Origin of the sequence: Parabacteroides chinchillae (assembly GCF_900108035.1) — a bacterium.
Lineage (GTDB): Bacteria > Bacteroidota > Bacteroidia > Bacteroidales > Tannerellaceae > Parabacteroides > Parabacteroides chinchillae.
This window is the reverse complement of sequence record NZ_FNVS01000013.1, coordinates 57,672-115,342: the sequence shown is the minus strand read 5'-3', so window position 1 is coordinate 115,342 and position 57,671 is coordinate 57,672. Positions and strand designations below refer to the sequence as shown.

Here is a 57,671-nt window from a genome sequence, read left to right as displayed (position 1 = left end):
GGGTAGCGGGTAGCCCCACTGGTAAAGCATACCGAAGTGGAAAGAGGCGTCGAGCGCTACCTGCGCCTCATCGAGCAAAGTACCTGTAGCCTGGCTCCCCAGGTCGCGGTCCATGATGGCTTTGCCATCCCCTGCAACCGCCTTGTATTTGGCTCCGTAGGTTTGTACGCGCCCTCCGGCTACCACCTTCGAGGCATTTATTCCATTTACCGCGAATCCTTCCGGGCGGTAAGGGGTTACCCATATATGCCATCTCCACACGGTTGCTCCGCCCTTTGTACCCTCTATCACAGCATTAGCCGCCGATACTTCGGGGTTGATATGTGCCAGTACGGTCGTGTTGGCAGCATCATACATGAGGTCTATCCCCTTGGTCAGAGGGAGTTTGCCGGAAGCAGTTCCGTTGTCGCGCGTTTGCCACAACAGGGTTACGGCATCAATATCTTTCAGTGCGCCGAGCGCATCTTTGGGTTCGAACATCAGGGTCTGCCCCGGGCATGCCATCTGGCAGTTGGCTGCAGCTTGCACGGCAGGCGTTGCGAAGGTATATACCGGCCCGTAGGTTTCGCCCTGGCTGTTGGCCGCAAAAGAACGTATATAATAGGTAGTGCCCTGCTGCAATCCGGTAAGCTTGCCTTCATATTCCCCGGAGATAAAATTGCCTCCGGAGATGGCCGAAGTCACGTTTGTCCCTCCTTCTATCAGGCCGGCTTCGTTGCTCACCGTTGCCGAATAGACAAATCCGCGGCGGGTAGTGCTTCCGTCTACCGTCATCGACGAAACGGCTACCGCCTCACTACGTCCGGTCTGCCTGACCGACTTCACGGCATCCATCACCGGCACGGTATTGGGGTTGTTGTCTATCTCTCCGGCTTCGGCCAGTGCGGTGTAGGCTTGTCCGTACACCCGGATGCGGCTGTCGGAGGTATTTTTCCCACGGATGGTGATACTGATGTTGTAAGCCGAATTGCGTGCCAGGTTGTAGTCGGTTACCGAGTTGCCCCCTATGTAGTTGCGATAGACGGCGCCGTATGTATAATTGCCCACCGTATAGTCTCCTGTAATCTCGACGTAGGTAGCCGCATCGCCTTCGCCGGCTTGCACGGCATTCAGGTTGGCCGCCGTTTTGCCGGACGAGCTTGTCGCCGTACCGGTTCCGCGCCGGTTTTCGGGCATATACCAAAGTACGGAAACTTCTCCTGTCCCGTTCTTCGTAATGTCTCCGTAGTTGTCTATCGGGGTTATGCTTGTTTTTGCAGGAAACGGCGTCGCCGCAGAGGGTGCCAGCCAGGCGGCATCGGGCACGTGGTTCAGCCGTACGGACGATATTTTAAAGTTCTCGCCGTTGGGCAATACGGACTTAACCGTCAGGTTTACTTTAGCCAGCATACGTTCCATCTGTATGGTGGCCACAATGGGGCTTCCGCCGTCGGCATTGCTTTTTATCTCTCCGTCCCAATATCCTACCATGGGAATCGTACCATTGCTAAACAGGTCGGGCTCGTCGGTTATCGTCTGTTTAATAGCTTTAAAAGCCGACAGCGCCGATCCGTCGCCCAGTCCGTTAAGCGCTGTCCCCAAAGCAGAGGCGGCAGGGCAGTTTGCTACAAACACCAGTGTTTGCGAAGTGCCCGGCACCAGGTTGTTCAGGTTCTGGTCGGCCGGCGACAGGGTAGCGCCTTCGTAGGTATTCTTGCCTGCCAAAGTGGCGGCATCGCCCGTGCCGTTGTATTGTAATACCCAAAGATGGATTATCGTATTCTCGTCTACCCCGGTAGCAGCCGATGTGCGGGTAAGAGGAACCTTGCGGACTTCCGCACCGGGCTGTTCGTCAAGGCTGATAGCCGTAAGCCTGAGCGACAGGTTGCCTTGCGGCACCAACGTATCGAAACTGTCTGTGCAGGCAGAAAGCAGCAGCAAACACCCTGCCGCTATAGCCCAGCTTGTATATGTATGTTCAATTCTTTTCATCCTATATCTCTTTTAAAGCATTATACACCCATGTCATCACCGTATGTTATACCGGTCCATTGCCCTGCCAGTATTTCCTGTCCGCTTCCTCCCATGCTGCCGTCCCAGCCAAGCCGGTTCCAGTCCGTAACCACCAGCATAATATCTCCGCCTTCGCGGAGGTCTCTCACCCGTATCCGGAAATGGTAATATTTTCCGGGATCAAACATACGGTTCTCTATTTGTCCTTTGACAGTACAGTTTGTCATCCCCTTGCCGTCACCCAAGTCTATCTGCGTGTCGATGGCTATATTGAAGTCTCCCACCGGCCGTGGCAACACCACGCGGTCTTGCCTGTAACCCGTTTCGGGGGCGGATTGCGGTGCAAAAGCATCGAAGCGGAGGGTGTCCAGTCCGGCTACAGTCCGGAAGTTGCCTCCCGTATCATCCAGTTTAAAGGCAACCGGCCCGTGCGGCTGACTGTAGAGAACCATCTGCGAGGGCTGCCCCAAGGCCTGGTAGGTGGCATCGGCCGCCTTCTCTATCACAAACTCCAAACGGCTCGCCTTATGTGCCAGCGGGGTAAGCGTAACAACAGCCCCTTCGGACACAGACACCTTCGTCATACTGGCATGTATATCCTGCCCATGGGTAAATGCCACGGGCGTTACTCCCAATACCGGCAAGACGCTTTCGCCCGGCATCAGGGCGTAGAAGTGATAATTGCCGGCAGAGAGTTCCAGGTCTGAATCTCCGGAAACCACCGTCATTTGCCCGTCCGTTACGTCATACAGTTTCTGGCCTGCCGGCTGATCGGTCGTAATGCTTGCCCCCGCCGGATAAACCAGCAGGCGCAACCGTCCCGAAGCCACTATTTGTGCCGCACGGGTAGCCGTCCCTTCTTCTATGCGCAAGGGGGCAAAACGAACGGTATAACTTTGCCCGTCTGTTACGGGTTTCTTGCCCGGACCGGGTACAAAACCGTCCATTTGCGTACAAGCTCCCAGAATCGACAGCAACATAAAGCATACTATACAGATTCCTGCCAGCCAAAAGCGCAAGCCCGGCGATCTTTTCCGTCTATTATATTCATGTATTCCCTTCGTACACATTTTTTCCATCTCTCTTATTTAATTTGCATCAGTTACGCCGCCATCAATATTCTCCCAATCTTCCAGCTTCACGCCACGTATGCTCAGCCCTTTATCATTAAGCACCAACACAATCCGATGGGCGTAGCCGCCACCAAACCCGCCTTCGTCCGGCTTTACCGTCAAGTCGGTAAAAGTCCCGACCGAGGTTTCCACATCCGCCAGGTAAGAACCGGCCGGAGGCAAAAGGGCATATCCCACCGCATCCGGCGCCGCTTCGTTGTGTGAAGTAACCAGTACCGTTTTCGTTTCATCGTTCTTGTCTTTATAGAGCACGGACGGAAGTGCGGCAACTGTGGAAAACGACACTTGTTCCGCTCCTTCCCCTACCACCGGCTTTAATCGTACGGTAGCAGTAGCCGCAACGTTCTTCCAGGTTACCTTTGTGATACGGAAGTCGTTCAGCCCGGCCAAGTCTTTTGCCGTACGGATAGCCGCCAGTTGCACCTGCGAAAGCAGATGATTGAATTCCATCACTTTATCTTTAGTAGCATCCGTATTACCACAAATACGAAACCCGTCCCACCGGTTGCCTTTCAGCGGAGCTGCATACATCAGGTCGGAATTGCCGTCAAGCGTGTACACCGCCGTGCCGTCACCGGGCAGGATAGCTCCCTGCGGATTTAAGCCTGCCACATAAATATTATCACCCAGCGAAGGGTAGACAGGTGTTTCGCCCTCATAGGCAACTTCTCCGGCAACATCTACAGTTGCATTTTTCTGCCAACGCAACCCGCCGCTAAAATCTTCCCTGTCCGAACATACCAGTACCGGACCGAAAGCATCCCCTTCGTTCACCACTGCACGGGTAGTGCTGCCGGCACGAAGAGTAACGGGCACCGGCATCTCTTGCTCCGGAGTTTCCTCCTCCCGGCCGTCCATTTCACCGGCCGTACATCCAACCTGTATAAGCAGGCAGAACAGGCCAAACAGAATATATCCGTATCGTTTCATATCTTCTCTCTCTTTTATTTTGTATCCGGATGGAGAACCTTCAACCCCACCCGGCCTATATCAGATGCCTCCCGATGCAGGGAGTATGTACATTTTACAGATTATAATTCCGCTTCACCGGAATCGCCTTCAGCCCATTCGATTACAGAAGCCGAAACGTTCAACTGGATCTTGCTCTGGTCTGCGTATGCAGGAGCATTGAACTTCAAAGAGATCTTATGCTTCTTGCCCACTACAGATACCAGGTTGCTGGTTGCGTCTTTCTTGATCAATACGTTCGGGAATGTCTTATCCTCTCCGTTTACAGAAATTACCACATTCAGGCGTATTTCGGCAGAAGGAGCCACCATAACCGGATCGCAAACGCTTTTCAATTCATCAGTCAGCGCTTCGCTGCTTACATTCTGTACAGACAGGTTAGCCTTGTTTGTCCATGTGATGGCACCGGTTGCCACATTCATGCTTTTAGGCACCTGTGCATTAATAACTTCAATACTCTTGATAGTAACCGGGCCGGCAAATGCACCGCCTGTTGTAGGATTGTATGCTACGGTATCAGCCATGAAATAAAGCTGTGAAGTCTGGTGGCTGAATTCCAAAGAGGCATTTGCTGAAGCTGCTGCCTCTGCTGTTTTAAAGTCTACAGGTTTGGCAAACATCACGTCTTGCTGTCCGTCGGTAGAAGCAAACGTAACGGTTTGGTTATTCAACGTACCGCCTGCAGGATGAACGCCGGCAACATAAGCACGTAAGGTTGACTCGTTCCTATCACCCGGATAATACAATATCTTGGTAAGAGACACTGCCTGGGCTGTTGCATTTGCAGTAAACGTACCGGTAGTTTTATCATAAAGAGTAGACAATGTATCCGTATTTATAACACCATCAGCCTGAGTAGCCATAAAGCATAAGAAATCGGCTGTTACATTGTCATTCGTACTAATAGGAGTACGGGTGATAACAGAGCGGGTTGTCATACCATCTACACCGGTACCTATTTTCAATTCCATTCTATCGCCTTCGACCGGTACTTCGGGACCATCGAATTCGTTGTTGCTGCAACTTGTCATTGCAACGGCTGCCATAGCAACCATAATCATACTTTTGTTCATAACTTTATTATTTTAGTATTTGTCAAATGAAGGTTCTTGTTAATCCAAATCTACATTACCGGTATTACCCGTCTTCCAAGGAGCTACGACAGCCTTCACGTCAATCTGGCTTTCCGTAGTATTTATCTTACGTTTTACAGTAACCGTAACTAAAGAGGAATATCCTTTTGTAATACCCGTACCTCCTTCGGTTCCTTCAAATGCAACCGGAATATTGCTATAGGTTTTGGATACTCCCTTGATAGAGATGGTTATGTTGATATTCATGCTAGCCATAGGGCGAATCATAACCGGGCTACCCACGTCTATTCCGGCTTCGGTAGCGGCAGCGGAGGAATTAATACCCGGCAAGGCAAACTCGCCTTTATCCTGATACGTAATAACACTGTCTCCCAAAGTAATAGATTCCGGCAGACCTACATTAAGCAATGTTACACTCTGAACCGTAACCACAGAATCTGCGCTCATACCCTCTTCTTTCAGAATCTTGAAACGCACCTGGCCGGTCTGATGGTTGAAGGTGAAAAATTTCTCATTAGTTCCAGCAGCCTCTATTGTTCCTTTATCGATCGTAGAGGCATACAATACATCCTGCAAACCGTCTACAGAGGGAAAAGTAACTTTACCGTTTCCGCTGGACAAGGTACCTGCCGGCGCTACGCCTACCATATAGGCACGGATGTTAGAAGCTTTGTTATAATACAAAGGCACCGAAAAGCCTACAGACTGTGCAGTAGCAGATGCCGTAAACGTACCGCTGGATACGTTGGCCGCATCTGTTGCATAATTAGCAAACGTGCCGCCATCTCCCAACGTATTGGTGGTGATAGGCACAAGGGCATTCCATTCGGCAGCCGTAGGTTCAGGCGTTTCTTTGGCAATCAGGGCTATGGTTGCCGTAACAACATCGCCATTCGAGATTGCAGCTCTGGTATCTACCCCTGTTTTCAGCTCGATAGGCGTTTCGCCGGAAGCTAAAGGCGTTTCGTTTTCAAACTCATTATTATTGCAACCTGCCATCGTTACGAGGCAAATGGCTGCCAATACATACTTTTTCGTCATAACTAAATTGTTTTAATGTAAATTCTATTTCATCGGGATCATTTTATAAAATCATCGGGATGTTTTGCCGAAATCATCGGGATGTTTTTTACATCGTCCCATTGCCTGAACCACCGTCTTCCCATTCGGTTACGGTTGCCGTTGCCGTAATCTGTCCTTCGCCACGGAACTGAATCGTGATATCGAACTTCTTGCCGGCTGTAGATCCGGTATAATCCGTACCATCCGTTCCTTTCAGGTTAATCGCTACTTCCTTGCCATCAGTCGCCTTTGTAGAAGTATATACCTTTAACGTATATTCGTCTTTTACATCGCCACTGCCATCAACAGCATCCACCGGAGCAACCAACGCATAAGCAACCAGTTCCGGTGTAGTAGCAACGGAAACAGTCTTGCCGGTTAAAGCATCATCGGTATAAGTTATTTTACCATCGGCTTCCGTAGCCTGGAAAAACGGAATCGCAGTTGCAGAACCCGTATATGTGGCCGAAGGATCCGAAAAGGTTTGCGACACCGAATTTTTCGGAGACGCATTCAGCGCTTTATCCAGTTCTATTTTTGTAATATCACCCCAATCGGCAACTGTGGTAGCATTGCCCACCACTTTTACATGCAGCTTGGTAAGCAAGTGGCTAAAAGCAAAATTCAGCGCACCGTCTGCTTGCTGGCCGGACACCTCCGGTGCTAACATCAAGTCGGTTTTACCGTCTATAGTAGCCGTAGCAGATGCACCGGCGGCAATAGTCCATACACTCCCTGCAGGATAAAATCCGCGAAAATACAGGGTGGTAGTTCCATCTTTCCACTTTACACCGGAAGGGAAACCGTATTCGGTAGTTCCGTTATCTTCGAATGTGATGTCTCCTTTAGCTTCGGCACCGGCATTATCAGTATAGATAGTAGCATAGCTGTTCGATGATGCGGAACCGATGATATGAGCCGTCAGTTTATTCGTAGAACTGATAGTTCCGTCGAAAGGCGCTCTGGTATCTGCTGTAATTGTCTGCGCACCGAAACGAATCTCCTGTCCTTGCGACAACTCTACAGCCACGTTGTCGTCGTTATTGCAGCTTGCCAATACCAGTGAGGCAAAAGCTGCGAAAGCATAATACTTGTTCATTTTCATTTTTTATTCTTTATTTATTAATTAGCTTCAATGCCATCAAGATGGCTTTGTTTCTGTCCTGGTCATTGTGTTGTCCTTGCGGGCTTTGTTTCTGTCCTTGCGGGCCTGACCCGCAATCTCATCCTAAACATATTGTCTTGATGGCTTTAGCCTAAGCTCAATTGCCGTCTGCTTTAGCTGACGGATTGAGGGATGTTTGCTCTCTGTTGGCTTTAGCCAAATTCCTTTCTGATTGGGCTAAAGCCCTTGAAAGAAGGAAACTCTGCTTCCGTCGGTTAAAACCGACGGCAATTGAAACCAGGCTAAAGCCATTACCTGCAAGCTACCATCTCTACAAGCCTGTACCAGAAAGCTACCCTACAAATCTGTATCAAAAAGCCCTACAAGGCTGTATCAAAAAGCCACTCTACAATCCTGTACCGACTACGGTTTATCTGTTACCGATCCTGATCCTGTACCGCCGGTTATCCAAGGCTGAACAGAGGCTGTTAACTGGATTTGCTTTGCAGGATCGGCCGAAGCCAGGTTGAAAGTAAGGGTAACTTCATACGATTTACCTACTTTAAATTCGCTATCACCACCTGCAGGTATTACCTTTACATCGGTAAATGTTTTGGCAGAAGTAGAGACGTTCAACAGGAATTCAGATTGTCCGGGTTGCAACATAACCGGCACACCTACCTTGGCAGCTTCTGCGGTAGAAGCGGGAATCGTTACTTTTCCACCATGGACAGCTTCGTTAAACGCTACCAACGCAGCAGGCGTAGCCCAGCCTGAAACAAGGCCGTCTTCGATGTTCATACTTCCGGTTGTATTAGCGGAAGCAAACTGGATACCGGTTATCTGCAGGTTCTCGGTTCCGCTTACGCTTGCCATGTCTGCATGTTTGATTACCTTAAATGTAATTTGTGTCAGTTTGTGGGCGAAGTCCAAATTGGGAGGTGTGGTAGTTTCATTATTACCGATAGCCGGAACAGCACACATCAGGTCTTCTTGTCCGGTAAGCGTAAAATGAAACACAGGAGCTGCAGCGGTCGATACTTCAAGATAATTATCTCCGCTTGTTCCCGTTGCAGCATACGGGTGAAATGCCATAAACTTAACATAGTCCGTTTTCTGCGCCGGATAATAATAAGGAATAGGAAGCACAATGCCATTGTCTTCTTTCACACTTGCCGGTTTTACATTATCAAGGATAACGGCTGCCGTCCAATCCGCAATCGGGGTGGCGGCTGTTGTGTTGGTGGTTGTAATACCGAAAATACCTATACCGGCATCGTTCAGTCCGGTAACCGTATTAACAGGGGCTTTGGTTGATACCCCCGTGCCCAATAAAATGGGTGTCTTACCATTATCCAGCCCTGTAGTTTCATTTTCATTGCTACAGCCGGCCAAAACAATAACTGCTAAAGCAGCGACATACCATGTTTTCTTCATGTTTGTTCTTGTTTGAAGTTTTATACTAAAATTCACATATATTCTTATTGCACGGTTCCATTTCCTGTCCCGGACTGCCACGGAGTAACCGAAACTCCCAAAGAAATATCTCCGGTACCCGAAGTATCCGAGGGATGTAGTTGTACCGTGATAAGGTAAGCCGTACCCGGACGGCTCTTCTTATCCGCTTCATCAAAACAGACCGGCAGTCCTTTGTAAGCTTTCGTTTCGTTGCCGGAAAAAGTGAGTTCCACATCCAAAGTGAGTTCCGCACCCGGTTCTACCAGAACCGGCAAAGGCAACCGCCGGACTTCTTCCGATAAAACTATACCTTCATTCCTGGCAGGCTCCACATAGACAGGTAATCCGGCCTGATCGCCGTTAAACGACACTTCGGGCAACTTATCCGTAGCAGCTTCCGCCAATCGCAACGAAGCCTCTTCCCTACTTCCGTTGATGTACAAACTCTTTAACCGGATTTCCCCGTTTGCCGTATTTGTCAAGCGTATGTTGAATGCGCATTGCGTAAGCAAATGGTAGAAATAAAATGTTTTATCCGCTAAAGTAAAATTGTCGATAAAACTACCTTTCCGCTCCACTGTTGCCAGCAGATCGGTCTGACCGTCCAAACGATACACTGCCTGCCCTTCCGATAAGGGAGCCACCGGATAATAGCCCCGGAGATACAAATAGCTACGGTCTTCGGGATAGATATATTCCCCATCCAGACTGGTTTCGGGCGTTTGGGCTATAGCCTCCCAGGTCTCGGTATAGGCGGAAGGGGCATCTCCTTTGGCAAAGGCCACCCGCTGGCCGTCCAGGCTGCTGAGGCAGGCGCGCGTTTGCGGATATACTCCCACCTGCAGCGAAACCGTACGTTTATACCGGTCTGTATATTTGCTGCCGGAATCGTCCGAACAGGCTATACATCCCATATAAAGCGCTACTATTCCTATAAATATTTTTCCGTTCATTCCAAACCCTCCTTCCGATTATTTCCGGCCGATCCGGTACCGGTATGCCATCCCACCAACTGGAGGTGCAAGCCTTCGGGGCAGGAAGTATCTATCACTAATTCCAACTCGATGGTGGCTTCTACCGTACCGGAAGCGTCTCCCGATACGGCTTCATTAATAAGTTCGGTTATATCCAATTCATTCTTTAATCCGTTTCCATCAACCAGGGTGATATCCAGTACCAGCTTATTTTGTCCGGCAGACATCTCTCCGTCAATATCAGGTGTCAGGCCAAATACGGTTTGTTCGGAACGGAAATGCCCTCCATCCTGCTTGCTTAACGGAACAGGCACTGCCACCAAATCATTATATGATGCCTTCCCCGAAGGAATATGTACGGAAGGAGACACGCCGGTTAGCGTCCCTTCTATCGCAGAAACTTCTTCGCTTCCCTTGATCTTTACGTCCAGCAGAACCGAACAGACCAACTTCCGGGGATAAACCGTGTAGATTTTATCCAGAGAACCGTCTACCTGCACATCGGCTAGTCCCGTACCATAAAAGTTACCGGGAGGCAGGATAAGGACAGGTTCTCCGGCACGGGTTACAAGGGATACCGGCTCCCCGGAGGCAGAAAGGCTATGAGCATACGCCTGGTCATATCCTTTATCCGTTTGCAAATAGATATTTTCAAAATCGCTGTTTATCATCACCATCTTATAAGTTCCCGCAGGCAAAACACCTTCGTAACCGCTACCATCGCCTTCGCACACAACCGGAGTATCGCTACCGGAAGGATAAAAATAAAAGCGTGTTTTCGAAGAAAGTGCCTGCCCTTTCCAATCCAAGGAAATAAAAACTTTGCCTTTCCCCTTTGCCGAATACCGGTCTGTATCGCCATACGTACATGACGAAACAAAAACGAGAAGGCTCAGGCAGAGGGTTTGCAGCCATCTGCCATAGCTTATTTCCATTTGTGAAATCTCCCTGTTCATCTAGTTATCCTCCTTCTCTCCTTCTTTCTTTATTATTTACGAAAACCGCAACGAAAAAGAATATTTACCGATGCTCCCACTATCCAATTGCTTTGGGCAAAAGCGTCTTCATAATAATTTTTATTCTCTGCCGGAGAATACCGGTAAACCTTACCATCATAAACATTCCGGTATCCCACCGACAGCCGGCCTTCTACCAAAAGCCAGGTGCTATATAGCGGCAATGTATACCCCAGTGTAAAACCTGCCGAATAGAACCGTCCGGTTTTCCCATAGTTCTGGGGCTTGTTATCCCGAATATCAAAATCGCCATAGCTCGCACGGAAACCGACATTGAAGCCGCCGAACCTGTTATTATCCGAGAACCATAAACGGGGTTCCAAAGCAAATTCGGAAACACCCCACAGGTTATCTTTTCGGCCGTCGTACGAAGAATAAGCATATAAGAATGAAAATTCGGCCGAATAACGTTGCGCAAAACAATATTCTACAGCTCCATTATACATAAGAGCACCTGTGCCGTAGCCCGAAGCATTTTTGCCATCGACAGCCCATACAGGAACCAGTCCCATCCACGGCAGCAGATTCGTTTTTATACCTATATTAAATAGGCCGGCTCCGGAACACACCCCTGCAGAGGCCGGTTCGGGTAAGCGCTCAACTTCGGACAGAGGCTGCACTTCAGGTTCTACAGATCCGGTAAATTCTCCGGAAGTTTGTCCGGATTGCACCGGTACTTCGGCTAAAAATTCTCCGGCCGGTTCCTTTGTTTCCTCTTCAGGTTCAAAAGCATCTGTTACTTCCATATTATAATAATACAGATCGTAAAAAGGGAGTTGCCCATAACGGGATAAAGCCCCCGAAATATCCGGACGTGAACTGCTGAAAGAGAAAAAAATATCGCGGTTAGCCCCGGCCGGTACAGGTTTATTTATCAACCTCACCTGCACAACATCGGATGCCTGCCCGCTCCTGTTAATATAAAAGACAACTTTTTCATACGGAATATCAAGACGCTGTCTTAGCAACGAACGAATAATACCAGCCCTGAAAGCAGCACGGTTCAATAAATAATCATCCGTATCCCCGTCGCTTTCAATAAACGATTCTACCAGAAAGTAGTAATCCGAATTTGCCGAGGCAGTCGAAAAGGCAGCTGTTTCCTGTACAATCCGCTGCCACTCGTACGTATTATTCCGGTACCCTTCTTCATACAATTCTCCCCCGGGGCGAAAAACAAAACGATACACATTTTGTACTTCTTCCGACACTTTAGCGAATGCCCATCCGTTTCCCGAAAACAGAAAACAAACAGTAAAAAAGAATACCAACAATACAGATTTCGTCATTCCTCTTACTTTTTCATAATTTAGAATATCAAATCACCCATTTTTTTCAGTGGCAACTATCCTTCCATACAGATTTTTGTAAACCTCCATTACTTTATTTGACTGAGGCCCCTTAATTCCTCTTCGTATCGCATTATACACGGTCTTTTCACTAACTCCCGCAACTTCTGCAACCCTTCTTTTCCAATTCTTGGGCGGCAATACGGGAAGTTCTATTTCTTTAACTTTAACTGTAGCCATAGCGTTATACATGTTTTATCCTAATCCAAATTTTACTATATTTGGGGCGTTACCTGTAGAGGTAACAAATTAAGTTGTTAATGCAAATATATACAACATTCTGTAATAATCAACGGCTATCAAGAATTATTTTCAATTTTCTGTAAAAATAAAACTATGGCGAGCGAACTTACTATACGATTCAAAGAAGCGTATGACTATCTGTTATCCATGGGAGAAGTAACTGGATATAAAGATTTTGCTACTAAAATAGGCATTAGTACATCTATGATTACAGAGATTTTCAAAGGACGAAGTAACGTAGGGGCAACTGCATTACAAAATATTGTATTAATATTTAAAATAGACGGCAATTGGCTATTGGCCGGTATTGGCGAAATAACCCAAAATAATGCAGCTGAACAGTTAAATTCGCCGTCAGAGGCAAAAAAGGTATTGCTAAATACACAAAAAGACGAATCCATTTTGTATAAAATATATAAAGAAAAAGATGAAGAAGTAGGTAATCTGAAAGAATATATAGGACGGCTTAAAGCCTATATAGAATTTCTGGAAAATAAAAAACAGAAAGAAGAGATAGAATAATGAATTATGAACTATACGCATTGCCGGTAAGCCGTATATCCAAAAAGTTTTGTATTTTTGCGCCGTATTATACAAAATAATAGCGTAATGAATCTATTAGAACTGAGTGAACAGGAAATCATCAGACGTAACAGCATGGAGCAGTTGCGCCAAATGGGGATAGAACCTTATCCCGCAGCCGAGTATGTAACAAACGCTTTTTCAAAAGAAATAAAAGAATCCTTTAAAGATGATGCAGAACCCCGTGCGGTGACTATAGCGGGACGTATTATGAGCCGTCGCATCATGGGCAAGGCCTCTTTTATGGAGTTACAGGATTCTGAAGGCAGAATACAGGTTTATATCTCCCGTGACGACATTTGCCCCGGAGAAGACAAGGAACTTTACAATACGATATTTAAGAAATTACTGGATATAGGGGACTTTGTCGGCGTTAAAGGTTTCGTTTTCCGTACGCAAATGGGTGAAATATCCATTCATGCCCAGGAATTAACCGTATTATCCAAATCTCTCAGACCCCTGCCAATCGTTAAATACAAAGACGGTGTGGCATACGACGGATTCAATGACGCAGAAATGCGTTACCGCCAACGTTATGTCGACCTGGTGGTTAATGACGGTGTAAAAGACATTTTTGTAAAACGCACCAAGATATTCAATTCCATGCGTAACTTCTTTAATGAAAGAGGTTATCTGGAAGTAGACACTCCTGTGCTTCAAAGTATTCCGGGCGGAGCCAGTGCACGTCCGTTTATTACTCATCATAACGCATTGGATATTCCTTTATATCTGCGTATTGCCAACGAACTCTATCTGAAGCGACTGATAGTTGGCGGCTTTGAAGGTGTATACGAATTCAGCCGGAACTTCCGGAACGAAGGTATGGACCGTACACATAATCCGGAATTCACAGCTATGGAAATTTACGTTTCCTACAAAGATTACAACTGGATGATGAACTTCACCGAACAAATGCTCGAACGTATCTGTATGGACGTACTGGGCACAACCAAAGTAAAATACGGTGATAAAGAAATAGACTTCAAGGCTCCATACAAACGGATTTCAATGATTGATTCCATCAAAGAAAACACCGGTATAGATATTTCAGGGATGAACGAAGAGCAGCTTCGTGATGTATGCCGCCAGCTGGATGTTGAACAGGATGAAACAATGGGTAAAGGCAAACTGATCGATGAAATATTCGGAGCCAAATGCGAAGGTAACTACATACAACCTACTTTCATTACGGATTACCCTATTGAAATGTCTCCATTGACAAAGAAGCACCGTAGCAATCCGGAACTGACAGAACGTTTTGAACTGATGGTTTGCGGTAAAGAAATCGCCAATGCCTATTCAGAACTAAATGACCCGATAGATCAGCGCGAACGCTTTATGGAGCAACTTCGCCTGAGCGAAAAAGGAGATGATGAAGCCATGTTCATCGACCAGGACTTCCTCCGCGCACTGGAATACGGTATGCCTCCTACAAGTGGAATGGGTATAGGTATGGATCGTCTGGTAATGTACCTGACCGGACAAACGACTATTCAGGAAGTATTGTTCTTCCCGCAAATGCGCCCGGAAAAGACAGTTAAAAAAGATCCGGTGGAAAAATATGCTGCCCTCGGCATTAACGAAGCATGGGTTCCGGCTTTACAAAAGGCCGGTTATACAACGGTTGACACACTAAAAGATGTAAACCCGAACAAACTAAGGCAAGAACTTTGCGAAATGAACAAAAAGTATAAACTGGAATTGCAAAATCCGTCGGCCGAAGAGGTCGAATTATGGATTGCCAACGCAGCCAAATAAAAATAATACTATGAAATTGCCTGGAAAAATTGCAATAATGGGGGGCGGAAGCTGGGCTACCGCCTTAGCCAAAATTGTACTTTCTACCCAAGATAGTATTAACTGGTATATGCGCAGACCAGACCAAGTAGAAGAGTTTCTGCAACAAGGACATAACCCCAGTTATCTTTCTGCCGTAAAATTCGACACAGATAAAATCAAATTCTATACAGACATAAACGAAGTAATCAAAGAATCGGACACGCTGATCTTTGCAACTCCTTCACCTTTCCTCAAGCAGCATTTGATGAAAGTAACCACTCCAATGACAGACAAATTCATCATTTCTGCCATCAAAGGAATCGTTCCGGATGAAAACCTGCTGGTTGCCGATTACTTTGCAGAATATTATAATGTCCCGATTGAGAATATTGCTGTTATCGGCGGTCCGTGCCATGCAGAAGAAATTGCACTTGAGCGGTTATCATATATCACCCTTGCATGTTCAAATATAGAGCATGCAAAAGCTGTTGCGCCCGTATTCAAAAATACGTATCTGAACAACTCGTGTTGTAAAGATGTTACAGGTATCGAATACGCTTCAGTTCTGAAAAACGTATATGCTATCGTTGCAGGCGTCTGCCACGGCATGAAGTACGGCGATAATTTTATAGCCGTTTTCATTTGCAACGCTATCGAGGAGATGAGAAACTTCCTGAATGCCGTACACGGACTGGAACGCGATATAACAGACTCCGTATATCTCGGAGATTTACTGGTTACGGCATATTCCCGTTTTAGTCGTAACAGGACATTCGGAACAATGATCGGAAAAGGATATTCCGTTAAAACTGCCCAACTGGAGATGGAGATGATTGCTGAAGGTTATTACGGAACGAAATGTATTTATGAAATTAATGAAAAATACAAGGTAAACATGCCGATTCTGGATGCCTTACACGATATCTTGTATAAAAAGAAATCGCCGACAACAGTAATCAGGCAATTAACTGAAACATTCAAATAATAACAAATAAAGGCAGATTACAAGTTTGCCCTTTAAGACCGATATAAGTTATGAAAAACATCAGTTTAAACATTGACAAAGCACTAGGCTTTGTATCAAAAGAGCAGATATACGCTCAGGAAGCAAAGGCAAACGAATGCATTGCTACATTGCACAATGGTAACGGAGCCGGTAACGACTTCCTTGGTTGGTTACATCTCCCCTCTTCTATCACAGAAGCAGAGTTGGCTGATATTGAAAACACAGCAAACATTCTCCGTTCAAAATGCGAAGTAGTTGTTGCCGTAGGTATCGGTGGTAGTTATTTAGGAACAAAAGCTGTTGTAGAAGCTCTGAATAATAGCTTCGACTGGTTACAGGCAGACCGTAAAAATCCGGTTATACTTTATGCCGGACACAATATCGGAGAAGATTATCTGTATGAGCTTTGTGAGATTTTGAAAGACAAACAATTCGGTATCATCAATATTTCCAAGTCTGGAACAACGACTGAGCCGGCTCTGGCTTTCCGTATGTTAAAGAAAATGCTGGAAGATGCCGTTGGCAAAGAAGAAGCCAAACATCGTATTGTTGCAATAACAGATGCAAAAAAAGGTGCGCTTCGCACTTTGGCAGACCAGGAAGGTTACAAAACATTCATCATCCCTGATAATGTAGGCGGACGTTTCTCCGTTCTTACTCCTGTAGGTTTATTGCCTATAGCAGTTGCCGGTATCAATATCCGCGAACTGGTGAAGGGAGCTGTAGACATGGAAAAGAATACCGATATAAGTATACCTTTTGCACAAAACCTTGCAGCTATCTATGCAGCTACACGGAACGAATTATATAAGAGTGGAAAAAAGGTTGAAATCCTGGCAAACTTCCATCCGAAACTCCATTACATCGGTGAATGGTGGAAACAGCTTTACGGCGAAAGTGAAGGTAAAAACGGAAAAGGTATTTTCCCTGCTTCCGTAGACTTTACTACCGACCTTCACTCCATGGGACAATGGATTCAAGAGGGCGAACGCATAATCTTTGAAACTGTTATTTCCATCGAAAATCCGGATCACAAAGTAATTATACCGACTGACAAAGAGAATTTGGACGGTTTAAACTTTCTTGCAGGCAAACGCGTAGACGAAGTAAACAAGATGGCAGAACTGGGTACCCAGCTAGCTCACGTGGATGGTGGAGTTCCAAACCTGAAAATCACATTGCCGGAAGTAAGCGCCTATTACATAGGACAGCTGTTCTATTTCTTCGAAAAAGCTTGCGGTATCAGCGGTTACATGCTGGGTGTCAATCCTTTTGACCAACCGGGAGTTGAAGCCTACAAAAAGAACATGTTTGCCCTACTGAACAAACCGGGTTATGAAAAAGAAAGTGAAGCTATAAAAGCAAAACTATAAGCCAAAGATGATAGCTGACAATTCTTGTCGCTAAAACATAAAAAGAAGGTGTATCAAACGCTATTACCGGACGCAGATGACGCAGAACACACGGAAGAACGCAGACTGATTTTTATTATCAATATGGTCTGCGTTCCTTAATTCCGACTTTTGACACACCTTCTTTTTATTTATTATTTATCAGCCGTATTTACATTCTGTATCTTAAACCGGCAACGACCGCTCCCATATGCCCGAAGCCCGCTTCAACAAAACCTGCAAACTGGCGCCCCAGTTCCCAACCAATAGGTGAAGCCCGGTACATAAAGAAAGGTGTTACTTTTGTTTTTTCCGTAGCTTGGTGCTCTTGTTCATCATAAAAAGAGACTTTCGTAGTAGCCAAAGAAATTCCCACATTTACTCTTGAATATAAAGTTACAAAATCACGATTGAACCAATTATATTTAAAGGAAGGAGCAATCGTATGAAATGATATGAATCAAAGATAGTGGTTTCTACATAATCAACAACAGTTATTAAACAATATTTCTGTGCTAAAACGTTCTAAATATTGTACTTTTGCCTCACTGTAAACATATAATCAAAAAAATGATCCAAGAGGCAATTACACAATATCTGCAAAAAAACAAACAGGAAGTTATCTTACCAAAAGCTGTTCTATTTGACATGGACGGAGTTTTATACGATTCCATGCGTTTCCATGCCCGTGCATGGCACGAAGTAGCAACCAAACACCATCTTCTTTCCAGTCCTGATGATTTTTATATGTTTGAAGGGCAAACAGGCAATAGTACTATAAACGCACTTTACCAGCGCACTTTCCAGCGGGATGCAACCGAAGAAGAAAAACAGACGATATATAGACAAAAATCTTCTTTGTTTAACAAGTATAACGATGGGGAGCCAATGCCTGGTGCGGCCGATGTATTAAAACAAGCCCGTACATCCGGATTACAAACCTTAGTAGTTACCGGCTCCGGACAACACAGTCTGCTTAATAAGTTAAACCATACTTATCCGGGGTGCTTCACTCGCGAAAAGATGGTAACTGCATTTGATGTCAAGTATGGGAAACCTCATCCGGAACCATATCTGATGGGATTACAAAAAGCCGGCGTAAAAGCTAACGAAGCATTTGTTATAGAGAATGCACCTATGGGAATAAAAGCAGCCGTAGCTGCCGGTATCTTTACGATTGCCGTAAACACGGGGCCTCTGCCTGATTCCGTTTTGCTGGACGAAGGAGCAAACCTATTATACCCCGACATGAAAAGCCTGGCAGATGACTGGAAAAACATAATGGATATATGTTCCGCCACAAAATAAAAAAGGTCTCAAAAGTTATTACCGAACGCAGATGAAGCAGAATGCGCAGATTTACGTTCGGTAATGGCTTTTGAGACCAGTTCTTTATTGTTTTACTGTAAATTAATTATTTCACATAATCCGCTGCATTCAGGAAGTCATAACTTTGCTGACAGCTGCCTACAGGATCATTGTTTGTATATTGTTCTATTTCCACATACCAGTCTTTGATATTATTTGCATACATTTGGTCAAAGATTGGCTTGAAGTCCATCTTTCCGCTGGCACCGATCTCTTTATCATCTTTAATATGAAGTGCTTTAAACTGGCTTGGACGTGCTTTCAGATAAGCCACAGGATCACTACCGGCTTCTTTGCACCAATATACATCCAATTCAAAAAATACATGATTCGGACTAACATTATCCAACAAAAAGTCATAAATCAACTGGTCATTGATTTTACGGAATTCAAAACTGTGATTATGGTAACCAAATCCGATGCTGGCAGCTGCCGTCTTAAATCCGACAGTGTTAAAATAGTCGCAATACATCTTTAGGTCATCTAGCGTAGTCTGGTCATTGACAGGCATCCAAGGCTGAATCATATACTTTACGCCCAATTCATTGTGGGCTTCGATAGCACGGTCCCACCAAGCCATCACTTCGGTTTCTTTTTCTTTGGTATATTCCTGTCCTAAATGTGCACTCGTACACTTCATACCCAGGTCTTCCACCATTTTTTTGAACTCTGCAGGAGCCAGTCCATAAATTTTACCGTTATCATAACCGGCTGTTTCCAGATTCTTATACCCGATTTTAGAAGCGGTTTCGAGTACAGACCGTATACCCGACTCCTTTACCATTTCACGTAAAGAATACAACTGAAGACCTACATTTTTAGCAGATTCGTTTGCAACGCTTTTATTAACGCAGGAAGATAAGAACTGAGGTACAACCAAACCTCCGGCAAGCATTATGGATGCCTGTCTCAAAAAATCACGTCTGTTTTGCATAGTAAATAATTAAGTTTGCTTGAGAATTTTAGCAAATGTAGAAAAAATGCTGATTCTATACAAGTTAGCGCTTCATTTTCATATATTTATACTGGCGAATGATAAGTTTACGGCTACGAATGATCTGGTAACGATAGATAATACAAGCCGTAATAAAATAAAAACCAGCCTGAATCCATAACGTTTTATACTCGGCCGCCACCTCACTAAGGGTCGCTCCCATTGTATTTATCCGTATAAAACCCTGTATACCGGGAGTAGACGGGAATAAATATCCCAAAGCTTTCCAAAAAGGCGGGATAGCTTCCTTTGGCCAGGAAACACCGGAGATAAACAACAATATAACAGAAGTAAAAACAAAAACCATCATGGGCGATTCGCGAGACGTCATAAAACCGGACAACATCATTGAAAAGAAAATACAAGCAAACAAATAGGGCAATAAGAACAACAGTACCGTCCATGCCTCACCAACCTGTGGCAACCCGAAGAGTTTCGGAACAACAGCCAAAACCCAGATACAGACAATTACATACAACAAAATATAGGTAAGCGATTTACCCAACACGATACGTAGCGTACCATTGAAGTGGCGGCTCACAGGAACCAGACAATGAAAACGATTTCTCTCACGTGCTGTTCCGCCTAACATACCAATGCCTAATATTAATGTCTGCTGGATAACCAAAATCAAAATAGCCGGTACGAGGAAACTGGCAAAGCCATTCTGTGTATTATACAACGCTATAGATTCATAAGGAATGGGATTAACAGTAATCTCCTGCAGCTTATCCGTAGAAGCCGGATTATTATGCGCTCTCAACTCCGCTCCCATATCCAACGACACTTCCATCGAAGCCAGCAAAAAAGCTTTATAAAAAAGCAAACTGCTCATATCACAATAAAGAGCAACTTCCGTCTGATTTCCCTTATGTACTTCTTTACTGAAATCGGAAGGAAAGTAAAGGATACCATATGCTTTCTTCTCATCCATCATTTTCCTGGCAGCTTCCATATCGGGACAGATACTAACAACCTGCACATCCGGAGTGGCATTGACACGACGGATAAATTCGCGGCTCAGATGAGAATCGGACTGATCTACCACAACCAGTTTTGCCTCATGAACCACTTCATTATTATAAATAAAAGAATACAACAAAGGATAAATGAAAGGCACCAGGAAGAAGAAAATCATCACACCGGGGTCTTTGAATACATTCTTCAGTTCATCCTTCCAGATATAACATGTATCCAGAATGCCTTCCTTGATAATATATCGTAAACGATGCTCTTTTTTCATATCTCTTACGGAATATATTTAAAGTAAAGCAAGGCTCCTTTTAAATTCTTTCCTATCAGAAACGGAAGTATAAGAAAACCAAGCAACCACAAATATTGATCGATCGTATAATACAAATCCCGGCCATTTAAAGCCTGATCTACATAAATCAGAAAGTAATGACGCAAAGGAAACAGATTGCTCAATGCCTGCAATGTTGGGTCCATTCCCAATACAGGAAACGAAAAACCTACAATAGAGAAAGCGATCATACCGAACAAACTAGCAAAACTAAGTCCCAGTCGTAATGTAGGTAATACACCAATCATAAAGATCCCCATCGCCTGTGATGCCAGAACCAACAAAAACAGAGCTGCCAGCATAGGCGTCCAACCACTATGCAAAGGGAAAGCATTGAAACCATATAAAACAGCACAACACATAAAACCAGTCAATGTAAATATCAGTGTATGCGGCAGCAGTTTCCCTATCAAACTTACAGTAAGCGAACCATTCCCCATTTCCAGCCATTTTCGGGATGTAGCATATTTAATCTCTGTCCCGATACTAAATACGGTAACAAGGAATATCATCAACTGCAATATGCCCGGCAATAACGTATTATTAAGATATACAGAATAGTTAAGCCACGGATTACCAATCGGGTGCGTATCTATCACTATAGGTTGTAATTGTCCCATAATCCGGGCTTCAGTATATCCTTTAGCCTTTCCCATTTGCAGCCCTACAGACGCACCGGCCAACACGGACATTGTCTTCATGTCGCGAAACAATAAAGAAGCAGCTATCAGATAAGTGCCATTTGTATAAAATGACAACTTTGGTTGTTTACCTGTTGTAGCCTTTACTGCAAAATCTTCAGGTATATAAAAGATACCATATATATTCCCTTTCTGCATTTCCCTGCGGGCTTCGGAAAAAGATTGCGTGCGCATTACCACCTTCGTCTGTTCAAAAGCATCTAACTGACGGATAAGATTACGTGATGTAGCCGATCCGTCCATATCTACTACTGCGACAGGCATATCAGTAGGCAAACCATCTTTCATCAGTGACAGAAAAAATACAATGCAAAGCACAGGTGCAACCAGCATGCAGAAGATATAAATCGGCTTTTCAACCAGCCGGTGCATTTCCCGCGCCGCTACGTTACGAATACTATGTAAACACTGCTTTATAGTCATAGTCAGGTTACTTCGATTTCTTTTTCAGGATAACAGACATACCGGGACGAAGGTCGGCCACTGGCTGCGCAGGACGGGCACGAACCTCAAATGTTTTAAAGTCATATTGACCGTTCGTCTTCGTTGCTTTCCAAGCGGCATACGAACCCATATCCTTCATGTAATATACTTTCAATGTTACAGGCTGATTATCGAAAGCAGGAATAAAAGCCTGCAATTCGGAACCCACTTTTATATCCTTCAACAAATCTTCGCGGATACTGAACGTAACCCACATATCATTCAAATCGGTAATATTCATAATAGGTGCTCCGGTTCCTACCAACTCTCCTACTTCAGGAAAACGTTCGGAGACTTCACCGTCTATCGGAGATACCAAAGCCGATTCATTCAGATAAGATTCCACTTCGGCAACAGCTCCGCCGGCCTGCTGAACCAATGCCGCAGCCGCTGCTTTATCTTCCTTACGGGCACCTTCTTTTGCCATTTCATATTGCGAACGGGCCGCCTTCTCGGTAGCAACCATCGCTTTATAGTTTGCTTCCACCTCATCCCGTTTCTGCGCAGACATCACACCTTTATCATACAGGTTCTGAATACGGTCGTACGACTTTTTGGCAATCTCTAAACCGGCCTGCGCTTTTTGCCACAACTCATATGCACCCGTCACTTCCTGCGAACGAGCTCCATGTTGCGCTTTTGCACTCTGGGCTTCAGCAGCCTGACGAACGGCTTCTGCCTGTTGCAACTTAGCTTCAACCTCCGGTGTATGCAAGAAAACCAATGTATCGCCAGCCTTTACCCTGTCTCCTTCTCCAAAGCGATAAGAGTCAATACGTCCCGGAACTTTTCCGGAAATACGCACCTGCGTGGCTTCTGCCTGTCCCATAATAATATCATCGGGAGGCGTAAGTAAAAAGAATCCGGCCAAAGCAACCAAACCAACTACTACCAACACGGCAATGAATGCCAGCATCATGTTACTGATCGTAAACTTCTTATCTTCGTTCATCTCTGTATATCGTTTTATATTGTTATTATTCTATTCGTTTGAAGAAAGTTTACCCAATGCTTTATCCAGATAAACCTTAGTCAGCTTTACATCAATTTGTGCATCAATCAATTCGGAACGGGCAGACACCCAAGCCGTCTGAGCTTCCATCAAGTTAAGAGCAGGGATAACACCTTCTTCGAAGCCATAGTTGGCATGGCGAAGATTTTCATCAGCTTTTTCCATATTGCGTGAAGAAGCTATCAACTTTTTGCCTGCCTCATTTACCTTGTAAACAGACTGATTTACCTGCAATTCTACTTTCTCACGGGCATTTTCCAACTCTAATGCTTTAATATGGGTTTCAGCCCGGGCCGAATTACGTTTGTAAGTACCTTCCCACCAACCAGACAATGGAACCTTTACCATCACCCCTACATTGAACATCCCGGAAAACTCGTTTTTAAAGCCATTATGCAGGTTCGGATTCGTTACAAAATAGTTCGCGGACAAAGCTACGCTAGGCAGCATTTCGGAAAGTACTATCCTTTCCTTCTTCTGGTATATCTTCTTTGCCAGATCAAGGCTTTTCAGTTCAAAGCGATTCATAAAAGCCTCGTTTACATCGGCCGAAGCATCCGGAACAGTAACAGGAAAATCTTCTATATTTTCATCTGCCAGTATTAAAGCCTGCTCTAATGGCAAACCACAAATCTGGGCTAAAAGCATACGCGACAGAGCCAAGCCGTTTTCCACTTTTGTCTGTGCCATTTCCGCCTCATTAAGTTTTACTTTTACAGACAAACCGTCGGCCTCCGTTGCCACACCCTCTGTTATCATAGCAGTGACATCACTATCCATCTTGCGAAGAAGTTGCACATAAGCATCTGCCAGTTTCTTCTTATTTACCAAAGAAATAACCTGCCAGTACGTTTCGTCGGTTTTATAGATTGTTTCCTGCAATTGCAAGTCGTTCATGGAAAGTGCCAGTTGTCTGGCATATTGGGCTATCTGATTGTAAGATACAATCTTCCCTCCCATAAATACGGGTTGTACCAACGATACGCTTCCGACCCATACATTCTGTATGTCAAGATGCTGAAGATCGTTTACACCTCCTACCACTTTATCCACGATAGGCAAATGAGCCAGTTCTCCCAACGAAGAACCGATGGCAGATTGCAAAGCCCCCATATCCAACAGATTCAAATCTTTTTGATTCCACATATAGGCTCCCATTGCCGAAAGCTGTGGAAAATACTTGGTAAGAGCGGCTTTCTTTTCATTATCCGCCATCTTGATTTTCTCGCCGGAAATACGCAGTTCCTTATTGTTACGAATAGCTAAGTTACGACATTCTTCCAAAGTCAGCACTTGTTGGGAATAGGCTTGGCCAAGCGTCATCAATAGTACCAATAATACAATGATTCGTTTCATCTTCGTTCCGTTTTTCATTCTAACACCCTAATAAGGACAAATATATGAATATCCGGCACAAAAGTACAGGTTTGAATTAAATATAAAATTGAATTAATTCAACAAAAGATACGTTTTTTCAGCTTACAGTACCACGTATTGCTAACCCCCATATATTGGGCTATATATTTATCGGGCACACGGTTAATGATCCATTTATAATGATTATAGAGATACTTTATAAATTCCTCGGCCGTACAAGACTGCCGCACTGCAAACATAGAATAAAGTTTGGCAATAATAGTTAGCATCACATTCTGGTAATAAGAGGCAAACAAGGGATAACGCAACGACATTTCCTCTATCTGCACACGTGAGAAACAAAGCAATTCACCATCTTCGATAGCTTTTATCTCAAAATCGGAAGGAGCCTGGGTGAAATAACCTATAGCGGAAAGAAAAGGAAATTCGCTGTCGGCAGCAAATCCGGTAACCGCCTCTTCCCCTTTTTCACTTATATATAGATTAATAAATAAGCCTTTGTTGATAAAATATGCATCCTGACATAATTCGCCGGTACGAAGAAGGTAGTCGCCTTTTTTTACATTCAGCACTTTAGCCCGGTCTTCCAACTCCTTCACAAAAGCCTTATCCCCTGCCAGAGCTTCGGGTATATCGGCTAACAACCTTGCAAAGGATGCATCGGTTTCCATAAATCAGTCTTTTAGTTCAAAACTTCGGCGTCCTATCAAATTACCGTCTGCAAAAATATCGGCACGGTAAGTACCCGGAGAAAGAAATTCTTCAATATCCCAATACATTGTAACTGCTACTTCTTCACCCTCATATTCAATCAGCTTTTTCATAGAATAGTTGATGTCTTTTCCCTCAAAAGCAAATACATTTCCGCGGCTCTTTACCAATATATCGTCATCCGGTTTCATAATACGTACATACAGAACCTTCTCTCCCACCGGAGCTGTGATATTCTTCGCAATCTTAAAGTTGACAACAAACTGCTGCATCTTACTTATTTTCTTTGCTAATTTCCCGCGCGAATTCACAGGAGTTACGCTAATATCCGTAGCATCCAGACGGCTGGCCAGAGTAACACGTTCGGTTAGTTTTTCTTTTTCTTTCTTCAAGTTAGCAGCAGTAGAAGTAGCTTGCTGAAACTTCTTCACAACCTCTTTATTTTCTTCTTTCAGCTGGGTATTTTCTTTATGCAGCGAATCGATCTGTGCCACATAGTTTCGCATAATCTTACGTAACGTTTCCAATTCTTTCTTAAGACGCGATATTTCCTTGGCATTAGTAGCCTTAACAGTGCGTAGCTCTTCCAAAAGACGTTGTACCTTTGCCTGCTCTGTCGATAACAAAGCAACCAGCGAGTCATTGTTTACACTGAATTTATATCCTTCATAGGTCATCGACAACTCATTATACTCGTCTTCAAGAGACTCTTTCTCAAGATCGAATGTCTGCACCAACCCTTCCATTTGTTGCTTCTGGTGAAAAATATAATATCCGGCACCAGCTAAGATAAGAACCAACACAATTACTGCAACAATAAGCAGCGAAAATTTATTTATCTCTTTCGTTTCTCTCTTTTCAGTATCCATACACACATGTATAAATGAACGTGCAAAAGTAGTATTTAATAAGATGTCTATAAAATGATCCGGCAAGGTTTTACATATTTTAATATTATATTAACAAACGTATTTTGCAGCGTTAAAAACAGCAACTTGCATTAAAGCACACCAATGAGGCAAACCGGACAAAAAATGGACTCATAGTTATGATTTTGGAAAGTCATAATTATGAGTCTGTAAAACGATAAGGATGAAAATATTTCGGTTGACTACCCTTTCCTGCCTGATTGCCTATCTTATTCAATTTAGTTGCCTACCTAAAAAGTACGGAATAAAAGTCTCGACAAAGGGTCGTTTAAAGGGTCACTTTGTTATCTCCTGTCACCTTCTTCGAGGGGTGTTTCAAAATCTGAGAAATAGTCTTCAATTATTCTACAAAAGCATGCAACATATTACTACATAGGATATTACAATACAAAACCACTATTTTAAAAACTTAAAAACAAACCGGATCGAATTTCATTTTAACACTTCCGCGAACACTTTCCCTAAATGGCTTTAGCCTGGTTTCAATTGCCGTCGGTTGAAACCGACGGATAGTAGAGCCATCCTCTTTCAAGGGCTTTAGCCCAATTGGAGAAGATAGCTAAAAAGAGCTTTCCAGAAAGAAATTTGGCTAAAGCCGATACAGAAAGCCTCCCTTAGTCCGTCAGCTGAAGCAGACGGCAATTGAGCTTAGGCTAAAGCCATAAAAGAACAGACCATATCGGCCATCCCAAAAGAAAGCTGCGCTTAGCTTAGCTTTCTTGTTAGCGGCATCAGCGGCTGGGCGTTAAACGCAGGTAAAAGACGTAGTAACGAAACCAGCGGCTGTTTGAGCAAAGCGAGTTCCGCTGGTTAAGCGAAGTCTTTTGCCGGAGTAGCCCGGACGGTGCAGCCTTGACCTTTTGGTTACTTTTGGGTCAAGCCAAAAGTGACAAAAACAACCTTGTATCTTTTGTCTACTTTTCTGTCAGGAGAAAAAGTAAGCAAAAATGTTCGCGGGAAGCACTAAAATGCAGCAAGCATAACCTCGCAATAATAGAATAATAATATATTTATCAGCAATTTATACCAGACATCATATCTTTTACAATTTGGGGATAAGCCCCGAAGATGGTGACAGAAGGTGACAAAGTGATAAAGTTTATATTACCGGTTTCCGGGAACAAACCTAAAATACCATCCGGTAAGTAGCAATCCCCGCAAGGATAAATAGATAAGAAAAGCCATCCAAAGTGCATGATTGCCCATGTTTGTCTGAAACACAAAATAGACCAGAAAAAAACCGGCCATAGCCACAAACATAGAATACAACATCGAACGCGTAGCCGTAACGCCAATACATACACCATCCCACAAGAATGCAGCAAAACCGGCAAAAGGGATTGCCAAAACCCAATAAAAATAGGTGTTTGCTTCTTCTATCACGTCTTGATTATTCGTCAATAAAGACAGAAAGCCTTCTCCGCCCATACCATATAATAATGTAAAGAAAAACGCTAAACCTGTACCCCAATAAAACAGGGTACGAACAGCACGCCGTAAAGAGGTCATATTACCCGCGCCGGCATAACGTCCGGACAAGGCTTCGCCAGCATAAGCAAAGCCATCCATGATATAAGAAAACAAAGTAAAGAGTTGCATCAACAAGGTATTGACCGCCAACACTACATCACCTTGCTTAGCTCCGGTGGAAGTAAAAAAAGTAGTAACTGCAATTAAACACAACGTTCTGAGAAAAATATCTCCGTTGACGGAAAAGAAACGGCGCATGGCCCTAAGTTCCAGACTTTGTTTAATACAAATTCTTACCCGTAATTTTTTATAGTAGCGCAACCAAAGCACAAAGGCCATCAAAAGTCCGCCATACTGAGCTAACAGCGTTCCGAATGCCACACCTTCCACCTTCAGGTGAAAGCCAAAAACCAGCACTAAACTAAAAATGATATTCAGTATATTCTGCATTATGGCTATGAACATCGGAAAACGGGAGTTTTGCATACCAATAAACCATCCTACAAACCCATATAACCCCAACACCGCCGGGGCTCCCCATATACATATACGAAAATAAACGGATGCTAAAGACCGCACCTCTTCGCTGGTGTCTAATAAATAAAAAGCAATCTTCTCTATCGGATATTGAAAGACAAAAAGTAACGCGGCTATAAACAAGCCTACACTAACAGCACGAACCAAAATGCGAACAACCTCATCCAGATCACGCTTTCCATAAGCTTGAGAAGTCAGGCCGCTTGTCCCCATCCGCAGGAAGCCAAAGCTCCAATAAATAATATTAAATAACAGACCTCCTACGGCAATGGCACCGATATAAGCAGCCGAACCCAAATGCCCTACAATAGTTACATCAATCAAGCCCAACAGCGGAACAGTTATATTGGATATAATAGACGGTATAGCCAGTTGGAGTATCTTCTTATTCATTTTATTCATCGGAACGTTTTGTTTAGAGAGAACAAACATACGTAAATTAACAGAATATTTACATACACCTTTTTCTGCTTCCCTAATTTATTACTACCTTTGCACCACTTCAATTAAACATAGACATTTGCATGCACGAGAAAATTATTATTCTTGATTTCGGCTCGCAAACAACACAACTGATCGGACGCAGAGTCCGGGAGTTGAATATGTATTGCGAGATTGTCCCTTACAACAAGTTCCCGTATGATGCTACCGATGTGAAAGGGGTTATCCTTTCAGGCAGTCCTTATTCTGTTTATGACACCAATGCTTTTAAAACGGACCTGAGCGAGATTCGCGGTAAATATCCGGTATTAGGCATTTGTTACGGAGCTCAATATCTGGCTTATACGTCGGGAGGAAATGTAGAGTCGGCTAATTCGCGCGAATACGGACGCGCTAACCTTTCATATATCAACAGTAAAGATCCGTTACTGGAAGGAATCATCACCGGTTCGCAGATATGGATGTCGCACGGCGATACGATCACCAAACTTCCCGATACCTTCAAGGTAATTGCCAGCACAGACGATGTACAGGCAGCCGCCTACCATGTGGAAGGAGAACAGACCTGGGGCGTACAGTTCCACCCGGAAGTATTCCACTCGACCGACGGAACAAAGCTGCTCGATAACTTCCTGAATATATGCGGATGTGCCAAAGACTGGACTCCGGCATCCTTTATCGAATCGACTGTTGCCGAACTGAAGGAACAACTGGGAGATGACAAGGTAATCTTGGCTTTATCCGGTGGCGTAGACAGCTCTGTAACCGCAGTATTACTGAACAAGGCGATCGGTAAGAACCTGACCTGCATTTTCGTAGATCACGGATTGCTCCGCAAGAACGAGTTCGAGAATGTGATGAGAGACTATGAGCACCTGGGTCTGAACGTGATCGGGGTAAATGCAAAAGATAAGTTTTACAGTAAACTGGCCGGTGTATCCGATCCGGAAGCGAAACGTAAGATTATAGGCAAAGGCTTCATCGACGTATTTAATGAAGAAGCCCGCAAACTGAAAGATATTAAATGGCTCGGCCAAGGTACAATTTATCCGGACGTGATCGAATCGTTATCTATCACCGGAACGGTTATCAAGAGCCACCATAACGTAGGCGGACTGCCGGAAGATATGCACCTGAAATTGGTTGAACCGTTGCGTCTTCTGTTCAAAGACGAAGTACGCCGCGTAGGTATGGAAATGGGTATGCAGGCACATCTTATCAAACGCCATCCGTTCCCCGGGCCAGGGTTGGGTATCCGCATCCTGGGCGACATCACTCCTGAAAAAGTACGTATCTTGCAGGATGCCGACGCCATCTACATGAACCTGATGCGCGAATGGGGATTGTACGATAAGATATGGCAGGCGGGTGTTATCCTCCTTCCTATTCAGTCTGTTGGTGTTATGGGCGATGAACGTACTTACGAAAACACAGTGGCTTTGCGTGCTGTAACTTCTACAGATGCAATGACGGCCGACTGGGCACAATTGCCTTACGAATTCCTGGCAAAAGTATCGAACGAGATCATCAACAAGGTGAAAGGCGTAAACCGCGTAGTTTACGACATCAGTTCCAAGCCTCCCGCAACAATCGAGTGGGAATAAAGCGGGAATACAGACAGCTAAACGAAACAGATCTACTAATTTAAAGATATAAAAAATGAAGCAGGATATGATTGTCATTCTGGACTTGGGCAGCCACGAGAATACCGTACTGGCCAGAGCCATCCGTGCACTCGGTGTTTACAGCGAGATTTATCCGCACGACATTACGATTGAAGAACTAAAAGCTCTTCCGAACGTAAAGGGTATTATCATCAACGGTGGTCCTAACAATGTTATAGACGGTGTAGCTATCGATGTGAATCCGGATATATATAATGCAGGAATCCCGGTTATGGCAGCCGGACACGACAAAGCATTATGCGCAGTTAAACTAAACCGGTTCACGGATGATATAGAAGCGATCAAGAATGCTGTCAGGCCGTTTGTATTCGACACTTGCAAGGCCGAAACAAACTGGAACATGACTAACTTCGTAAACGACCAGATAGAACTTGTAAGACGCCAGGTAGGCAACCGCAAAGTGTTACTTGCTTTATCGGGTGGTGTAGACAGCTCGGTTGTTGCAGGGCTGCTGCTGAAAGCTATCGGCGATAATCTGGTTTGTGTACACGTAAATCATGGTTTGATGCGTAAAGGCGAATCGGAAGCCGTCGTAGAGTTGTTCAAGAATCAGTTGAAAGCGAACCTGATCTATGTAGATGTTACCGACCGCTTCCTCGACAAGCTGGAAAACGTAGCCGATCCGGAAGAAAAACGCAAGATTATTGGCGGCGAATTTATCCGCGTTTTCGAAGAGGAAGCCCGCAAACTGGAAGGCATAGACTTCCTGGCACAGGGTACAATCTATCCCGACATTGTAGAAAGCGGAACCAAGACTGCCAAGATGGTTAAATCTCATCACAACGTAGGCGGTCTGCCGGAAGATATGAAGTTTGAACTGGTTGAACCTTTACGCCAGTTATTCAAAGACGAAGTGCGTGCCTGCGGTCTCGAATTGGGATTACCTCACGAGATGGTTTACCGTCAACCGTTCCCGGGTCCCGGATTAGGTGTTCGTTGTTTGGGAGCTATCACACGCGACCGTCTGGAAGCCGTACGTGAAGCCGACGCTATCTTGCGTGAAGAATTTCAGAATGCCGGACTGGATAAGAAGGTATGGCAATACTTTACCGTTGTACCCGATTTCAAATCGGTTGGTGTACGCGATAACGCCCGTTCATTTGAATGGCCTGTTATCATCCGTGCAGTGAACACGGTAGATGCCATGACTGCCACAATAGAGACCGTTGACTGGCCTATCCTGATGAAGATTACGGATCGTATTCTGAAAGAGGTTAAAAACGTCAATCGTGTCTGCTACGATATGTCACCGAAACCGAATGCAACGATTGAGTGGGAATAAATAACATTCCCGTTTAAATAATATACCTTTTGCAGCAGAAGGCAAGTCTTCTAAATGCAAAAGGTATATCTTTTTTATATTCACTATACATACATTTTTCTTTCTCAGTCATATCTGCAGTAGATATGATTATTGATTTAGTATATGAATCGTATGACAAGCAACTAAAGCAGCCGTTTCTGTACGCAGTCTGCTTTCGCCCAGAGAAATCGGTTCAAAACCATTCTTTCGGGCCAGTTCTATTTCTTCAGGACTAAAATCACCTTCGGGACCAATCAGAATAAGGGCATTTTCTCCTGCCCGGTATGTTTTCTTTAAAAGAGGCTTCTCTCCTTCCTCACAATGAGCAATGAATTTGCGGCCGTCAAAAGGAGCAGATATGAATGATTTAAAGTCTGTCATTCCATCCAGTTTCGGCACAATAGCTTTTTGCGACTGCTTCATCGCACTAATCAGAATTTTCTCCAAACGGGCAGGTTTGATCTCTTTTCGTTCCGAGAAACGGCAATTCAGGCAGGTAATCCGGTCGATCCCTATTTCCGTGGCCTTCTCTGCAAACCATTCCATCCGGTCCATATTTTTTGTCGGAGCAACTGCTATATGTAGATTAAAATTCCACAAGGCAGGCTGCTTCCATGTTTCCAGAATATTTACTTCGCAATGCTTCGGATGGGCACGACTAATAGCCGCTTTGTAAAAACTGCCTTGTCCGTCAGTCAATAAAATTTCATCTCCTTCTGTCAAGCGAAGCACACGAATACAATGACCTGCCTCTTCTTCAGGCATTTCAAGATTTGTTGCGATATCAGGTGTATAAAAAATCTGCACTGCTAACTAACTATCTGTTATTAACTTATAATTATCCGAGTATCATACCTATAATAGTAGCCGAAAGAACCGATACCAGTGCACCGCCTACCATTGCCAACACACCAATACGTGAGATCAGCCCCCGCTTTTCAGGAGCAAGCACTCCCAAACCTCCTAACAATATGCCGATAGATGAGATATTGGCAAAGCCACACAATATATAAGTAGACATCAATACGGACTTCTGGTACATAAATAATCCTGCATCCTTCCATTGCTGCAGCTGGAAATAGGCAACAAACTCGTTTAATATTGTTTTCTGTCCCAATAACGATCCCACTAGCATAACATCCTGACTGGGGACACCTATCAACCACATAAAAGGAGAAGTTATTACCCCCAGTATAAATTGGAAAGTCAATCCTTGTGCTTTGCCATCTGTTATTCTTACAATCCAATCATTCAAACCGGTATAGCGCCCTATTATATCCTCGGTTACATAATTAGCCAATGCCACCAGAGAGATAAAAACCAAAAGCATAGCTGCAATATTCGTCATCAGCTTTACACCGGTTACCGTTCCTGAAGAAATTGCATCCAATATATTAGTATTGCGTCCTTCCTTCTCCAAGCCAACAGCATGGTCTGAGGCTTTTTCTGTTTGCGGACAAAGCATCTTCGCCAATACTATGGAACCGGGGACAGCCATCACAGAAGCAGAAAGCAAGTGTTTGGCAAACATAACTTTTGCCACAGGATCGGTTCCGCCCAACATTCCAATATAGGTTCCCATAACAGAACCTGCAATTGTACCCATTCCGGAAACCATTACCAAAAAGATTTCCGAACGGTTCATTGTGGGCAGATAATTCTTAATCAAGACCGGAGATTCTGTCATTCCCATAAATATATTCCCGGAAGTAACTAATCCTTCCGAACCGGATATATTCATAAAGCGACGCAATACCCAAGAGAATCCGCCAACTACACGTTGGATAATTCCCCAGTGATAAAACATAGATACTAATGCTGAAAAGAATATTACGATCGGCAAAGAATGGAGTAAGAAGCTAAATCCGGCAGCTTTGGAAGCATACGGCCCTAACAAAAAGGTTAATCCTGCATCCGTAAAGTCCATCAGTTTGACAAATATCTTACCAAGACCTTCCAATAATCCTCCGACAAAAGGCACATATAATACAGCTAAAGCAAATATGATCTGCATCAGCAAACCACCGCCTACCAGTTTCCAGTCAATACGTTTACGGTCATAACTCAAACCATATGCTATCGCCAATATCACAATAATGCCCAAGATTCCACGCAATAGCGTAATTAATCCAAACCCACCTTGTTCTTCAATCATTTAGAATTGTCCTCCTCTTCACGACGACGCAACTCGTCTTTATACATTTTCGCATATTCGTAATTCTCTTCTGAAATAGCTTCTTCCAGACGTTCCTTTATTTCTTCGATGTCTAATAAAGCAAGCCATTTTTTCAATTGGCTTTCATCATGGATATCTTCCGGCTCCATCTCTTCAAGATCATCATATTCATTCTCCTTTTCATTCACAAACGGAACTTCTTCCAAAACGACTCCGCTCTCACGAACAATCTCTTCAGTCGTATAAATATCACATTTCACCCGAAGAGCTATAGCAATCGCATCCGAAGTTCTCGAATCCAAACGTACCTGGTTGGTCCCGTCGTCAAATAATAACTCCGAATAAAATACACCGTCTTCAAATTTATAAATAAACACTTCACGCAAATGTATGCCGAAAGCCTGCGCAAATGTAAAGAACAAATCATGGGTAAGAGGACGTGGAGGTATAATATGCTCCAGGGCAATCGCTATGGATTGTGCCTCGGACGTTCCTACGATAATAGGAATACGACGCGGGCCATCTTCTTCAGCCAATATTAAAGCATAGGCTCCCGATTGTACCTGACTGTTTGTTAGTCCCTGAACTCGTAATTTTATCTTTGCATCCACGTCTGATATGTTTAGAAATCATATATAAAGACAAAAGTAATATTATTTCGTAATTTATTTCTTACTTCAACAAAAGAAAAAGTGGTAAAAATGTAAAGAAACAGGTTGTTGTAGCTCTATTTAATATTAAAATGAATATAACTAATTTTCGGGTGAAAGAAATACAAAGAGAAAAGACCTATATAAAAAAGAAAAGGTTATCCGTCACGGACAACCAATCTTCATTGCTAACCTTAAATCTAATACCATGAAAAACACAATGCAAATATATGCACTTTATGTTATACAACATATACAATCAGATACAAAATTCTTTGGTTTTAGCAATATTTTAACTTACAAATTATTTAACCGGTACCGGTTAACGTTTATTCAATAATTACTTTGAATATTCGTCGGCTTTTACTTTCATTCTGTCAACACGTTTCTGCGTATCAGGATGACTTGAGAACATCTGACGGAATTTAGATGATTTCTGCTGGCCATCACTCAAATCCATCAACTTCTTAAGCGCATTGTGCATGCTATACGGATCTTGTCCGTTGTCAACACTGAACTGGAAACCAAAATCGTCTGCTTCACCTTCCTGTTTCTGAGAATACTGAGCACTAGCCAATGCCTCAGCCAAATCTCCAAGTTGCGAATCTGTCAGTTTTGCAACAGTTCCGTTTACAGAACCTACTGCATTTTTGGCAGCAGAAGTCATGTATGCACTTTTCATTGCATCTTTTGAATCGGTGTGAACGACATGGCCTATCTCATGACCTATAACAGCCAGCACTTCATTATCATCCATAACATCCATCAGGCCGCCACACACCCGTACGCTTCCGTCGCCACAAGCAAAAGCATTGACATCTATAACATTATAGACCTTGAAGTTTAAATCTAAACCGTCTATTTTTTTCAAGTTAGAAGTAATCCGTTCCAAGCGTTGTCCCATTTCTGTATCAGGACCGGCTACTTCATTATGCGTATCCATCCATTGGATATATTCTTTTGCCATTGCCGCAACATCTGCATCCGACAACGTAACTGCATGGGCAACGTCCGATGCTGCATTTACTAATTTCTTCGTATTGATGGACTTTCCACCAATCTTAAACTGGGCAGAAGTTGTCAAACTAACACCTGCCAGAAGAATTAATGAAAATAAAATTGATCTCATAATTTATTGATTTTGTTGTAATAAATAATCTTCCAGCTGAGGGTACGCACAATCTTTCAAAAGAACTCTCTTGTCTTTATCCAATAAATAAAGAGTCGGTATTGCTTTTAAATCATAAATTTCTTCATTCTTTAAAGATAGGCTATTATCATATGAATTGATCCAGCCTGCCGGCATATAAGAAAGGTGTGCTTTCCAAGCTGTCAAATCTTCATCAGGATAGACAGCAAGGACTTTAAGTTTCTTATTTTTCACCAGTTCTTTTACTGTTACAGAACTTGTAAGTTGATCCGTAACTTCTTTGCACGCATGACAATCGGGATTATAAAAGAAAAGCAATAAATAATCGGATTTTATTCCGTGCAGAGTACCTGTTTTTCCATTTGCTAATGTATAAGTAAAATCGGTTGCCGATTCTCCGGCTCTATTCTTTAACGCCAGTTCCAATAAATGTTGGGGGCGGATTTTGTTTACTTCATCATAGGAAGATGATGCTATTATTGACTGTAAAGCAGGTATGTAAAACTCCTCATTACGCATGGGAGAATTAGGATCATACAAATATTTCTCATATAAACCTGCAAAATAGGCAAACATAGTGCTGTCTGCATCAGCTTTATTCATCATACCTTTAATTGCAGACGCTACTGCCTCCGGCGCAGCATATTTCAAAATATCGATAAAATTAGTAAAGGCCTGCTCCGTGACCTCCGGTAAATGAATATAAGCAGTATCTTTAAAATCAAATTTATCCCAATAATGAACAGACAAATAATCAGCCCGCTGATCAGGCTCGGTAATCATAGAAGGTACTTCAACCATCTGAAAGGTTCGTTCGACAGTTTGTTCTTTTTCGGTATTTTTAGACTGTTGTCCGCTACATGCACTAAATATCAACAACAATGAAAAAATATATAGACTTTTCATAATCACACATTTACAATTCAAGGCGCAAAGATAAGGTTTTCTTTTGGAACCGTCTCTTGTTGTACCGGAAATAATCGCTACATTTGTCTTCCTAAATTGAGGATGCAGAATGATAGATCAACCTACTATAGACAGAATACTGGATGCGGCAAATATAGTGGACGTAGTTTCAGAATTTGTCACCCTCCGGAAACGAGGCGTAAACTATGTGGGGTTATGTCCGTTCCACTCCGATAAGTCACCTTCATTTTACGTTTCGCCTTCCAAAAACATATGTAAATGCTTCGCTTGCGGTGAAGGAGGTACTTCCATTCACTTTATCATGAAGCACGAACAACTCAGTTATTTCGATGCTTTACGTTTCCTGGCCAAGAAGTATAACATAGAAATACAGGAACGGGAGTTAAGCGACAAGGAAAAGCAAGTCCAAAGCGACCGCGAAAGTATGTTCATTGTTAACAGTTGGGCTCAACAATACTTCTCCACTCAACTTCACGAACATCAGGAAGGAAGAATTGTCGGTCTTCGTTATTTTGCCGAGCGGGGTTTCAGAGACGACATCATCCGAAAATTCCAGCTGGGTTACAGCCTGGATCAACGCGATGCTTTATATCAGGCTGCATTAAAAAAGGGATTTAAGAAAGAATACCTGGATAAAACTGGATTAGTCATAGCCTATGACAATGGAAATATACACGACCGTTTCAGAGGCCGCGTTATCTTTCCGGTTCATAGCCTGAGTGGAAAAGTGGTTGCTTTTGGCGGCCGCGTTCTCAAAAAAGATGATAAAACGGCCAAGTACGTCAACTCTCCAGAAAGTGACATATATCATAAGAGCAATGAACTTTACGGGATCTACTTTGCCAAACAAGCAATTGTAAAACAAGACCGCTGTTTTCTTGTTGAAGGTTATACCGATGTAATATCCATGCACCAGGCCGGAATAGAAAATGTTGTTGCTTCTTCCGGAACAGCACTTACACAGGGGCAAATCAGGCTGATACATCGTTTTACCAATAATATCACCGTACTATATGATGGTGATGCTGCGGGTATTAAAGCTGCATTAAGAGGAATTGACTTATTGTTAGAAGACGGCATGAATATAAAAGTGGTGCTTCTTCCTGATGGAGAAGACCCGGATTCATTCGCACGAAAACACAATGCCAGCCAATTTGCCGAATTTATCAAGCAAAACGAGACAGACTTCATTCGCTTTAAAACCCGGCTATTATTGGATGACGCAGGCACAGACCCGATCAAACGATCTGCCTTGATTTCCGATATTATCAAGACAGTTGCCATTATCCCGGACAACATAGCCCGCTCCGTATATATTCGCGAGTGCAGTGCTATGATGGAAATTGATGAACGCGTCTTACTGAATGAAGTCAATAAAATACGGCTAAGTAAAGAAGATAACCGTACAACTTCCCCAACAAGAACAGCAGGCACTTCCAAGAAAGTTTCTGAGCCTTCTCCCACTTATCAGGAGTATGCTGATTTTCCGGGTTACCAACCTTATCAGGAAAATACAGAATCTTTACCGCCCAATAATTATCCTCCCCCAACAGAAGATGATTATCCAGCAGAAGATGCTGGCCCCATTTCCGTTCCGCCCACAGCCCAACCCTCGCAAATAATAGCTCCCAAGCGTTCACCATACGAGCCTTATGAGCTGTCATTACTCCGTTATATTGTACGATATGGTGAACGTATCTTATACGAATATGTGGACGAAGAGACAAACGAAAAAGTAATCCATCACGTAGCAGACTATATACGCTTTGATCTGGAACGTGATGATCTAACATTCTATACGCCCCTTTTCAAAACCATGTTGGATGAAGCTGCCGAACACTGCAAAGACAAAGGGTTCATTGCTAACCGCTACTTTCTGGCTCATCCCAATCCAAACATTAGCAAACTGGCAGCCAACCTGATAAGCGAAAAATATCAGCTCAGCAAATATCACACAAAATATCGTGAACTGGAACAAGAAGAGGATAAAATAGAACCATTAGTCCTTCGTGAACTGTTTGCCCTGAAAGATGCGTATGTCTTACAACAAATAAAAGAAATACAGGTAAAAATAAAGGAAGCGCAGACACAAGGAAATATGGAACAGGCTGTTGAACTAATAAAACAACTCACCAGACTAAATGAAATTAAAAATGTACTCAGCAAAGAACTGGGTGAACGCATCATACTTAAAATGTAATACAAATCATGGCCTATGAATTTCATTGAAACTGAAGATGTGGTAAAGCAATACGCCGGACATCTTGCACTGAATAAAGTAAGCATCCAAGTCCCCGAAGGAAAAATATTCGGATTGCTTGGTCCTAACGGAGCAGGAAAAACCACACTGATCCGCATCATTAACCGAATTACGGCACCGGACAGCGGTAAAGTATTATTCAACGGACGCCTTTCATGTCCGGAAGATATTTATCAGATCGGTTATTTACCGGAAGAACGAGGGCTATATAAAAAGATGAAAGTCGGTGAACAGGCAATCTACCTTGCTCAATTAAAAGGCTTATCATACATGGAAGCCCGAAAACGCCTGACACATTGGTTCGAAAAGTTTGACATCATGCCCTGGTGGAACAAAAAACTGGAAGAACTATCTAAAGGCATGCAACAAAAAGTACAGTTTATCACCACTGTAATACATGAGCCTAAACTTCTCATTTTCGACGAGCCATTCAGCGGTTTCGATCCGGTAAACACTGAACGGCTCAAACAGGAAATCCTGGAACTGAAAGAAGCAGGCCATACAATTATCTTTTCAACACATAACATGTCATCTATTGAAGAAATATGCGACAACATCGCATTAATTAACCGCTCTCAAGTAGTGTTGTCCGGAAATGTCCGGGATATACGAAACCGGTTCAAAAGCAATACTTACTTAGTAAAGGTATATTCGGACGAAATTAAATTTCTCTCGAACGAAATGGAAATTCCTTCCGAATGGAATGCATTTTCTTTCCGTACGAAAGAAACTGACGGCGACATTACCGAACTCTACATTCATAAAGAAAAAGAGATCAGCAATTCCGAACTGCTGACATTGCTGGCCGGCAAATTGGATATTCTTTCCTTTTCAGAAGAAATACCTTCTATGAATGACATATTTATCAACACCGTTTCTGGCTCTAATACAATAAAAGCATGAATAAAATAGGATTAATTGTAAAACGAGAATATCTCCGCCGGGTAAGTAAAAAATCATTCCTGATTATAACTTTTCTTGCCCCGTTCTTATTTGCCGCATTAGTATTCGTTCCGCTTTGGCTTTCCGGCATCAAAGGTAATGAAGCCAAAAAAGTGGCAATAATAGACGCAACAGGTAAATATGCCCCTCTATTTCAAAACACAGACGAATACATATTCATAAATACAAACGGGAATCTGGATCAGTATCGCTACGACCAAAACAAAGAAATCTTTGCTATTCTAAACATCACCGGCGATCTTTTAGAAAATCCGAATGCAGCTGCACTTTATTCCGAAAAGCAAATCCCTATCGGTCTGAAACAGGAGATAGACAATATATTGTCTAAGAATTTAAGGGATGAAAAACTTGCATCCTTCAACATTCCTAATCTGAACAAGATTATAGAAGACAGCAAAATTAAATTTGATATCAAAACTGTTAAATGGGATACAGAAGGAAATGAAAAAAGCACATCGGCAGCAGTCGCCTCTATCGTAGGCATGATGCTTACACTTATTATATATATGTTTATCATGTTTTACGGGGCAATGGTAATGCAAGGTGTGATGGAAGAAAAAACAAACCGGATTATAGAAGTTATCATCTCCTCCGTAAAACCTTTCGATCTGATGATGGGGAAAATAATAGGAATCGGTTTTGTAGGATTAACCCAAGTCTTTTTATGGGGTATATTGACAACCGTCCTCGTATCCGGCACACTCTTATTTCTAGGAGGCGGTACAAGTCCTGACGATCTAATGAATGCACAAATGGCAGCACAAAACATAGGAGGAGCCATGACTGTACAGTCCTCAGAGATGCAGACACAGATTCAGGAAGTAATCAACTCCATTAATTTCACGGAAATAGGAGTTTGTTTCGTGCTTTACTTTATAGGCGGATATACGCTGTATGCAGCTCTTTTTGCCGCCATAGGAAGTGCATTGGAGCAACAAGAAGATACACAGCAGTTCATGATGCCTATTATTATATTAATGGTATTCAGCTTGTATGCCGGCGTTTATAGCATGAACAATCCGGACGGTCCATTGGCTGTCTGGTGCTCATTCATACCTTTCACCTCTCCCATCGTTATGATGGTACGTTTACCTTACGACATTCCTATATGGGAAATCCTCGTTTCTGTCGGTTTGTTATTTGCAACCGCTTTATTTATAATTTGGGGATCAAGTAAGATATACAGGGTCGGCATTCTTATGTATGGCAAAAAGCCCAGCCTGAAAGAATTAATAAAATGGACGAGATATAAATAAAAAACGCCCGCTACTCTCAAAAAATAGCGGGCTATTAAACTTTTGTTGTTCAACCAAGGCTCGAACTTGGACTAACAGGACCAGAATCTGTTGTGCTACCATTACACCATTGAACAAAATATATTTTTCTATCAACAAAGGCGATGCTATTTATTGTTGTTCAACCAAGGCTCGAACTTGGACTAACAGGACCAGAATCTGTTGTGCTACCATTACACCATTGAACAATAAAGCTTAAATAATGCAACGCTTTCGTTTGCGAGTGCAAAGGTATATACTTTCTCTAATACTGCAAATATTCGGCCGAAAAAATTCCCACAAATAAACATTTTCTTCCAGCCCTTGTTTTCATTTTGAAAAGGTTTATACATATATTATATAAGGAAAAGACGATCATAATAAATTTAAGAAGTATATTTGCGACTCAGAAAATTATTCAATACAAAATAGATGGATCAAACAAAAGAATTAGTAAAAGCGATTGTTGAAGGCCTTCAGGAAAAGAAAGGCAAAAATATTGTAACCGTGGATTTAACCCAATTATCAGGGAACATTTGTGAATATATGATAATTTGTGAAGGAAACACACCTACCCAAGTTTCAGCACTATCAGATTCAGTATGGGACTTTGCCCGTAAAGAGGTCGGAGAAAAACCTCTGTCCATTGATGGAAACCAGGGAGCCCAGTGGATTGGCATGGATTATGGCACGGTTCTTGTACATATATTTTTACCGGAACAGAGAGAATTCTATAATCTGGAAAATCTTTGGGCAGACTCCAAAGTAACTCAAATCCCTAATCTGGATTAACGACCGGTTTTTAATTAGATTTATCTTTTATGGAAAATAAAAACAACATGTTTAATAAATCTCCGAAGAACGGCAAGCCGAAGATGTTTCGTTTTAACCTGTACTGGATGTACGGATTAATATTCATGATGCTTATTGCATTGTATATGACAAATGATTCTTCAGGATCAAAAGAGTTGGGCTGGACTGAATTTCAGAAGCTGGCCAAAGATAATGTTTTCGAAAAAATGGTAGTTTACAACAAAAAGAACCTGGTTGAAGCTACTGTAAAGAACGGAAAAACCGACCTTGTTTTTAAAGGAGATAACAGCCGCCTTGGTAATTCTCCGAAAGTATTCGTAAAGATACCTTCGGCTGATAAATTCTCCGATTTCTACGATAATGCTGTAGCCAACGATCATATTGATACACAAGTCAGCTTTGAAGAAGGAGATGATACAATGTGGAACTTCCTCGTATCATTCGGTCCTATCATTCTACTTATTGTTGTATGGATATTCCTTATGAGGCGCATGTCCGGAGGAGCCGGAGGTGGTCCCGGAGGTGTCTTTAGCGTGGGCAAAGCAAAAGCTCAGCTTTTTGATAAAGATAACCAAAAGAAAGTTACATTTAAAGATGTAGCCGGATTATCCGAAGCAAAACAAGAAGTGGAAGAAATCGTATCATTCTTAAAGAATCCGGACAAATACACCGAGCTGGGAGGTAAAATACCTAAAGGTGCATTACTTGTCGGCCCTCCGGGAACCGGTAAAACATTGCTGGCAAAAGCAGTTGCAGGCGAAGCTGATGTTCCGTTCTTTTCACTGTCGGGTTCCGACTTCGTGGAAATGTTTGTTGGCGTAGGAGCTTCACGCGTACGTGATTTATTCCGCCAGGCAAAAGAAAAAGCACCATGTATTGTATTCATTGACGAAATTGATGCAGTAGGGCGCGCCCGTGGAAAAAACGTCAACATGAACAGTAATGACGAACGAGAAAACACATTGAACCAGTTACTTACAGAAATGGATGGTTTCGGTTCCAATAGTGGTGTTATTATTTTAGCAGCAACAAACCGTGCAGATATCCTGGACAAAGCATTGCTTCGTGCCGGACGTTTTGACCGACAGATTCATGTAGAATTGCCCGATTTGAACGAACGTAAAGAAATATTTGGTGTACATCTTCGTCCGATCAAAATTGACGACAGTGTCGACACTGAATTTTTAGCTCGCCAGACACCGGGATTCTCAGGTGCGGACATTGCTAACGTTTGTAACGAAGCTGCCTTAATAGCAGCGCGCAATGGCAAAAAATTTGTACAGAAAGAAGACTTTATGAATGCAGTAGACCGTATTGTCGGAGGTCTGGAAAAACGTACAAAGATCACAACAACCGATGAACGTAATTGCATTGCCAATCACGAAGCCGGCCATGCTACGCTAAGCTGGTTGCTTGAACATGCCAATCCTTTAGTAAAGGTTACAATCGTACCAAGAGGAAAAGCATTAGGAGCAGCATGGTATCTTCCGGAAGAACGCCAAATCACCACCCGCGAACAATTACTGGACGAAATGTGTGCTACGCTTGGAGGACGTGCCGCTGAAGAATTATTCTTAGGAAAAATTTCAACAGGAGCATCCAATGATTTGGAACGTGTAACAAAACAAGCATACGCAATGGTTGTTTATTTTGGAATGAGTGACAAATTGCCCAACTTAAATTATTATGATTCGACAGGACAAGATTGGGGATTCACCAAACCATATAGCGAAGAAACAGCACGACTGATCGACCAGGAAGTACAAATAATAATAAACGAACAATATAAACGGGCTAAAAAAATCCTGTCGGAAAACACGGAAGGACACAATGCTTTAGCAAAAGTTTTATTGGAACGCGAAGTTATATATGCTGAAGATGTAGAACATATTTTTGGTAAACGGGCCTGGATTTCACGTTCGGAAGAAATCCTTGAATTGCAAAGTAAAACAAAGAATGAAGAACAAACCGAAGCAGAAAAAGATAAAGCGGAAGATAAAGATGACAAAAATGTCGTGCCGAAAAATGACAGTAAGGCAGAATCCGAACAAATAGCCTGATCGTTTTCGGAAATAACTTTATTTATAGTAAAATCAAAAAAGGGAGTATTCTTCAGCGAATACTCCCTTTTTTGATTTTGTATACCATCTCTCTAAAATATCATCCCGATCATTTCACAAAAACATCAAGATGATTTTGTGAAATGATCGGGATGATATTAGAAAATGATCGAGATATCAGGATCAGGCATATTGTAATTCGATATTTTTATGTAGGTTTGCATCCGAAACAAATTTTATACGAAAACAAAACATTACAATCTTGAATAATCTGATAAAACGAGCATTAACCGGTGTAATCTTTGTAGCGGTTATGTTGGGAGCTATTTGTTTCCATCCAATATTGTTCCTGGTTATATTTACTCTTATCACAGCTCTTTCTTTATGGGAATTTTATGGGCTAATGGATCACTATGAAAATACAACCATTCAGCGGGTTATCAGTTCTATTGGAGGTGCCTACCTGTTCATAGGGACATTCATGTTTGCAAACGGATTAGCAGACAGAAACATATTCCTGCCCTACCTCTTATTTTTGATGTATACATTGATAGCCGAGCTCTATCACAAAGCCCCGAATCCTATAAATAATTGGGCATTTACATTACTAGCCCAAGTATATTGTGCAGGAACATTTTCCATGTTGAATTTTATAACTTCCATTCCCAATACTCCGGGTGAAATTGTTTTCACTCCGTTATATGCATTAGCTATATTTGTATTTATCTGGCTAAACGACACAGGTGCATATTTAGTAGGTTCACGTATAGGTAAAAGAAGATTATTCGAACGAATTTCGCCTAAAAAATCATGGGAAGGTTTTTTCGGAGGGCTTGTCGTTGTATTAGCAGCTTCACAGGTTTTTGCTTGGTATGCACCAGGAATCAGCAGATATAACTGGTTGGGACTTTCATTTTCAATTGTTCTTTTCGGCACATGGGGAGATTTAATAGAATCGCTGCTGAAACGCACGTTAGGTGTAAAAGATTCCGGTAAACTATTGCCGGGACACGGAGGCATGCTCGACAGGTTTGACAGTGTGATGATGGCTATACCTGCTTCTTATATCTATATTGAACTTTTTATTCGAAATTAAACGTAAGGACAACCATCCGTGAAGTTGCTTTCGAAAGAGCATCTGTATATTTTATCAGGTCACGATCATTCAAGCTAGACCGGTCTTTTTCCAGTAAATCAACCAGGCCAAAACAGAATTTCAACTCCGGGCACAATTTAAAAAAGGGTAAATAAATATCGCATCCTATACCAAACTCCAGTCCGAAGTCTGCACCTTTCAACAAAATAGGATTGTCTTTCTTACGCCCCAAATCAAATGAACCGTATACACCGCCAATCAAGTAAGGGCGGTAATTATTAAGACGCAAAGCTGTATACTTTACATCCAACGGGAAAGACAAGTAAGTAGAACGCGTATTCGTTGTAAACTCTTCACCTGTGGATTGCTCACGAAAAATAAACTTCTTGTCTCCAAAATGAATTGTAGGAACCAAACGCAAATTAAAATATGGATTCAAATATAAATCGCCTATAACTCCGACACTAAATCCCGGAGAATAAGAAGGTATTTCAGCAAACCAAGTTTCGCCATTTGTTGTAACACCAGAATGAGTCAACAACAAGTCTTGCGCATGCAGGCCTACATGGAAACCTAAATGAAACCACTTCAAATCGGCATACGGTTGATTCTTCACCCTTTCCTTTTGTGCCATAGCTCCTGTGGTAGCCAGACACAACACACATAATACAAATAACAAACGTTTCAACTCTGATTCAATTTTGAATTATAACGGAAAACAAATAAAGTTATTGCAAAAATGCACCTAAATGGGCAAAATAAAGCAGCAGATATTTTTTTAATACAAAGAAAGCTCTAATTTTGCACCAACTAATAGTTATCAATTTAAACGTTTAATAAAATGGCTTACGTAATTAGCGACGATTGTATTGCTTGCGGTACATGTATTGATGAATGTCCGGTAGGAGCAATTTCAGAAGGTGATAAATACAGTATCAATCCTGAAATGTGTACAGACTGTGGAACTTGCGCAGATGCTTGTCCTACAGAAGCTATCCATCCGGCAGAATAAATATCGCAGGAAAAATAGGATTACTTGTTAAATACAAGTACCTATAAAAGTAATGGGCTGCTTTTCTTGATAAAGAAAGCAGCCCATTATCTTTTTTCTTTTTTTCTCAAAACTCTATATCGAGCTTTATCTCATCAGAGGCATTATCCCCTTCTTCATTTTCAAGTTGAACATCCGGCCCTTTACCTTCATTACATCTCTTAATGTAATGAATTACATCGTTCAATCCATCCATGAATTTGTCAAAGTCTTCTTTATACAGGAAAATTTTGTGTTTTTCAAAAGATACTTGCGTTCCGTCCTTAGGTTGAATCTTTTTACTTTCAGTAACAGCTAAAAACAAGTCATCTTTTAAATTCTTCTTCACATCCAGATAATAGATCCGTTTCCCTGCTTTGATGGCTTTAGAATATAAAATTTCTTTATCACCACCCTCAACATGTGCTTTCCTTATAGAATCTTCCATGACAGCTAACATTTATTAATACACCCGTCCCATTTATCATAACTAGCCTCAAATATGTGCATTTTTTTTTAAATAGCAACTATTTTAACGTATCAAAATACCACCCAAACAGCCGTAAATTCAAAATATCATCTAATGCATATAAAATTAAGCAAACTCCCTCTTTTTTATAAAAAGAATAGCTACCTTTGCAACCTAAATTTATAACAAGAAGTTCTTTCAAACGATGATCAACAGAATTTTAATCCGCATTAAAGTTTTACAGATAGTATATTCTTACTATCAAAATGGTAACGGTGACCTCAAAGTAGCGGAAAATGAATTACTTTTCAGCCTCCAAAAGTCGTACGACTTATATCATTATTTCCTTCTTCTTATTGTTGAAGTAACAAACCTTCAAAAACGTCTGCTCGATGCCCGTAAAAACAAGTACATGCCTACGGAAGCAGAGTTAAATCCGAACACACGCCTGACAGACAATCGTTTTGCAGCCCAGATTGAACAAAACGACGCTTTGAAAAAGTATGTTTCAGAACAAGGTATTTCATGGAGTAATGACGAAGATTTCATAAAAGCCGTACTTGAGCAGATTCTTGATTCCGATATATATGCAGAGTATCTGGCTAACAAAGACGATTCATACGAAACTGACAAAGAATTCTGGCGTACCGTATTCAAGAAAATCATATGTGGCAATGAAACAGTAGAAGATTATCTGGAAGATAAAAGTATTTATTGGAACGATGATATAGAAATTGTCGAAACTTTCACCCTAAAAACCATCAAGAAGTTTGAAGAAAAGAACGGAAGTAAACAGGCTTTGTTACCCATGTTCAAAGATATGGAAGACAAGTCGTTTGCAATCCAGTTATTCAGGCAGTCATTATTGAAAGGAAAAGAGTTCCGCGAACGAATAGAAAAACATATAAAAAATTGGGAAACAGAACGTATTGCAAATATGGACCTCATCATAATGCAGGTTGCCATAGCCGAAATCATGACGTTCCCAACTATTCCGACAATCGTTACCCTGAACGAATATATAGATACTGCAAAATACTACAGCACTCCCAAAAGCGGAACATTTATTAATGGCATACTCGATTCCATAGTAAGTGAGTTAAAAAAAGAAAAGTTATTGCTTAAAGACTAATTATTATACTTACATTTGCACATATTGTTTTTGATATTAACTTGTAAATTGATTATAATAGTATGAGCTTAATTAGTATTTTACTTCAAGCTGCTGGTGCCGGCCAGTCTCAATGGTCTGGCATTCTAATGATGGTCGTAGTTGTTGCCATCTTCTATTTCTTTATGATTCGTCCGCAACAAAAGAAACAAAAAGAAATCCAGAAAGCACGCGAAGCATTGCAAACCGGAGATAAAGTTATCACATCCGGGGGTATATACGGAAAAATAAAAGAAATCGGAGACATTTACATGCTGATAGAAATTGCAGACGGTGTTCGTATCCGTGTAGATAAAACTTCTATATTCGCTTCATCAGAGGACGCACAGCAAAAGTAATTAACAACGAATTCATGTTAAGGCTTGAAAACTTATTACAACCATTCAAGTCTGTCCTACAAAAGGCTAAAGTTTTTTTGCGTTGCAAACGATGGAAAGAAACTTTAGTCTTTTTCTCATTTATACTCCTGGCTTTAGGATTTTGGCTTCTTCAAAGTTTACAGCAGGAATATGAAATAGAGATCAATATTCCGGTCAGATATAAGAATGTTTCGCCCGAAATCGCTTTTACAGACACCGTTCCCAGCAACGTCACAGTACATGTAAAAGACAAAGGAAGTGTTTTATTAAACTATTCCTTCGGAAGACGTTTTGCCCCTATTGACGCTGATATGAAAAATGTCAATAAAAAGAACGGAACATTCCATATAAGCAGAAAAGTCATTGAAAGTGACATTCTGAAGCAACTCATATCTACCACTTCGTTAATCAGTTTCGAACCTCAGCAGATAGATATCAGCTATAGTAAAAGCGTTCAAAAGAAAATACCTGTAGCATTTAACGGAGATATTCATATTAATGCAGGATTTCAACAATCCGGCGAAATCATAATATCACCATCTGTCGTTAATGCCTATGCAAGTGATGTCATATTAGATTCGCTAACCGCTATTCAGACAGTTTATACTGAAATAAAAGATGGCGACAAAACAGTTACCAAAAATATACCTCTACAAAAAATTCCCGGTGTAAACTACGACCCGTCTACAGTTACAGTAACTATTCCGATAGAGGAATATACGGATAAAACTTTAGATATCCCCGTTAGTTGTAAGGGCATACCTAGTCATTATACATTAAGGATGTTTCCGGCTGTAATTAAGGTGACATGCGGTGTACCGCTTTCACGCTTCAAAGAACTTTCGGCCGACCAGTTCTCTATTGAAATCCCATTTGCAAACCTGGAACAAAACATGTCAGGAACATTACCTGTCGAGCTTTCCGTTAAACCGGACTGGATACGCAATGCAACCTTATTCCCCGACAAAATAGAATTTATTCTGGAACAAAACAGCCATGATTAGAATAGGTATAACCGGAGGAATAGGAAGCGGTAAGTCGGTCGTAGCAACTATTTTGCAGCTAACCGGAATACCGGTATATATTGCCGACAAAGAAAGCAAACAACTAACTGACAGTTCACCAGTCATACGAAAACAACTCATAGAACTACTCGGTAAAGATATTTATACAGAGCAGGGACTGAATAAAAAATTATTAGCTTCTTATATTTTCAATAATCCTGAGTGCCTCAAACAAGTAAATGCAATTATACATCCGGAAGTAAATAGTCATTTCCAAAACTGGGTACGCAATCAGCATTCCAATATCTGTGCTATTGAATCAGCAATACTTTTTGAGTCAGGTTTTAACAAAACAGTTGATGTAAACCTGATGGTTTATGCACCCATAGAAATCCGCATAGCCAGGGTACTAGCCCGCGATAACGTTTCCCGGGAAGAAATCATACGGCGTATTTCCAATCAGATGTCCGACGAACAAAAAAAAGAACTATCGGACTATGTTATATACAATGATGATATTCATACCCTATTACCCCAGGCAAATCAATTCTTAAACTATTTAACCTCACGACAACCACAAGATAATGCCGAATAAAAGGTAACAGCTATACGTTTTTTCCACCCATTTGTATCTGTATATTCGGTTAGTTGTACTACATTTGCAGCTTTAAAGTTTAACACTATTAGAAAACAAAGAATATTATGTTGAAGACTATTTTGTCTATTTCGGGAAAACCCGGCCTGTTTAAACTGGTTTCCCATGGAAAAAACATGCTGATTGTTGAGTCGTTAACAGACAAGAAGAGAGTACCTGCCTATGCAAAAGATAAAGTGATCTCTTTAGGTGACATTGCCATCTATACAGACGAAGCAGAAGTTCCTTTACATGAAGTGCTGACCAGCGTTAAAAATAAAGAAAACGGCGCTAAAGTGTCTATTAACACTTCCACTGCAAAACCAGAAGAATTACGTACTTATTTCGCTGAAATATTACCGAGCTTTGACCGTGATCGCGTATATCCGAGTGATATCAAAAAGTTATTAAGCTGGTATAATATCTTAATAGGAGCTGGCATCACAGACTTTACACCGGAAGAGCCTGCTGAAGAAGCAAAAGAAGAAGCAAAATAAATATGATTCGATATTACAAAAAAGGGTTGCCCTAAGTGGACAACCCTTTTCTATTTTCTAAAATAGCGGATTACTAACCTTCTCATTGAGCAAAGCCAAATCCACCACTTGTTGTATATCATCTACATAATGGAATGTTAACCCTTTCAGATATTCAGGTTTAATCTCATCAATGTCTTTCTGGTTTTCCCTGCATAGAATCAATTCCTTAATACCGGCACGTTTTGCCGCCAGAATTTTTTCCTTGATGCCGCCAACAGGAAGTACTTTTCCACGAAGTGTTATCTCGCCTGTCATCGCCAGATTACTTTTCACTTTACGCTGTGTAAAGGCAGACACTAAAGAAGTTACCATCGTAACACCTGCACTCGGACCATCTTTAGGAATAGCACCTTCAGGTACATGCACATGCACATTCCAGTTTTCAAATAATTCTTCATTTATATTAAACAAAGACGCATGGGCATGGATATATTCAAGAGCCAGCATGGCAGATTCCTTCATCACATCGCCTAAGTTACCGGTCAAAGTCAGTTTCGAACCTTTTCCTTTACTCAAGCTGGATTCTACAAACAATATTTCTCCACCAACAGCAGTCCATGCAAGACCGGTTACTACACCTGCATATTCGTTACCCTGGTATTTATCCCGTGTATATTCTACTGCTCCCAGATACTCATGCAAGTCTTCCGGCTTAATAACAGAAGGTATTGGTTCGTCCGATGCAACTTTACGAGCCAGTTTACGCATTACCTTTGCTATCTTTTTATCCAATTCCCTGACTCCGCTCTCACGCGTATACGATTCAACGATTGCCTGCAAAGTCTTTTTCTGAAACTTCACTTTCCCTTTTTCTAAACCATGAATGCCCAATTGCTTCGGAACAAGATGTCTTGCTGCAATTTCAACCTTTTCTTCCATAATATAACCGCTCACTTCAATAAGTTCCATACGGTCTAATAAGGGTTGCGAAATCGTATTCAGGTTATTTGCGGTAGCAACAAACATTACTTTGCTCAGATCATAGTCTATATCCAGGTAATTGTCATGGAAGGCATTATTCTGCTCAGGGTCCAGCACTTCCAATAATGCTGCAGCGGGATCACCTTTAAAATCATTCGTCACCTTATCGATTTCATCCAGAATGAATACCGGGTTAGACGTTCCCGCCTTCTGTAAATTCTGAATAATACGTCCGCACATAGCACCGATATATGTACGTCTATGACCACGTATTTCTGCCTCATCATGAAGGCCACCCAGAGAAACACGGACATACTTACGATTCAAAGCCTCGGCAATAGACTTTCCTAGAGATGTTTTACCTACTCCCGGAGGTCCGTAAAGACAAATAATCGGCGACTTCATATCACCTTTCAGTTTCAGGACTGCAAGATGTTCAATAATACGTTCTTTTACCTTTTCCAATCCGTAATGATCTCTATCCAGAACCTTCTGCGCGTGAGACAGATTAAAGTTATCTTTACTATACTGGTTCCATGGCAGATTTACAATTGTCTGCACATATTGCGTCTGGATAGAAAAATCAGGAGATTGAGGATGCAGACGTTCCAGTTTACGCAATTCTTTTTCAAATATTTCGGCAACTGCAACCGGCCATTTCTTTTTAAAAGCTTTCTCACGCAATTCCTTTATCTCCAGCTCATTGATATTCCCGCCCAACTCTTCCTGTATCGTCTTAATCTGCTGTTGGAGGAAATATTCTTTCTGTTGCTGGTTTATATCTTCGTGTGTCTTCATCTGGATGGAAGCTTTCAGCTCCACCAACTGATACTCGCGATTCAAGATAAAAAGCAAACGGTAAGCACGATCTTTCAAGTCTCCGATCAAAAGAAGTTGCTGTTTTTCGGATGCACCACTTGGAATATTGCTACACGAGAAATTTACCAGATACAGTATGTTCTGATTGTTCTTTATAGAAAAGATAAGATCACGCGGAGGATCGGCTACTGCCCCCAACATCTTTATTGTCAAATCCTTTATAGTGGAAATAAGAGCTTCAAACTCGCGGTCGCTCTTATCTGGCACAGTATCTTCCAGAATTTTAATCTGTCCGGTGAGATACGGTTCCGTTTCAACTAAACTATTCAGTTCAAAACGCTTCTTACCTTGCAAAATAACCGTAGTTGTTCCGTCCGGCATTTCCAATACGCGGACAACATCAGCAATCACACCCGTTGTATACAAATCATCGAATCCCGGTTCTTCGGTTGCCATGTCTTTTTGGCAAACCACACCAATCAAACTCTTCTTATGCAGTGCTTCCTTTATTAATCGCATCGATTTGGGACGCCCCACAACAACAGGCATAGCTACTCCCGGGAATAGCACCATATTACGAAGCGGAAGAATAGGGACTACATCCCCTACTTTATCTACTCCTTCAGTAAAATCTTCATCCACATCGCATTCTGTAAGAATTGGCATAACAATCCCTATATTGTCATCCATATCATCGTATGATTCCGGGCTAAATACTCTCTTTTTTCCTTTCATATATACATTAATCATTGTATATGTTAATACAATAAACGTGCCAAAGTTACAGATTTTAGTCCGAATCTGACTACTTTTGCATCAGCAATAATAAAATGATATGGCAAATCCTTATTTTCAATTTAAAAAATTTACCGTATGGCATGACAAATGTGCTATGAAGGTAGGTACCGACGGGGTTCTTTTGGGAGCCTGGGCTAACACATATCTTTGCAAAAACATATTGGATGTTGGTACCGGAACAGGACTCATTGCACTAATGCTGGCACAGCGTAGCACAGCTCAGGCAGATGCAATAGATATAGACGCAGATGCATGCCTTCAGGCAAAAGAGAACATACAGGCTTCTATTTTCGCCGGACAAATCAATATTTATCATACCTCTTTTGAAGAGTACATAAAACAAACCGATAAAAGATACGACCTTATTGTATCCAATCCGCCTTATTTTACAGATTCCTTAAAATGTCCGGATCATAAACGAACTACTGCACGACATACAGAAAGCCTTCAGCTTTTCGACTTGATAACCGGTTGCCTGCAAATCGTAACATCAAACGGAAGAATCGCATTAATACTACCTTTTGACAAGAAAGAAGAACTGATGAAAATCGCAGAAGAGAACAAGCTTTTTGCCATCCGCATCACAAACGTCATTCCTGTACCCGGAGCCGAGCCCAAAAGAATACTGATAGAATTATCGCCTGCCCAGTCATTAAAAATTGAAAATGAACTCACAATCGAAAAAGCCCGCCATCAATATACTCCTGAGTTCAAAGCATTAACCAGAGACTATTATCTGAAATAAACAAAAAGTTCAGTATTCCAATAAAAAATCAAAAGCCCGGGGGAAAAGTTTTATCCGTATGAAAAAAAAGTTTCATCAGCACAAAACAAAAGTTTCATCGGCATGAAAACAAAAAAACACCGGCAACACGTGCTACTTTTATTTAAAGATATAGGGAAGTCTTTTATCAAAAAAACGGGTCACTTCATCAAATAAATAATGTACCTCTTCCGAGAAAGAAACGACCTCGGGTGTAAGCACCTTCAATGCTCTTGGTTCCAGTGTTATATCTATACGGCTTTCGGCCATAATAGGTTCGCCATCCAGGTGCATGACTCCCGGTTTCTGACGAATAATAGTAACCTGATGCGCCTTCATTGTCTTGATCTTACTATTACGATCTATCTGTTTTGTAAACAATTGTATTGCAAGAGGTGCAATATCAAGTGGGGTAAACGGAGAAAGAATAGTAACATCCATCTGACCGTCCTGTATATTTGCATGAGGAGCTATAAAAGCATTATTACCATATTGAGAAGCATTAGCACAAGCTACCAGAAAGGCTTTTTCCTTTATTGTCTGGTTATCCACCTGTAACTCGTAAGGTTCCGGCTTATAACTTAAGTATTCTTCAACCGTATTTTTTATATATGTAAGAGAACCACGACGTTTTTCATTTGCAAATTTCTGGCTTACGGCAGCATCGAACCCAACGCCGCAAGTACAGAAAAATACACGTCCGTTAGCCCTGCAACAGTCAATGGTAGTAACATGGCCTTTACTGATCAAGTCTACAGCCCTACGGATTTCCATAGGGATATGCAACTCACGGGCCAAACCATTACCCGAACCTTTCGGGACAATACCCAGCACTGCATCCGAATGGATCATGGCACGTGCTATCTCATTCACCGTTCCGTCGCCCCCCACAGCTATTATATAATGTACGCCATCCTTTATTGCCTGCTTTGTAAGCTCACTGGCATGACCTGCGTATTCGGTAAAAGTTATATTTAACGAACAATGACTCCGAAGGCACATTTCTTCTATCATCTTAGGAATCTTACGCTTTGAGCCAACCCCGGATATAGGATTAATAATAGCTTGTACCTTTATATCACATCCGTTCATTTTGAATTTATCTTTAACTTTGAGAAGACAAAAATAATGCTTTTATAAAACTTTTAAAGCATTTGGACTACTATAAGTTATTTTTTTACTACTTTTGCGGCTGGATTTGTCGAAACAGAGATGCTGATATACCGGCAAATCGGAATTCTTTCATACGGAATAAACAAATAGCGAGAAATCATTCTCTTAATAACACATATGAAACTTTTACAAGAGAAATTAGCAAAGTACGATGCTCCTCAAAGAGCTATGGCAGCAGGGATTTATCCTTATTTCAGAATGATTGAAAGTGATCAGGACACAGAAGTGATGATCAGTGGTAAAAAAGTTCTGATGTTTGGTTCAAATGCGTACTTGGGATTAACAAACCATCCTAAAGTAAAAGAGGCAGCTATTGAAGCCATTAAAAAATATGGTACAGGTTGTGCTGGTTCACGATTCCTGAATGGAACGTTGGACTTACATATCCAATTGGAAAAAAGATTAGCAGAGTTTGTTGGTAAGGAAGATGCCATCGTATATTCTACAGGCTTTCAAGTTAATTTAGGCGTGGTTTCCTGTGTAACAGGACGTGAAGATTACATTATTTGGGATGAATTAGACCATGCATCTATTATAGAAGGCCATCGCCTTTCTTTCTCCACCAAATTAAAATACAAACACAACGACATGGATTCGCTGGAGAAACAACTCCAAAAATGCGAACCGGACAAAGTAAAACTGATCGTTATAGATGGCGTATTCAGTATGGAGGGCGATGTTGCCAAATTACCGGAAATAGTTGCGTTGGCTAAGAAATATAATGCTAGCGTAATGGTAGACGAAGCACACGGTATAGGTGTATTCGGCAATCAAGGACGCGGAACCTGTAACCATTTCGGCGTAACAAATGATGTTGACCTGATTATGGGAACATTCAGCAAATCTTTCGCTTCTATCGGTGGATTTATCGCAGCTGACGAATCAGTAATCAACTATTTACGCCACCATTCCCGCTCATATATCTTCAGTGCAAGTAATACCCCGGCTGCAACCGCTGCTGCCAATGCAGCTCTGGATATTATGTTGAGCGAACCTGAGCGTATACAGCACTTATGGGATCTGACACATTATGCACTAGACGGTTTCCGTAATATGGGTTGTGAGATAGGCCATACTTCCACTCCTATTATACCGTTGTTCATCCGTGATAACGATCTTACATTCCTTATCGTAAAAGAATTATTCGAAGCAGGCATATTCGTAAACCCAGTAGTAGCTCCGGCTGTAGCATCAGAAGACACGCTAATCCGTTTCTCTTTGATGGCAACTCATACGAAAGAACAATTGGATTATGCCTTGGAAGCTATTCATAAGGTATTTAAAAGCCACGGTTTAGTAAAATAATCAGCAAGTCTGACAGAATATAAACAGAAAGCCCGGTAGTAAACAGTTGCTACCGGGCTTTCTTACATATTTTTATCGGCACATGCGGAAGTGTTAGAATAAATCACTATTTTTGCGTATTGTACATTAAATATATACATATTATACAACCTAGAAAATGGATTTCAAACTAAATACAGGAAGTTGCTGCATGGGAAAAAAAGGATGCAGCAAAGTACAAAATACAAAACTCAATACATACGATTGGCTTTGCGATGTTCCGGATGCAGAAAATGCAACCGATTACGTAGAGGTACAATTTAAAAATACCCGCAAAGGGTATTATCTTAACAGTTCGAAAATACCTCTGGAGAAAGGAGACATTGTTGCAGTAGAAGCAAGTCCGGGTCATGATATCGGAATTGTAACCCTAACCGGAAAACTGGTTCTTCTGCAAATGAAAAAAAACAATGTACGTACCGGAGAAGGAAACGAACCTAAAAAAGTCTACCGAAAAGCAAAACCCAACGATATCGAGAAATACGAAGAAGCAAAGGCTAAAGAACATGCAACGATGATCCGGTCACGTCAGATTGCGACCGAATTAGGCCTAAACATGAAAATCGGAGACGTGGAATACCAAGGAGATGGAAACAAAGCTATATTCTATTATATCGCCGATGAACGTGTAGACTTCCGGCAACTTATTAAAGTACTTGCGGAAGCATTTCGTGTCCGTATTGAAATGAAACAAATCGGAGCCCGTCAAGAAGCCGGACGTATCGGCGGAATTGGCCCTTGCGGACGCGAACTTTGTTGTTCAAGCTGGATGACAAGTTTCGTATCGGTAGCCACTGGGGCAGCCCGCTATCAGGATATTTCGATGAACCCCCAGAAGCTGGCAGGACAATGCGCCAAGTTGAAATGTTGTATCAACTACGAGGTAGATGCATACGTAGAAGCACAAAAACGTTTGCCATCCCGGGAAATTGTTCTGGAAACTAAAGATAATTCATATTATCATTTCAAAACAGATATCTTCAAACAAGAGATTACTTATTCTACCGACAAATCATTTGCCGCCAATCTGATAACCATACCAGCCAAACGTGCTTTTGATGTCATCAACATGAATAAGAAAGGTAATAAACCTATTTCTCTGGAAGCCGACACAAAACCTCAGCCCCCCAAGAGAGATGCTCAAGATATCTTAGGGCAGGATAGCGTAACACGTTTCGATTCTGTAAAGAAAAAGAAAAAGAAACGTAGTAACGGAGACAATAATAAGAATGGTACAAATGAAAATACCCGAAATAGTACCAATACAAATATTACCTCAAACAATCCAGAAAACACGGGTAATACCAACAGCAATGGAAACAGAGAAAGTGGTAATAGAAACAATAACCGTTATGCAAATAATGGTAACCGGAACAACCGTCCGAAGCAAAAACCGAAAATAAACAACAACGATAAGCAGAATAACAATGACAAGCCCCAGCAACCTGTTAAACCGGCTAACCAACCGGAAAACAAGCCAGAAGCTTAAAAGCTGCATTGCTGCCTTTGTATCTCTATTGTTCTTCTCCTGCGAGAATCAGGCCTTGTACGACCAATACCAGGCCATTGATAATACATCGTGGGAAAAGAACAAAGAATATTATTTTACTTTCCATGTAACAGATATATCCACTCCATATAACCTTACACTGGAAATACGAAATAATAACCTTTATCCCTATCAAAACTTATGGTTATTTTGTAATGAAGAATTGCCCGTTGGCCCATTGAAAAGAGATACAATAGAGTGCACGCTTGCTGACGAATACGGCAAATGGTATGGACATGGCATTTCCCTTTTCCAGTCTAGT

General features: G+C 42.1%; 52 protein-coding genes (2 of these 52 cut by a window edge). 23 read left to right on the top strand and 29 right to left on the bottom strand.

The window, feature by feature from the left end; all coding sequences use genetic code 11:
- From C4S38_RS11360 to C4S38_RS11310, 11 genes are all read right to left on the bottom strand, one after another.
- Positions 1–1,971: the 5' portion of a DUF4906 domain-containing protein gene (locus tag C4S38_RS11360; RefSeq protein WP_103983837.1), read on the bottom strand. 462 nt of this gene lie to the left of the window's left edge; 1,971 of the gene's 2,433 nt are visible here — the first part of the coding sequence; its start codon is at positions 1,969–1,971; its stop codon lies off the left edge, out of view.
- A gap of 20 nt (positions 1,972–1,991) precedes the next feature.
- Complete coding sequence (locus C4S38_RS11355; RefSeq protein WP_103983836.1) at positions 1,992–3,071, bottom strand: BF2992 family fimbrillin-A clan protein; 1,080 nt, start codon at positions 3,069–3,071, stop codon at positions 1,992–1,994.
- A 9-nt stretch (positions 3,072–3,080) separates the two neighbouring features.
- Complete coding sequence (locus C4S38_RS11350; RefSeq protein WP_103983835.1) at positions 3,081–4,055, bottom strand: fimbrillin family protein; 975 nt, start codon at positions 4,053–4,055, stop codon at positions 3,081–3,083.
- A 101-nt stretch (positions 4,056–4,156) separates the two neighbouring features.
- Entirely contained in the window at positions 4,157–5,167 is a 1,011-nt protein-coding gene (locus C4S38_RS11345; RefSeq protein WP_103983834.1) for a fimbrillin family protein, read from the bottom strand.
- 39 nt (positions 5,168–5,206) lie between these two features.
- Positions 5,207–6,229 (bottom strand): fimbrillin family protein, encoded by a 1,023-nt coding sequence (locus C4S38_RS11340; protein ID WP_103983833.1) that lies wholly within the window; start codon positions 6,227–6,229, stop codon positions 5,207–5,209.
- Between the two features lie 88 nt (positions 6,230–6,317).
- Entirely contained in the window at positions 6,318–7,355 is a 1,038-nt protein-coding gene (locus C4S38_RS11335; RefSeq protein WP_103983832.1) for a fimbrillin family protein, read from the bottom strand.
- A 423-nt stretch (positions 7,356–7,778) separates the two neighbouring features.
- Positions 7,779–8,792, bottom strand: a complete 1,014-nt coding sequence (locus C4S38_RS11330; protein WP_103983831.1) for a fimbrillin family protein — start codon at positions 8,790–8,792, stop codon at positions 7,779–7,781.
- Positions 8,793–8,836: 44 nt separating this feature from the next.
- Complete coding sequence (locus C4S38_RS11325) at positions 8,837–9,766, bottom strand: fimbrillin family protein (RefSeq protein ID WP_103983830.1); 930 nt, start codon at positions 9,764–9,766, stop codon at positions 8,837–8,839.
- Positions 9,763–10,743 carry a DUF5119 domain-containing protein gene (locus C4S38_RS11320; protein WP_103983829.1) on the bottom strand — a complete coding sequence of 327 codons (981 nt, stop codon included), beginning with the start codon at positions 10,741–10,743 and terminating at the stop codon, positions 9,763–9,765. Before C4S38_RS11320 ends, C4S38_RS11325 begins: the two co-directional genes overlap by 4 nt.
- Before the next feature lie 32 nt (positions 10,744–10,775).
- Positions 10,776–12,092, bottom strand: a complete 1,317-nt coding sequence (locus C4S38_RS11315; RefSeq protein ID WP_103983828.1) for a DUF3575 domain-containing protein — start codon at positions 12,090–12,092, stop codon at positions 10,776–10,778.
- A gap of 33 nt (positions 12,093–12,125) precedes the next feature.
- Positions 12,126–12,332 carry a hypothetical protein gene (locus tag C4S38_RS11310; RefSeq protein WP_103983845.1) on the bottom strand — a complete coding sequence of 69 codons (207 nt, stop codon included), beginning with the start codon at positions 12,330–12,332 and terminating at the stop codon, positions 12,126–12,128.
- Between the two features lie 156 nt (positions 12,333–12,488).
- Between C4S38_RS11310 and C4S38_RS11305 the strand changes: the two genes are divergently transcribed.
- The 4 genes from C4S38_RS11305 (at position 12,489) to C4S38_RS11290 (ending at position 17,135) form a co-directional block, all read left to right on the top strand.
- Positions 12,489–12,917, top strand: coding sequence for a helix-turn-helix domain-containing protein (locus tag C4S38_RS11305; protein ID WP_103983827.1), 429 nt, complete (start codon positions 12,489–12,491; stop codon positions 12,915–12,917).
- Between the two features lie 87 nt (positions 12,918–13,004).
- Positions 13,005–14,735 carry a lysine--tRNA ligase gene (gene lysS, locus C4S38_RS11300; protein ID WP_103983826.1) on the top strand — a complete coding sequence of 577 codons (1,731 nt, stop codon included), beginning with the start codon at positions 13,005–13,007 and terminating at the stop codon, positions 14,733–14,735.
- 10 nt (positions 14,736–14,745) lie between these two features.
- On the top strand, positions 14,746–15,741 hold the full coding sequence (locus C4S38_RS11295; protein ID WP_103983825.1) for an NAD(P)H-dependent glycerol-3-phosphate dehydrogenase: 996 nt from the start codon (positions 14,746–14,748) through the stop codon (positions 15,739–15,741).
- Positions 15,742–15,791: 50 nt separating this feature from the next.
- Entirely contained in the window at positions 15,792–17,135 is a 1,344-nt protein-coding gene (locus C4S38_RS11290) for a glucose-6-phosphate isomerase (protein WP_103983824.1), read from the top strand.
- Positions 17,136–17,325: 190 nt separating this feature from the next.
- Here the strand turns inward: C4S38_RS11290 and C4S38_RS11285 are convergent, their stop codons facing one another.
- Positions 17,326–17,517 carry a hypothetical protein gene (locus tag C4S38_RS11285; RefSeq protein WP_146059479.1) on the bottom strand — a complete coding sequence of 64 codons (192 nt, stop codon included), beginning with the start codon at positions 17,515–17,517 and terminating at the stop codon, positions 17,326–17,328.
- Between the two features lie 206 nt (positions 17,518–17,723).
- Between C4S38_RS11285 and C4S38_RS11280 the strand changes: the two genes are divergently transcribed.
- Positions 17,724–18,461 (top strand): HAD family hydrolase, encoded by a 738-nt coding sequence (locus C4S38_RS11280; RefSeq protein ID WP_103983822.1) that lies wholly within the window; start codon positions 17,724–17,726, stop codon positions 18,459–18,461.
- A gap of 106 nt (positions 18,462–18,567) precedes the next feature.
- On the opposite strand, the gene C4S38_RS11275 is transcribed toward C4S38_RS11280, so the two are convergent.
- The 8 genes from C4S38_RS11275 to C4S38_RS11235 form a co-directional block, all read right to left on the bottom strand.
- The gene (locus C4S38_RS11275) at positions 18,568–19,455 is read right to left on the bottom strand and encodes a sugar phosphate isomerase/epimerase family protein (RefSeq protein ID WP_103983821.1); all 888 of its coding nucleotides are present in this window, start codon (positions 19,453–19,455) and stop codon (positions 18,568–18,570) included.
- 64 nt (positions 19,456–19,519) lie between these two features.
- A complete protein-coding gene (locus C4S38_RS11270) occupies positions 19,520–20,758 on the bottom strand; it encodes an ABC transporter permease (RefSeq protein WP_103983820.1) in 1,239 nt (412 codons plus the stop codon).
- Between the two features lie 5 nt (positions 20,759–20,763).
- Positions 20,764–21,942, bottom strand: coding sequence for an ABC transporter permease (locus C4S38_RS11265; protein WP_103983819.1), 1,179 nt, complete (start codon positions 21,940–21,942; stop codon positions 20,764–20,766).
- Positions 21,943–21,949: 7 nt separating this feature from the next.
- Complete coding sequence (locus tag C4S38_RS11260) at positions 21,950–22,954, bottom strand: HlyD family secretion protein (protein WP_099464959.1); 1,005 nt, start codon at positions 22,952–22,954, stop codon at positions 21,950–21,952.
- 30 nt (positions 22,955–22,984) lie between these two features.
- Positions 22,985–24,370: a TolC family protein gene (locus tag C4S38_RS11255; protein WP_103983818.1), complete on the bottom strand. Its 1,386-nt coding sequence runs from the start codon at positions 24,368–24,370 to the stop codon at positions 22,985–22,987.
- Between the two features lie 98 nt (positions 24,371–24,468).
- Complete coding sequence (locus C4S38_RS11250; protein ID WP_099464958.1) at positions 24,469–25,062, bottom strand: Crp/Fnr family transcriptional regulator; 594 nt, start codon at positions 25,060–25,062, stop codon at positions 24,469–24,471.
- Positions 25,063–25,065: 3 nt separating this feature from the next.
- Positions 25,066–25,971 (bottom strand): hypothetical protein, encoded by a 906-nt coding sequence (locus C4S38_RS11245; protein WP_099464957.1) that lies wholly within the window; start codon positions 25,969–25,971, stop codon positions 25,066–25,068.
- A 1,164-nt stretch (positions 25,972–27,135) separates the two neighbouring features.
- Positions 27,136–28,431: an MATE family efflux transporter gene (locus tag C4S38_RS11235; protein ID WP_103983844.1), complete on the bottom strand. Its 1,296-nt coding sequence runs from the start codon at positions 28,429–28,431 to the stop codon at positions 27,136–27,138.
- 131 nt (positions 28,432–28,562) lie between these two features.
- Between C4S38_RS11235 and guaA (C4S38_RS11230) the strand changes: the two genes are divergently transcribed.
- Both guaA (C4S38_RS11230) and guaA (C4S38_RS11225) read left to right on the top strand, forming a co-directional pair.
- Positions 28,563–30,083, top strand: a complete 1,521-nt coding sequence (gene guaA / locus C4S38_RS11230) for a glutamine-hydrolyzing GMP synthase (protein WP_103983817.1) — start codon at positions 28,563–28,565, stop codon at positions 30,081–30,083.
- A gap of 55 nt (positions 30,084–30,138) precedes the next feature.
- Positions 30,139–31,446, top strand: a complete 1,308-nt coding sequence (gene guaA / locus C4S38_RS11225; protein ID WP_103983816.1) for a glutamine-hydrolyzing GMP synthase — start codon at positions 30,139–30,141, stop codon at positions 31,444–31,446.
- Positions 31,447–31,575: 129 nt separating this feature from the next.
- Here the strand turns inward: guaA (C4S38_RS11225) and C4S38_RS11220 are convergent, their stop codons facing one another.
- The 5 genes from C4S38_RS11220 to C4S38_RS11200 form a co-directional block, all read right to left on the bottom strand.
- On the bottom strand, positions 31,576–32,274 hold the full coding sequence (locus tag C4S38_RS11220) for a 16S rRNA (uracil(1498)-N(3))-methyltransferase (protein ID WP_099464954.1): 699 nt from the start codon (positions 32,272–32,274) through the stop codon (positions 31,576–31,578).
- A gap of 31 nt (positions 32,275–32,305) precedes the next feature.
- The gene (locus C4S38_RS11215; protein WP_103983815.1) at positions 32,306–33,622 is read right to left on the bottom strand and encodes a NupC/NupG family nucleoside CNT transporter; all 1,317 of its coding nucleotides are present in this window, start codon (positions 33,620–33,622) and stop codon (positions 32,306–32,308) included.
- Positions 33,619–34,254, bottom strand: coding sequence for a bifunctional nuclease family protein (locus C4S38_RS11210; RefSeq protein WP_099464952.1), 636 nt, complete (start codon positions 34,252–34,254; stop codon positions 33,619–33,621). The genes C4S38_RS11215 and C4S38_RS11210 overlap by 4 nt, the downstream gene beginning before the upstream one ends.
- 379 nt (positions 34,255–34,633) lie before the next feature.
- The gene (locus C4S38_RS11205) at positions 34,634–35,422 is read right to left on the bottom strand and encodes a M48 family metallopeptidase (protein ID WP_103983814.1); all 789 of its coding nucleotides are present in this window, start codon (positions 35,420–35,422) and stop codon (positions 34,634–34,636) included.
- A 3-nt stretch (positions 35,423–35,425) separates the two neighbouring features.
- Positions 35,426–36,355 (bottom strand): DUF5106 domain-containing protein, encoded by a 930-nt coding sequence (locus C4S38_RS11200; RefSeq protein ID WP_103983813.1) that lies wholly within the window; start codon positions 36,353–36,355, stop codon positions 35,426–35,428.
- A 103-nt stretch (positions 36,356–36,458) separates the two neighbouring features.
- Here C4S38_RS11200 and dnaG point away from each other — a divergent pair, with 103 nt between their 5' ends.
- The 6 genes from dnaG (at position 36,459) to C4S38_RS11160 (ending at position 44,836) form a co-directional block, all read left to right on the top strand.
- Positions 36,459–38,570 (top strand): DNA primase, encoded by a 2,112-nt coding sequence (gene dnaG / locus C4S38_RS11195; RefSeq protein ID WP_103983812.1) that lies wholly within the window; start codon positions 36,459–36,461, stop codon positions 38,568–38,570.
- Between the two features lie 15 nt (positions 38,571–38,585).
- Positions 38,586–39,533 (top strand): ABC transporter ATP-binding protein, encoded by a 948-nt coding sequence (locus C4S38_RS11190; protein WP_103983811.1) that lies wholly within the window; start codon positions 38,586–38,588, stop codon positions 39,531–39,533.
- Positions 39,530–40,849: an ABC transporter permease gene (locus C4S38_RS11185; RefSeq protein WP_103983810.1), complete on the top strand. Its 1,320-nt coding sequence runs from the start codon at positions 39,530–39,532 to the stop codon at positions 40,847–40,849. Before C4S38_RS11190 ends, C4S38_RS11185 begins: the two co-directional genes overlap by 4 nt.
- Before the next feature lie 450 nt (positions 40,850–41,299).
- The gene (gene rsfS, locus C4S38_RS11170) at positions 41,300–41,659 is read left to right on the top strand and encodes a ribosome silencing factor (protein WP_103983809.1); all 360 of its coding nucleotides are present in this window, start codon (positions 41,300–41,302) and stop codon (positions 41,657–41,659) included.
- 29 nt (positions 41,660–41,688) lie between these two features.
- Positions 41,689–43,740 carry an ATP-dependent zinc metalloprotease FtsH gene (gene ftsH / locus C4S38_RS11165; protein WP_103983808.1) on the top strand — a complete coding sequence of 684 codons (2,052 nt, stop codon included), beginning with the start codon at positions 41,689–41,691 and terminating at the stop codon, positions 43,738–43,740.
- Between the two features lie 262 nt (positions 43,741–44,002).
- Positions 44,003–44,836: a phosphatidate cytidylyltransferase gene (locus tag C4S38_RS11160; RefSeq protein WP_103983807.1), complete on the top strand. Its 834-nt coding sequence runs from the start codon at positions 44,003–44,005 to the stop codon at positions 44,834–44,836.
- Here C4S38_RS11160 and porT read toward each other — a convergent pair.
- Positions 44,823–45,524, bottom strand: a complete 702-nt coding sequence (gene porT, locus C4S38_RS11155) for a type IX secretion/gliding motility protein PorT/SprT (RefSeq protein ID WP_103983806.1) — start codon at positions 45,522–45,524, stop codon at positions 44,823–44,825. The two genes, C4S38_RS11160 and porT, sit on opposite strands and share 14 nt — an antisense overlap.
- A 153-nt stretch (positions 45,525–45,677) precedes the next feature.
- On the opposite strand from porT, the gene C4S38_RS11150 reads away from it, so the two are divergent.
- The gene (locus tag C4S38_RS11150; RefSeq protein WP_005854886.1) at positions 45,678–45,848 is read left to right on the top strand and encodes a DUF362 domain-containing protein; all 171 of its coding nucleotides are present in this window, start codon (positions 45,678–45,680) and stop codon (positions 45,846–45,848) included.
- 106 nt (positions 45,849–45,954) lie between these two features.
- Here C4S38_RS11150 and C4S38_RS11145 read toward each other — a convergent pair whose 3' ends face one another.
- Positions 45,955–46,314: a DUF3276 family protein gene (locus C4S38_RS11145; RefSeq protein WP_103983843.1), complete on the bottom strand. Its 360-nt coding sequence runs from the start codon at positions 46,312–46,314 to the stop codon at positions 45,955–45,957.
- Between the two features lie 226 nt (positions 46,315–46,540).
- Here C4S38_RS11145 and nusB point away from each other — a divergent pair, with 226 nt between their 5' ends.
- From nusB to C4S38_RS11120, 5 genes are all read left to right on the top strand, one after another.
- Positions 46,541–47,467, top strand: coding sequence for a transcription antitermination factor NusB (gene nusB / locus C4S38_RS11140; RefSeq protein ID WP_103983805.1), 927 nt, complete (start codon positions 46,541–46,543; stop codon positions 47,465–47,467).
- 62 nt (positions 47,468–47,529) lie between these two features.
- A complete protein-coding gene (yajC, locus tag C4S38_RS11135; RefSeq protein WP_103983804.1) occupies positions 47,530–47,844 on the top strand; it encodes a preprotein translocase subunit YajC in 315 nt (104 codons plus the stop codon).
- A 14-nt stretch (positions 47,845–47,858) separates the two neighbouring features.
- Positions 47,859–48,869, top strand: a complete 1,011-nt coding sequence (locus C4S38_RS11130; protein ID WP_103983803.1) for a YbbR-like domain-containing protein — start codon at positions 47,859–47,861, stop codon at positions 48,867–48,869.
- Entirely contained in the window at positions 48,862–49,464 is a 603-nt protein-coding gene (coaE, locus tag C4S38_RS11125; protein WP_103983802.1) for a dephospho-CoA kinase, read from the top strand. Before C4S38_RS11130 ends, coaE begins: the two co-directional genes overlap by 8 nt.
- Positions 49,465–49,571: 107 nt before the next feature.
- Positions 49,572–50,000, top strand: coding sequence for a DUF5606 family protein (locus C4S38_RS11120; RefSeq protein ID WP_103983801.1), 429 nt, complete (start codon positions 49,572–49,574; stop codon positions 49,998–50,000).
- A 57-nt stretch (positions 50,001–50,057) separates the two neighbouring features.
- Here the strand turns inward: C4S38_RS11120 and lon are convergent, their stop codons facing one another.
- Positions 50,058–52,517 carry an endopeptidase La gene (gene lon, locus C4S38_RS11115; protein WP_103983800.1) on the bottom strand — a complete coding sequence of 820 codons (2,460 nt, stop codon included), beginning with the start codon at positions 52,515–52,517 and terminating at the stop codon, positions 50,058–50,060.
- Between the two features lie 100 nt (positions 52,518–52,617).
- On the opposite strand from lon, the gene C4S38_RS11110 reads away from it, so the two are divergent.
- Positions 52,618–53,325 (top strand): tRNA1(Val) (adenine(37)-N6)-methyltransferase, encoded by a 708-nt coding sequence (locus C4S38_RS11110; RefSeq protein WP_103983799.1) that lies wholly within the window; start codon positions 52,618–52,620, stop codon positions 53,323–53,325.
- Between the two features lie 138 nt (positions 53,326–53,463).
- Here the strand turns inward: C4S38_RS11110 and C4S38_RS11105 are convergent, their stop codons facing one another.
- Positions 53,464–54,435, bottom strand: a complete 972-nt coding sequence (locus C4S38_RS11105; protein ID WP_099464935.1) for a diacylglycerol/lipid kinase family protein — start codon at positions 54,433–54,435, stop codon at positions 53,464–53,466.
- A 198-nt stretch (positions 54,436–54,633) separates the two neighbouring features.
- On the opposite strand from C4S38_RS11105, the gene spt reads away from it, so the two are divergent.
- From spt to C4S38_RS11090, 3 genes are all read left to right on the top strand, one after another.
- Positions 54,634–55,821 (top strand): serine palmitoyltransferase, encoded by a 1,188-nt coding sequence (gene spt / locus C4S38_RS11100; protein ID WP_099464934.1) that lies wholly within the window; start codon positions 54,634–54,636, stop codon positions 55,819–55,821.
- 157 nt (positions 55,822–55,978) lie between these two features.
- Entirely contained in the window at positions 55,979–57,349 is a 1,371-nt protein-coding gene (locus tag C4S38_RS11095; RefSeq protein WP_103983798.1) for a PSP1 domain-containing protein, read from the top strand.
- Positions 57,288–57,671 carry the 5' portion of a gliding motility lipoprotein GldH gene (locus C4S38_RS11090; RefSeq protein ID WP_099464932.1) on the top strand. The gene runs 129 nt beyond the window's last position, so only the first 384 of its 513 coding nucleotides appear in the window; the start codon lies at positions 57,288–57,290; its stop codon lies off the right edge, out of view. The genes C4S38_RS11095 and C4S38_RS11090 overlap by 62 nt, the downstream gene beginning before the upstream one ends.

Coding starts and splice junctions, on each gene's coding strand:
- nusB (WP_103983805.1), top strand. CDS start 46,541: ATGATCAACAGAATTTTAATCCGCATTAAAGTTTTACAGATAGTATAT.
- C4S38_RS11280 (WP_103983822.1), top strand. CDS start 17,724: ATGATCCAAGAGGCAATTACACAATATCTGCAAAAAAACAAACAGGAA.
- C4S38_RS11145 (WP_103983843.1), bottom strand. CDS start 46,314: ATGGAAGATTCTATAAGGAAAGCACATGTTGAGGGTGGTGATAAAGAA.
- C4S38_RS11320 (WP_103983829.1), bottom strand. CDS start 10,743: ATGAACAGGGAGATTTCACAAATGGAAATAAGCTATGGCAGATGGCTG.
- C4S38_RS11270 (WP_103983820.1), bottom strand. CDS start 20,758: ATGAAAAAAGAGCATCGTTTACGATATATTATCAAGGAAGGCATTCTG.
- C4S38_RS11350 (WP_103983835.1), bottom strand. CDS start 4,055: ATGAAACGATACGGATATATTCTGTTTGGCCTGTTCTGCCTGCTTATA.
- C4S38_RS11355 (WP_103983836.1), bottom strand. CDS start 3,071: ATGGAAAAAATGTGTACGAAGGGAATACATGAATATAATAGACGGAAA.
- yajC (WP_103983804.1), top strand. CDS start 47,530: ATGAGCTTAATTAGTATTTTACTTCAAGCTGCTGGTGCCGGCCAGTCT.
- C4S38_RS11325 (WP_103983830.1), bottom strand. CDS start 9,766: ATGAACGGAAAAATATTTATAGGAATAGTAGCGCTTTATATGGGATGT.
- rsfS (WP_103983809.1), top strand. CDS start 41,300: ATGGATCAAACAAAAGAATTAGTAAAAGCGATTGTTGAAGGCCTTCAG.
- C4S38_RS11275 (WP_103983821.1), bottom strand. CDS start 19,455: ATGCAAAACAGACGTGATTTTTTGAGACAGGCATCCATAATGCTTGCC.
- C4S38_RS11205 (WP_103983814.1), bottom strand. CDS start 35,422: ATGAGATCAATTTTATTTTCATTAATTCTTCTGGCAGGTGTTAGTTTG.
- C4S38_RS11190 (WP_103983811.1), top strand. CDS start 38,586: ATGAATTTCATTGAAACTGAAGATGTGGTAAAGCAATACGCCGGACAT.
- dnaG (WP_103983812.1), top strand. CDS start 36,459: ATGATAGATCAACCTACTATAGACAGAATACTGGATGCGGCAAATATA.
- ftsH (WP_103983808.1), top strand. CDS start 41,689: ATGGAAAATAAAAACAACATGTTTAATAAATCTCCGAAGAACGGCAAG.
- guaA (WP_103983816.1), top strand. CDS start 30,139: ATGAAGCAGGATATGATTGTCATTCTGGACTTGGGCAGCCACGAGAAT.
- lysS (WP_103983826.1), top strand. CDS start 13,005: ATGAATCTATTAGAACTGAGTGAACAGGAAATCATCAGACGTAACAGC.
- C4S38_RS11345 (WP_103983834.1), bottom strand. CDS start 5,167: ATGAACAAAAGTATGATTATGGTTGCTATGGCAGCCGTTGCAATGACA.
- C4S38_RS11245 (WP_099464957.1), bottom strand. CDS start 25,971: ATGGATACTGAAAAGAGAGAAACGAAAGAGATAAATAAATTTTCGCTG.
- coaE (WP_103983802.1), top strand. CDS start 48,862: ATGATTAGAATAGGTATAACCGGAGGAATAGGAAGCGGTAAGTCGGTC.
- C4S38_RS11130 (WP_103983803.1), top strand. CDS start 47,859: ATGTTAAGGCTTGAAAACTTATTACAACCATTCAAGTCTGTCCTACAA.
- lon (WP_103983800.1), bottom strand. CDS start 52,517: ATGAAAGGAAAAAAGAGAGTATTTAGCCCGGAATCATACGATGATATG.
- C4S38_RS11095 (WP_103983798.1), top strand. CDS start 55,979: ATGGATTTCAAACTAAATACAGGAAGTTGCTGCATGGGAAAAAAAGGA.
- C4S38_RS11150 (WP_005854886.1), top strand. CDS start 45,678: ATGGCTTACGTAATTAGCGACGATTGTATTGCTTGCGGTACATGTATT.
- guaA (WP_103983817.1), top strand. CDS start 28,563: ATGCACGAGAAAATTATTATTCTTGATTTCGGCTCGCAAACAACACAA.
- C4S38_RS11330 (WP_103983831.1), bottom strand. CDS start 8,792: ATGAAGAAAACATGGTATGTCGCTGCTTTAGCAGTTATTGTTTTGGCC.
- C4S38_RS11215 (WP_103983815.1), bottom strand. CDS start 33,622: ATGATTGAAGAACAAGGTGGGTTTGGATTAATTACGCTATTGCGTGGA.
- spt (WP_099464934.1), top strand. CDS start 54,634: ATGAAACTTTTACAAGAGAAATTAGCAAAGTACGATGCTCCTCAAAGA.
- C4S38_RS11255 (WP_103983818.1), bottom strand. CDS start 24,370: ATGAAACGAATCATTGTATTATTGGTACTATTGATGACGCTTGGCCAA.
- C4S38_RS11290 (WP_103983824.1), top strand. CDS start 15,792: ATGAAAAACATCAGTTTAAACATTGACAAAGCACTAGGCTTTGTATCA.
- C4S38_RS11260 (WP_099464959.1), bottom strand. CDS start 22,954: ATGAACGAAGATAAGAAGTTTACGATCAGTAACATGATGCTGGCATTC.
- C4S38_RS11340 (WP_103983833.1), bottom strand. CDS start 6,229: ATGACGAAAAAGTATGTATTGGCAGCCATTTGCCTCGTAACGATGGCA.
- C4S38_RS11315 (WP_103983828.1), bottom strand. CDS start 12,092: ATGACGAAATCTGTATTGTTGGTATTCTTTTTTACTGTTTGTTTTCTG.
- C4S38_RS11305 (WP_103983827.1), top strand. CDS start 12,489: ATGGCGAGCGAACTTACTATACGATTCAAAGAAGCGTATGACTATCTG.
- C4S38_RS11235 (WP_103983844.1), bottom strand. CDS start 28,431: ATGAATAAGAAGATACTCCAACTGGCTATACCGTCTATTATATCCAAT.
- C4S38_RS11295 (WP_103983825.1), top strand. CDS start 14,746: ATGAAATTGCCTGGAAAAATTGCAATAATGGGGGGCGGAAGCTGGGCT.
- C4S38_RS11310 (WP_103983845.1), bottom strand. CDS start 12,332: ATGGCTACAGTTAAAGTTAAAGAAATAGAACTTCCCGTATTGCCGCCC.
- C4S38_RS11335 (WP_103983832.1), bottom strand. CDS start 7,355: ATGAAAATGAACAAGTATTATGCTTTCGCAGCTTTTGCCTCACTGGTA.
- C4S38_RS11185 (WP_103983810.1), top strand. CDS start 39,530: ATGAATAAAATAGGATTAATTGTAAAACGAGAATATCTCCGCCGGGTA.
- C4S38_RS11110 (WP_103983799.1), top strand. CDS start 52,618: ATGGCAAATCCTTATTTTCAATTTAAAAAATTTACCGTATGGCATGAC.
- C4S38_RS11105 (WP_099464935.1), bottom strand. CDS start 54,435: ATGAACGGATGTGATATAAAGGTACAAGCTATTATTAATCCTATATCC.
- C4S38_RS11265 (WP_103983819.1), bottom strand. CDS start 21,942: ATGACTATAAAGCAGTGTTTACATAGTATTCGTAACGTAGCGGCGCGG.
- C4S38_RS11120 (WP_103983801.1), top strand. CDS start 49,572: ATGTTGAAGACTATTTTGTCTATTTCGGGAAAACCCGGCCTGTTTAAA.
- C4S38_RS11250 (WP_099464958.1), bottom strand. CDS start 25,062: ATGGAAACCGATGCATCCTTTGCAAGGTTGTTAGCCGATATACCCGAA.